Source organism: Mesorhizobium sp. M0816 (genome assembly GCF_040320005.1).
Lineage (GTDB): Bacteria > Pseudomonadota > Alphaproteobacteria > Rhizobiales > Rhizobiaceae > Mesorhizobium.
On record NZ_JAMYOT010000004.1, the window covers coordinates 276,055 to 332,476 of the forward strand.

The window sequence follows — 56,422 nt, forward strand, 5'->3', positions numbered from 1 at the left end:
TGACCTCGATCATGCTGCGCAAGGTAGACACTGTCGCGGATGTGGACGAATTCGTCGGCAGTCGCCGACCATCGGCCTTCGTGCTCGGCCCGGGATTTGGCATTGGTGAGAAGACGCGCGAATTCGCCCTGGCCGTGGTGAATGGCGCCCATGGGCAGGGCGGCGGGATTGAGGGCTTGGTGCTCGACGCCGACGGCGTCACATCGTTTCGCGACGCGCCGGATGCCCTGTTCGAAGCCGCCAGCCGGCCGAGCGCGCCGGCTCTGGTGATGACGCCGCATGACGGCGAATTCGCCAGGCTTTTTTCAGATATCGCCGGGGACAAGGACCTGTCCAAACTCGCTAAGGCACGCGCCGCAGCCGAACGGGCCAACGCCATTCTCGTCTACAAGGGTGCCGACACTGTGATTGCGGCCCCCGATGGCCGGGCAGCGATCAACGGCAATGGCGCGCCTTGGCTGGCCACCGCCGGTTCGGGCGACGTGCTGTCGGGTATCATCGCCGCGCTGCTGGCGCAGGGCATGCCGGCCTTTGAAGCGGCCTGTGCGGCAGTCTGGATCCATGCCGAGGCCGGCAGCCGTTTCGGACCGGGGCTGATCGCCGAGGACCTGCCGCCGGCGCTAGTGCCGGTCCTGCGCGAGCTTATCGAAAGTCGCGGGATAGCTGCCGAATGAACCGCATGTTCACGCTGCTCGTTGCGATCGTCAGCGCCGTATTCATGGCGCAGGCTGCGAACGCCGAAACTCCGCTGACGATCGTCGACGACCCGGCCGTTCTCGCCGCCCTCGACAGCAACGGTTACGGGTTCGCCGGCATTTTCGGCGTCGATGGCAAGGGCGATTTGAAGACGCTTTATGACAAGGCTCCGGCCTATCACGCGATTGTCGAAACGATTGCAAGCGACGTCGCAGCATTGCGGGCCGAGATGAAGGCCGGCGGTCGGCCGCTCTACGAGGTGACCGACGGCAATGTTGGCCGTGTCATGGACATGCGCTGGCTGAGGACCGATGCCGCGCGCTTCCGCCTCGTCGGCATCGTCAACCGGCTCGACCGGCGCGACTTCGCCGCGTTGCAAGGCGACACGAGTTGCGGCGAAGTGCGCTTCATCTATCGCCTCGCCTACAGCTTCAAGAAGAACGGCAAGGTTTTGGCCTCGCGCCTGCCATTCAATTTCAGTGCCGTCTACGATGCCGCGCCGGATGCCGACGGCGGTTGTGTCGGCGTCGCCGGACGCTGGGCACCACAAGTCGACGAGAGCGTCGATGCCGGCTGGCTGACCGGTGGGCCGCTGGAAAGGACGGCGCTCACCTTCAAGCAGCTCGAGCTCAATGGGCAAGTGGTGCGCTTCCCCTCCGGCCAGGAGACCGAATTCGGCGGGCAGGCTGCCTATCTCATGCGAATTTTCGGCATGGACGGAGCGGCTGCCAGCGAAAAGCCGCTGGAAAACACGCCCGATACGGCACGTCTCGCCGAAGACGCTGCGCTGAAAGCAAGACTTGCCGACTATGTCCGCACCAATGTCGCGGCGGTCGATCTCGGCGTCTACCAGATTCCCGAGGAATTCCTGGCAAGGAAGGTCATCTCTTGGTCGACCTTCGGCAGTGCGAGGCAGGCCAACCACCTGTTCACGCCACTGTTCCAGTCCGCGGATTTCGCTGGTGTCGATTTCTCTGCAATGAAGCTGGTGCGCACGCCGGAGGCACTGGTCGAGCGGCTGGACAACGGCGCCTGCCAGGGCTGCCATCAGGCGGGCTCGACCGCCGGCTTCCATTTCATCGGCCTCGACGACAAGACGACCTCGCCGCTCAACCGCATCGAGGTCGGCATCTCCCCGCATCTCCACGCCGACATCCCGCGCCGCGTCGCCTGGCTGCGCGCGACTGCCGACGGCAAGGAACCGAACCGCTTTCGCCCGTTATCGTTCGCGCCGCCGGCGACCTGGAACGATGCCGGCGAAATCGCCTATTCGCCGGCCGAGATGGCGATGCCGTGCCTGATGCCGGCGGATGCGGCCCGCTTCGGCGCGACCTGGCAATGCGGCGCCGGCACCGTCTGCACGCCGCTGGCGACCTCGTCCGGCGTACGCACCAAGCTGGCGCAATGCCTGTTGCCCAAGCACAGCGAAGACATGTTTTCCGGCCACCCCTGTTTAACGGGATCCATCGCCAGTAACCCGGCACAGCCTTTCAATGACCGGTATACCATCACCGGTCAGTTCGCGGCGTTCGCGCCAAGCATTTCGCGCGCCGCCTACACCTGCCGACCGCCGAAGATCGGTGTGCCGGCGGGTATCGCCTATCGCGGCTGCGACGACCGGGATCGCAGCTTTGCCGCCTTCAAGACGGGCAAGCCGATGCCGAACGAGATTTGCGGACTGGTCGGCGGCAAGAAATTCGACACCTGCGTGGCGACCAATAACTTCGACCAGTGCCTCGGCGGCGCCGTCAATCGCGGTAATCGTCCCGCCTGTTCGGCCGACCATTTCTGCCGCGAGGATTACATGTGCCAGTCGCTGCCGCCCGATACACCCAGTATCGGCAAAGTGAAGGGCATCGGCTTCTGCTCGCCGACTTATTTTATCTTCCAGATGCGCATCGACAATCACGCCACGCCATGGTCGGGCGCTGTCCGCGCGACGAGGGGGGCCGGGTTCGGAGCGGCGGAAGCGGAATAGCCTGCGCCGACTGCGCATTAGCCGCTATAGTTTCAGGTGGATAGCTATCGATCGAGATAGTCGGCGATCTTCGATGTCCATTCGCCGTCGAAATGGCGGACATGTTCGGCGACGATCTCATCGCTCAGCAGGCTCGACAAGGCGGAAACCAGAACTGGTTCTATCTCTGGAGCCGAGCTAAATCCAAGAGCAGTCAAACGTTCGGACCAGGGCGGATGATCCGCGCTTTCCTTATCTGGCGCGTCCCAGGCCTTTTGCGCATATTCTTGCAGGATGGGAAGCCTCGACAGGTGACTGGCGGCCGCCAGAACTCTTTCAAGTGGTGGACGAGGCGGTACCATGGTGCCAAGCAGTTCACGTTTAAGCGGAATATACACTTGGTCATCGAAGAACGCACTGGCAGCACCGATCAGCAGCAGGGCGCGCGCCGTTTCATATGCATCGCCGGACATCGCTGCATGACGATCTGCGTCAATTTCCGCCCGCCGCGACAACCGTATTTCTTCGCGCTCCAGCGTGCGCGACAGCGGGCCAAGCATCCAGTAGAACAGGCTGCCCGAAACGGTTTTTCCCGGTGGGGCGAAGTCGAAGATTAGATCGAAGCTCTTTTCGAGTTCGGCCAGGTTGAGCCCGCCATTTGTATCTTTATTTTTCAGATGGGCGTCCTCATGGGCCAAGATCGCCGCAAACCCCTTTTGGTCGGTCGCTGCGAGCAGCGGCAGGCCCACGGTGAGAATTGCCCTGCGACCAAGCAGGCCCAGAAACGGCCGCTCTTCACCGATACTGGCGTTGAGATCGTCGCTCAGGATGATGCTCGTGCGGCTGGCGCGGTGTTTGCCGGCAATACTCTCCCAGACGGCCCACAATTTCGGGGCTGATTCCCGAGTAATCCCGTCCACCTTGCTGGGTCGAAAACCGGCGAACAATGTCCCGATCAACAGAACGATGGCCAGCATCGCGGCCGGGATTGCAACAACGCCAGTCGCGATGACAGCGAGCGGATAGCAATCGAGGAACCAGAACCACAGGAGTATTGGGCAAAACAGCGGCATGGCGAAGAGCAGGATGGCAAACCTGCCGAAACGCGCTCCTACATAGAGGACCAGGCGCGACATCAACCCCTCACAGCGGAATGTTGTCGTGCTTCTTCCAGGGGTTTTGCATATCCTTGTTGCGCAGCATCCTGAGCGCGCGGGCGATGCGGCGGCGGGTCGAATGCGGCATGATCACCTCGTCGACATAGCCACGCTCGGCGGCAACGAAGGGGGACAGGAAGCGATCCTCGTAAGCTTTTGTATGTGCCGCGATCTTTTCCGCGTCGCCGATGTCCTTGCGGTAGATGATCTCGACCGCGCCCCTGGCGCCCATCACCGCGATCTGCGCCGTCGGCCAGGCATAGTTCATGTCGCCGCGCAGATGCTTCGAGGCCATCACATCATAGGCGCCGCCATAGGCCTTTCTGGTGATGACGGTGATCTTTGGCACGGTCGCTTCGGCATAGGCGAACAGAAGCTTGGCGCCGTGCTTGATCAACCCACCATATTCCTGCGCGGTGCCGGGCGGGAACCCCGCCACGTCGACGAAGGTGACGATCGGGATCGAGAAGCAGTCGCAGAATCGCACGAAACGAGCCGCCTTGCGGCTGGCATCCGAATCGAGCACGCCGGCCAGCACCATCGGCTGGTTGGCGACGAAGCCGACGGTGCGGCCCTCGATACGGCCGAAGCCGGTGACGATGTTTTTCGCAAAATTCTGCTGGATCTCGAAGAAGTCACCCTCGTCGGCAACTTTAAGGATCAACTCTTTGATGTCGTAGGGTTTGTTGGCATTGTCGGGGATCAGCCTGTCGAGCGACAGATCGTGTTCGGTGACCGACTGGTAGCATTCGATCTCGGGAATTTCCGCCGTGTTGGAAGCCGGCAGCAGATCGACCAGCCGGCGCATCTGCAGCAGCGCCTCGACGTCATTGTCGTAGGCTCCGTCGGCGATCGAGGACTTCGTCGTGTGGATAGAAGCGCCGCCGAGGCTTTCGGCGGTGACCGTCTCGTTGGTGACGGTCTTCACCACATCCGGCCCGGTGACGAACATGTAGGAGGTTTCGCGAACCATGAAGATGAAGTCAGTCATCGCCGGCGAATAGACATCGCCGCCGGCGCAGGGGCCCATGATCAGTGAAATCTGCGGGATGACGCCAGAGGCCAGTACATTGCGCTGGAAGATCTCGGCATAGCCGCCGAGGGCTGCCACGCCTTCCTGGATGCGGGCGCCGCCGGCGTCGTAGAGGCCGATGATCGGCGCGCGGTTGCGGAGCGCCATCTCCTGCACCTTGACCACCTTTTCGGCATGCGCCTCGGACAGCGAGCCGCCGAACACGGTGAAATCCTTGGCGAAAAGATAGACCGGGCGACCGTTGACGGTGCCCCAGCCGGTAACGACGCCGTCGCCGGCGATCTTGGTTTTCTCCATGCCGAAATCGGTCGAGCGGTGCTCGACATACATGTCGAACTCCTCGAACGAGCCCTCGTCGAGAAAGACGTCTATGCGTTCGCGGGCGGTCAGCTTGCCCTTCTTGTGCTGGGCGTCGATGCGGGCCTGGCCGCCGCCCATGCGGGCGATCTCGCGGCGGCGCTCGAGTTCCTTCAGCACGTCCTTCATGACCGGTCCCCGAAACAGAAAGCTGGATTGTGGTAATCATGCCTGGGGGAGAGCGCAAGCGCCGCTTCCTCATGGCTTTTGTTGCGCTGCAACATCGGACCCCTTGCATTCCGAAGCGAACTGGGCCATATGCGGCCGTATAGGCGCTTGGGCCGGGATAATCCGGCCTTCTCGACGAATGAGACTGGTTGCGTCTGTTTTCCCTCTTCCCGACAGATCGGCAAGGTGGCGAAAAAGCCCCGTGGCATGAAGCCTACGGGCACGACAGCGCAGCCGTGTGGACGATGACGTCCGCCCGCCTTGTCGTTTCATGACAATTTTCGACGGCAGGTTGCGCCCTGCCGCCATCGATGTTTGCGGCCAGAAGCCGCATGAAAGAAGAATATTTTGACCAATGAGAACATTTTGATCGGTAAGGACACTGGGGAACTGAACGGTTTCGCCGCACTTGGAATTACCGGCGCACTGCTCAAGGCCACCAATGCCGCCGGCTTTACCGATCCGAAGCCGATCCAGGCCCAGGCGATCCCGCCGCAGCTCGAAGGCCGCGACATTTTCGGCATCGCCCAGACCGGCTCGGGCAAGACGGCGGCGTTCGCGCTGCCGATCCTGTCGAAGATCATCGCACTTGGCACCAAGCGCCGGCCGAAGACGGCCCGCGCGCTGATCCTGGCGCCGACACGTGAACTCGCGGTGCAGATCGAGGAGATGATCAAGCTGCTCGCCAAGGGCGCGCATGTATCGACCGCGCTCGTGCTGGGCGGCGTCTCGCGCTTCAGCCAGGTGAAGAAGGTTGCGCCCGGCGTCGACATCCTGATCGCAACGCCCGGTCGGCTGACCGACCTTGTGCGTGAAGGCGACCTGATGCTTGCCGACACCAAATGGTTGGTGCTCGACGAAGGCGACCGCATGCTCGACATGGGCTTCATCAACGACGTGAAGCGCATCGCCAAGGCGACGGCGCCGGACCGTCAGACGGTGCTGTTCTCGGCGACTATGCCGGCCGAGATCGCCGAACTGGCGAAAGGCCTGCTGAAGAACCCGATCCGCGTCGAAGTCGCTCCTCACAGCACCGCGGCAGCCGAGATCGTGCAGGGTGTCGTCTTTGCCCGCACCAAGCAGAAGCGCCAGGTGCTGGCCAACATGCTTGCCGATGAGGCGATGAAGTCCGTCATCATCTTCTCGCGCACCAAGCATGGCGCCGACAGGGTGACCAAGGATCTCGAGCGCGACGGCTTCAAGGCCGCCGTCATCCACGGCAACAAGTCGCAGAATGCCCGTCAGAAGGCATTCAACGATTTCCGTGAGGGTTCGGTGCGCATTCTCGTGGCGACCGACATTGCGGCACGCGGCATCGACGTGCCCGGCATCAGCCATGTGGTGAATTTCGACCTGCCGGACGAGGCGGAGAGCTATGTCCACCGCATCGGCCGCACCGGCCGCAACGGCATGGACGGCATCGCCATCACACTCTGCGACCCGTCTGAAAACAGCAAGCTGCGTCAGGTCGAGCGCATCATCCGCACCAAGCTGCCGATCGTTGCCGACCATCTCGGCAGCCCCGATCCGCAGCGCAATCCCGCCGAGAAGAACGAGCGCAGCTTCGAACCGGCCAATGATCGCAACGACCGCAATGGCCGTCGCGACGGCAGGCGGCCCGGCGGCGCAAACAATGGCTTCGGCAAGAAGCGGTTCGGCGACAAGCCGGCCTTTGCGGGCGAGCGCAAGCCGGAAGGCGCCAAGCCCTTCAAGGGCAATAACAAGCGCCGCTTCGGCGGCAAGCGGCCAGCAGCGCGGGCCGCATAATCTGACCGTGTTGCGGTCGGCCAAGCCTGGCTTGGTCACACACGATTGAAGAGGGCGACCGGAGCGATGCTTCGGTCGCCCTCTTGCTTGGGGGCCTTTGGTTCACTTTACCACCGCCTCGATCCACACGACGATCCGCTGCGCGAGGAAAGCCGTGGTCGATGGCGACAGCGCGTCGCCGGCAATGACGTGGTTGTCCGGGTCGCCGGTATCGTCGGCCGGCATCAATTCATGTGCGGCGCCCCAGCGACCCGCAAGTACGATCGCTCGCCCATCACCGATCCTACTCGACTGGCGGCTTGCGGTCGAAATTCAGCGGCCGCGCATTCCAGCGGGTGACCGTGCTGATCACCCATCGGCAGAACGGCCTCGGCAGCATCCTGAGCAGCTTCAGCGTCCAACTCAGGCGGCGTGGGAAAGTGACTTCGAAGCCGCCGTATTCGATGCCTTGCGCGATGCGGCGCGAGGCCAGATTGACCGGCATCAAGCCCGGCATCGGCAGGAAGTTCTTTTCGGTCAGCCGCGTGTCGACAAAGCCCGGATTAATCACCTGGATGCGGACGTTCATCTTGTCGAAATCGTATTTCAGCGACTCGGCCAGGATATTGACCGCCGCCTTGGTGCCGCCATAGGCGGCGGTGGTGGGCCAGCCGAAATAGGCGGTAACTGAACCGATCAGCACGACATGGCCGCGCGAGCGCACGCGCATGCGTTCGATGACTGGCAGCAGGCCGTTGATGATGCCGAAATAATTGACTTCGAAAGACCGACGGAAATTGCGCGCCACAAGATCCTCGCCCGGCGTTGCGATATAGCTTCCAGCGTTGAACACTGCCAACACGATCGGACCGAGATCTTTCTCGATCGCTGCAACCGTCTTCGCCATGCGTTTTTCGTCGGTCACGTCGCAAGGATAGGCTGCGACACGGCCCGCCATCTGCGCCGTTTCGACGATGAGCGTATCGATCGGATGGTCATCTGGCGCAGTCACCGCGACGACATAGCCCCGAGCGGCAAGATCCTTGGCCAGCGAACGGCCGATACCGCTGCTGCCGCCCGTAATCCAGGCGACGCCATGCTTCGGATTGGCCCGATAGAGTGTCATGTTGCGCCCCGCCGGCTCTTCTTAGCCTGTGCTCTACCGGTGAAGAAATCGAATGAAAAGAGTGCTTTTCGGTACATGGTTGAAATGAATACCGGTCGGGCGCTCCTGGCTGCAGGAATTGCAGTGTGCGAAATGCGACTGGACCAGGCAAATTCTTGCCTTGAAACCGAAGCTTCGGGTTTCTAGGGTTTCGCCGCACCCACAAAGGAATCTCCATGCCCCGTTCTGTGATCGACGTGATCGGCAACACGCCCCTGATCCGCCTCAACAAGGCCTCGGAAGCAACCGGCTGCGAGATCCTGGGCAAGGCCGAATTCATGAATCCCGGGCAGTCGGTAAAGGACCGCGCCGGCCTGTTTATCATCCGCGATGCGGAGCAGCGCGGGCTGCTGCGGCCCGGCGGCGTCATCGTCGAGGGGACGGCCGGAAATACCGGCATCGGATTGACACTGGTTGCCAAGGCGCTCGGCTACCGCACGGTGATCGTCATTCCCGACACCCAGAGCCAGGAGAAGAAGGATACAATCAAACTGCTCGGCGCCGAGCTGATCGAAGTGCCCGCCGTGCCTTACAAGAACCCGAACAACTACGTGAAGCTGTCGGGCCGGCTGGCCGAGCAGATGGCGAAGAGTGAGCCGAACGGCGCGATCTGGGCCAACCAGTTCGACAATGTCGCCAACCGTGACGGCCATATCCGCACCACGGCCGAAGAAATCTGGAACCAGACCGACGGCAAGGTGGATGGTTTCGTGTCGGCGGTCGGTTCCGGCGGCACTCTGGCAGGCGTCGGTTTCGGGCTGAAGGCCAAAAACAACCAGGTCAAGATCGCGCTGGCCGATCCGCTGGGGGCAGCGCTCTATTCCTTCTACACCAGCGGCGAGCTGAAATCCGAGGGCAGTTCGATCACCGAAGGCATCGGGCAGGGGCGGATCACCGCCAACCTCCAAGGCTTTACACCCGATTTTGCCTTCCAGATCCCCGACGAGGACGCGCTGCCGATCGTATTCGACCTGATCCAGGAGGAGGGGCTTTGCGTTGGCGGTTCGACGGGCATCAACATTGCCGGCGCCATTCGCCTGGCGCGCGAGCTAGGCCCCGGCCACACCATCGTGACCATGCTTTGCGACTACGGCACGCGCTACCAGTCGAAGCTGTTCAATCCTGAATTCCTGCGCGAAAAGAAGCTGCCGGTGCCGGGATGGATGGAGCAACAGAGCACGATTTCGGTACCGTTCGAAAGGGTTGCGTGATGGCGCACAAGACCGAAGCGCTGTTTCGTGACGACGCCTATCTGGGGACGGCCGACGCCACCGTCGTCGCAGTCAATGATCGCGGCGGCATCATTCTGGACCGGACGGTGTTTTACGCCACATCGGGCGGGCAGCCGGGCGACACCGGCAGCCTCGAACGCGCCGACGGCACCGGCATAGCGATTGCCGCTACGATCACCGGCGAAACCAAGGACGAGATCATCCATGTGCCGGCGCCGGAGCAGGCAGTTCCAAAGGTGGGCGAGCGCATGAGGCTCGCCATCGACTGGCCGCGGCGGCAGTTGCTGATGCGCATGCATTCTGCCTGCCACCTGCTTACCGTCGTCTGTCCGTTCCCGATCACCGGCGCCGCGGTTTCCGAGGACGACAGCCGTATCGATTTCGACATCCCGGACGCCGGCTTTACCAAGGAAGACGTGACGGCCAGACTGATGGAGCTGGTGCGAGCCGACCACCCGATCTTCACCCGGCTCATTTCCGACGAGGAACTGGCATCCAATCCGGGCTTGGTGAAATCCAAGAATGTGCGGCCCCCGGCCGGCACGGGAAGGATCCGATTGGTCTGCATCGGCGAGAACGCTTCGATCGACAGCCAGCCTTGCGGCGGCACCCATGTAAAGAGCACCAGCGAAATCGGCGAGATCCATATCGGCAAGATCGAGAAGAAGGGCCGCGAGAACCGGCGCTTCCGCATTCGCTTTGGTCCTATGCCGCCAGCCTGATATAGGACTGCGACGGGCGGGACAGGAGAGAAAAGATGGCCGACGACAGTCCTTTCACCATCGATGCCGATTGGTTACAGAAGCGGCTCGGCGAACCCGGCCTGACGATTGTCGACGCGTCCTGGTACCTGCCGGCGCAAAAGCGTGACGCGCGCGCCGAGTACGACGTAGCGCATATTCCAGGCGCCCGCTTCCTCGACCAGGATGCGGTTTCGGACCCCGACGCGGCTCTGCCGCACACGCTGCCGTCGCCGCAGCATTTCGCGCAATATGTCGGCGCGATGGGTATTTCGGCCGATGACACGATTGTTGTCTATGACGGGCCAGGGTTCTTTTCTGCACCGCGCGCCTGGTGGTTGTTTCGCGTCATGGGCGTGTTCCAGGTCTATATACTCGACGGCGGCTTCGATCGTTGGAAAGCCGCCGGACGGCCGGTGACGGCGGAGCCGACGAAGATCGCGCCTTGCGTGTTTTATGCCAACTTCGATGCCGCCCGCGTCGCCAGCCTTGCCGACATGCGCCGGATCGTCGAGACGGGGGAGAGCCAGATCGCCGACGCGCGCTCGCCTGGCCGTTTTGCCGGCACCGAGCCGGAGCCGCGCCCCGGCATCCGCTCCGGCCATATGCCGGGCGCGCACAACGTGCCGTTTTCGGCGCTTTCGGAAAACGGCGAATTGTTGCCGAAGGTCAGGCTGCGCAAAGTGATCGAAGGAGCCGGCATCGACCTGTCGAAGCCGGTCGTCACCTCCTGCGGGTCGGGCGTCACCGCGGCAGCCGTCACGCTAGCTTTGGAGACGCTTGGCCATGCCGACAACAGGCTTTATGACGGTTCATGGACCGAATGGGGCGGGCTTTCCGACACGCCTGTCGTGACGGGCAAGGACTGACGGTGATGGAAGACGGATCGCTGGAAGACATCGATGTCACCGTGACGTTTCTCGAAATGCATGTGCCGCCTGCCTATTCGCCGCCGCTGCCGTACAACCGCCAGATCGCGCTGCTCAAGACCAAAGACATTCCCCTGCATTTCTACCGCTATTTGATGGATCGGGTCGGCCGCAAATGGCACTGGGTCAATGTGTTGAGGCTGAGCGACGAGGAGCTTGCGGCGGGCATCCACCGCGAGGACCGCGACATCAGGGTGCTTTATCTGGATGGTGCGCCGGCGGGCTTCTTCGACCTCAAGCCGCATTTGCCGGAGGAAGTGGAACTCGCTTATTTCGGAATGATGGAGCACGCGACCGGGCAAGGCATCGGCCGCTGGTTCCTCGGTGCGGCAATCGCCGCGGCATGGTCGCACGGGCCAAGGCGGATAACCGTGCAGACCTGCACCCTCGATCACCCAGCAGCACTGCCGCTCTATCAAAAACTCGGCTTTACGCCAGTGGCGCAAAAAAAGGAGGTCGTACATCCGATGTCTTTTGCCGAGCGCGCGGCCAGCGTCATGCGGCCCTGATTTTCAGGCCCGTTCATCCGAGCTTCAGCTTGTCTTTGCAACGTCCCAGAGTCTCTGGATCAACACTCAAAGGTGAGCCCGACTTGAATGAGCTTGGCTCTTTCCATATCGCTATCGTCTAAAAACCGATGGGTGATGGAGGATCGCACGATGGCAATACGCGTGGTAATGGCCGGCGCGACCGGCTGGGTCGGCAAAGCGCTGGTTCCGGCGATCGGGGCGCAAGGCGACATGGCGCTGGCCGGGGCTGTATCACGCAGCGGCGCGGGGCAGGATTCCGGTCTGCTGGTTGGTATGCCGGCTAATGGTATTGCCGTTTCGGCCTCGCTGGCCGAGGCGCTGGAGGCGCCGTCGGACGTGCTGGTCGACTTCACCAAGCCGCATGTCGTGAAAGACCATGTGCTGCTCGCCATCGACAACGGGCGGCACACGGTGATCGGCACGTCGGGACTGGGAGCTGCCGACTATGCCGAGATCGACGCCGCGGCGCGCGCCAATGGCGTCGGCGTTGTTGCCGCTGGCAACTTTTCCATCACCGCCACGCTGATGAAGCGGTTTGCACTTATGGCGGCAAAATACGTGCCGGACGTCGAGGTCATCGATTATGCTAGTGCAAAGAAGCCCGACGCGCCCTCCGGAACCGCACGAGAGCTTGCTGAAGCGCTGGCCGACATCCGCAAGGCCTCAACGGCAAAGCCGGTCTCCGAGGTCTCCGGCGTGCCGGCCACACGCGGTGGTGCGGTCGGCGCAGGCGAGGGGGTGCAAGTGCACGCGCTTCGCCTGCCGTCCTACATCCTGTCCTGCGAGGCGCTGTTCGGTCTGCCAGACGAGCGGCTGACCATACGCCACGACGCCGGCTCGTCCGCGGCGCCTTACGTGGCGGGCACGCTGCTCGCCATCAGACGGGTACAGCAGATCAAAGGTCTGGTTCGTGGTCTCGAGGCGCTGATGGATTGATCCATTTCGGCAGGAATCGGGTGGGAAGCTCTGCCTTGCGAGCATAATTTCCGGTCGACGACACCGGAGATTTTGCCATGACGCTAAAATTCAAAGCCTTGCCAACCAATGCTGTCCGGGCACTTCAGCGCGGCGGGCCGGATGCTTATGGCTTGAAGCCAGAGCGGCAACTTTCGGATGGCGACGGCGTGCCTTGCCGTCATTGCTTGAAAAATATTGCTGTGGGAGAAGCCTATCTTGTTTTGGCCTATCGGCCTTTTCCGGAGCTGCAGCCTTATGCCGAAACGGGGCCGATCTTTCTGCATGCGAAAGAATGCGAACGCGCCGCCGAGGGGAAAATGCTTCCCGAAATGCTCGAAAGCAGCGATTACATTGTGCGCGGTTATGGCAAGGACGACCGCATCGTTTACGGCAGCGGCGGCGTCATTCCGACCGACGCAATTGCCGCACGGGCAGAGACGTTGTTCGAACGCGACGACATCGCTTACGTCCACATCCGCTCGGCGCGCAACAATTGCTATCAGTGCCGGATCGACCGCGCGTAACCGGACAGGCTGCACCGGCTTGGGGCTGTCGTACTCCCGTCGCATACAAGCGGTAGAAACACACTGTCGATCGATTTGCCGACCGCGGATGAACCGGCGGGAATTTTCGACAACCGAGGAAGCGGGGCTTTGGCTCCGCTTTTTTGTTGTCCGGTTATTCCGCGCGCCCGACACTTTTCAGTTTTTCGACATAAGAAAAAACCCGTCGGACGAATCCGACGGGCACTGGAGAGGCAGATTCGGACAGCTCAGGCGGCGAGAACGGCCTTCGGCTCGACCAGGTCGTAACCGAGCGCTTCGGCCACTGCGCGATTCGTGATCTTGCCCTTGTGGACGTTCAGCCCGTTGCGCAGATGGTGGTCGTCTACCAGCGCCTTGAGGCCCTTGTCGGCGAGCTGCAGGCCATAATGCAGCGTCGCATTATTGAGCGCGTGGGCCGAGGTGACCGGCACCGCACCCGGCATGTTGGCGACGCAATAGTGGATGACGCCATCGACCTCATAGGTCGGCTCGGCATGGGTGGTGGCGTGCGAGGTCTCGAAGCAGCCGCCCTGGTCGATGGCGACGTCGACCAGCACGGCGCCTTTCTTCATGCCCGACAGCATTTCGCGCGTCACCAGCTTGGGCGCTGCTGCCCCCGGGATCAGCACGGCGCCGACGACGATGTCAGCCGAAAAACATTCTTCCTCCAGCGCCTCGACGGTCGAGTAGCGGGTGTGGACGCGGCCGCCAAAGATGTCGTCGAGCTGACGCAGGCGCGGGATCGAGCGGTCAATGATGGTGACGTCGGCGCCAAGGCCGGCGGCCATCCGTGCAGCATGCAGGCCGACGACGCCGCCGCCGAGCACAGTGACCTTGCCGGGGAGCACGCCGGGCACGCCGCCAAGTAGCACGCCGCGGCCACCATTGGCCTTTTGCAGCGCCGTTGCGCCCGCCTGGATCGACAGGCGGCCGGCGACTTCCGACATCGGTGCTAGCAGCGGCAGACCGCCGCGCTCGTCGGTGACCGTCTCGTAGGCTATCGCGGTCACGCCGGAGGCCAGCAGGCCCTTGGTCTGCTCCGGATCCGGGGCAAGATGCAGATAGGTATAGAGGATCTGGCCGTCGCGGAGCTGAACCCATTCGTTGGGCTGCGGCTCCTTGACCTTCACGATCATGTCAGACTTGGCAAAAACGTCGGCGGCCGTTTTGGCAATCGTGGCGCCGGCGGCGCGATACGCGTTGTCATCGGCGCCGATGCCGGCGCCGGCGCCGGTCTCGATCAGCACTTCATGGCCATGCGCGACATATTCACGGACCGAACCCGGTGTCAGGCCGACGCGGTATTCATGGTTCTTGATTTCCCGGGGGCAACCGACGCGCATCTTTTTCTCCTGATCCGGCCCTTTGGGGCTCGTTCCCTGTCTAGAGATAGTGAACCACGAATCGTTCGGTAAGTGTTTGCGAATGCGCTTGCCAGAGAGGCCACTGTTCGATAATCGTTGCGCAAAACATTAGAATTATCGCAGGAACCCGCAAAAATGCCGCTCGACAGGATTGATATCGCCATTCTCGAGACGCTGCAGAAAGACGGGCGGATACCCAACGCAGCGCTCGCCGAGAAGGTTGGCCTGTCGCAGTCGGCCTGTTCGCGGCGGCTGGACAATCTGGAGAAATCCGGAACCATCCGCGGCTATCACGCACGGCTGTCCAACGCTGCACTTGGGCACCAGATGACGGCGATCGTACATATATCGCTGTCCGGGCAATTCGAGAAGACGTTGTCGGATTTCGAGGCAGCGATAAAGCGCTGCCCGAACGTCCTGTCCTGCCATTTGATGTCGGGCGAATATGACTACATCCTGCGCATCGCGGCAAAGGATCTCGTCGACTACGAACGCATCCACAAGGAGTGGCTGTCGGCAATGCCGCATGTGACGAAGATCAATTCGTCTTTTGCCTTGCGCGAAATCGTCGATCGCACGGCCGTGGGAATGAAGCCTGAACTCGCCTAGGCCCCGAACTCGCCTAGGTGTTGACTGCCTCGGTCACCACACGGTCCATCCGAATGTCGTGCGGCTGCGGGTAGATGGTGACGATGCGCTGCAGTTCGTAGCCGACGCCGATGACCAGCGGTTTGAAGGGCATCGCGGCAAGCGTGCGATCGAAGAAGCCGCCGCCATAACCCAGGCGAAACTGCCCGGGATCGATGCCGACGATCGGCGAAATGACGATGTCGGGCAACACCGGATCACCCTCGGCCGGTATCGGGATATTCCAGACGCCCTTCTCCAGCCGGTCTCCGTGGGTATAGGCGCGAAAGACAAGCGGCCGGTCTTTCTCGACGACGACGGGCAACGCCGTGCGCCCGCCCCGCGCGTTAACGGTTTCCATCCACGGGCGCAGGTCCGGCTCGCCGCGAAACGGCCAGTAGAGGCTGACCATGCGGCCGGCGATGTCGCCGATCACCGCGTCGAGCCCTTCGGCAATGCGCTGCGACATAGCTGCGCGCGTGTCGGCCGAAACGGCAAGGCGGGATACGATCAACCGCTCGCGCTCGGCCTTGCGCCAGCGCCTTACGTCGGTCCAGTCGGATAGCGGCGCTTGGAACTCCGGATCAAGCTCGTGCATAAAACAAGGCGGCGAGGCGTACTGCGCTGAGTCTTCATCTTCATTCCTAGCCATGCTTCACCTGCAATATACTGTTCCGACCAAGTCGTATCCGGGACGTAAGCTATATCCGGGAATGAGTCTGCAGCATGCGTATTCACGACATCAAGAGACGAGTCCCAGGCAGTTGCAGCGCAGGCATTGCTGCACTGCACAAGGATACTTACATCAGCCTTGGCGAGAGGGATGAGTGAGATGAACATAGCCAACCATCACGTCGTCGTCGTAGGCGCCGGTTTCGGCGGCCTCGAATTCACCCGCGCACTTGCCGGCGCGCCGGTGCGCATCACCATGATCGATAGGCGCAATCATCACCTCTTTCAGCCGCTGCTCTACCAGGTGGCGACGACGGCCCTGGCCACCTCCGAAGTGGCTTGGCCGATCCGCCATCTCCTGCGCAGGCGCAAGGACGTGACGACGCTGCTTGCCACTGTGACTGGCATCGACCGCACCGGCAAGCGGGTGCTGCTGCAGGACGGCGGCACGGTCGCTTACGACACGCTGGTGCTGGCCACCGGCGCGCGGCACGCCTATTTCGGCCATGACGAATGGGAGCCATTCGCCCCGGGCCTGAAGACGCTGGAGGACGCCACGACCATTCGACGGCGTATTCTTTTGGCTTTCGAGCAGGCCGAGCGGGAAACCGATCCCGCCCAGCGCCAGGCATTGCTGACGCTGGCGATCGTCGGCGGCGGGCCGACCGGCGTGGAATTGGCCGGCACCATTGCCGAACTGGCGCACGACACGCTGCGCGGCGAGTTCCGCAACATCGACACGCGGCAGACGCGTGTGGTGCTGATTGAGGCCGGCGACCGCGTTCTTGCCAATTTCGCGCCGGAACTCTCTGATTATGCAATGAAGGCGCTCGAACGGCTCGGCGTGACCGTCGAACTCGGCCGCGCGGTTACGCGCTGCGATGCTGAGGGTGTCGTCTTCGGCGACAGGCATTTGCCGGCCAGGACAATTCTGTGGGCGGCGGGCGTAGCCGCTTCGCCAGCCGCCGAATGGCTCGGCGCGGCAGCGGACCGCGCGGGCAGAGTGCTTGTCGAGCCCGACCTCACTGTACCGGGAAACCCGGAGATTTTCGTCATCGGTGACGCAGCGCACGTCCTGCGGCCGGATGGCCGGCTGGTGCCGGGCGTCGCGCCCGCCGCCAAGCAGCAGGGACGGCACGTCGCCACGGCGATCAAGGCAAGGCTTGCCGGTGACGCGACACCGCGTCCTTTCAGCTACAGGCATGACGGCGATTTGGCGACGATAGGCAAGCGCGCCGCCGCGATCGATTTCGGCTGGATCAAGCTCACCGGCCGGCTTGCCTGGTGGCTATGGGGCTTTGCGCATATTTACTTCCTGATCGGCCTTCGTAACCGGCTTGCGGTTTCCCTGAGTTGGCTATGGATATACTTCACCGGTCAGCGCAGCGCGCGGCTGATCACGCAGGGCGACGACGATAAGGGCTGATTGTTCGCTGCCGGACATTCATCGGCGCGTCACCTCCTCTTGATGGAATCGGCTTCTGGACTCGGCTGGATTTCGGCGCGAAGCTTTGCTTCGGGCAGGACTTGTCACGTCGTGGAAGAAAGAGAAAACGAATGTCCCAATTGCGCCACCTCGTCTCACGCCGCGATTTCCTCGCCGGCGTTGCCGCCAGCGGAGCGCTGATCATGCTGCACCCGTTCTCCGCCCGGGCTCAAGCCAATCAGGCGCATCTGAGGATTATGGAGACGACCGACATCCACGTGAATGTGCTGCCTTACGACTACTACGCCGACAAAGCTAACGACACGATGGGGCTGTCGCGAACGGCATCGTTGATTGAAGCTGTGCGCAAGGAAGCCACCAACGCGATGCTGATCGACAATGGCGACCTTCTGCAGGGCAATCCGATGGGCGACTATATTGCCTACGAGAGGGGGATGAAGGACGGCGACCTGCATCCGGTCATGAAGGGCATGAACGTGCTCGGCTATGAATGTTCGACGCTCGGCAACCACGAATTCAACTATGGCCTGTCGTTCATGGACAAGGTGCTGGCCGGCGCCAATTTTCCGTTCGTCTGCGCCAACCTGATCCGCGGCACCGAACTCGCCGCGAACCCGCGCGACGACAAGCTCTATCTCAAGCCCTATGTCATCCTCGACAAGAAGATCAGGGACGGGTCGGGGGCCGAGCAGCCGATCAGGATCGGCATCATCGGCTTCGTGCCGCCGCAGATCATGGTCTGGGACCTGAAAAATCTCGAGGGCAGTGTCAAGACGCGCGACATCGTCGAGGCGGCCAAGGCGTGGGTGCCGCAAATGAAGGAAGAAGGCGCCGACATCGTCATTGCGCTCTCCCATTCCGGCATCTATGTGAAGCAAAGCGACATGATGGAGAATGCCTCCTTCTTCGTTGCCGGTGTCGAAGGTATCGATGCGGTGTTCACCGGCCACCAGCATCTGGTCTTCCCCGGCAAGAAGGACTTTCAGTCGCTGGACGCCGTCGATACGGCGAAAGGCACGTTGCAAGGCAAGCCCGCCGTCATGGCCGGCTTCTGGGGCTCGCACATGGGGCTGATCGATCTGTTGCTGGAGCGCGACGGATCGACGTGGAAAATCGTTTCGACGACCTCTGAGGCCAGGCCGATCTTTGAGCGGGTCGACAAGACGAACAAGCCGACCGTCGCGGACGACCACCGCATCGTCGACGCGCTCAAACAGGACCACGAGGCGACGCTTGCCTATGTGCGCCGGCCGGTCGGCAAAACCTCGGCGCCGCTCTATTCCTATTTTGCGCTGGTCGCCGACGATCCATCGGTGCAGATCGTCAGCCAGGCGCAGACCTGGTACTTGAAGGACATCCTGAAGAACACAGAGTGGAAGGATATGCCGCTGTTGTCGGCGGCGGCACCGTTCAAGGCGGGCGGGCGCAACGGCGCCGACTATTACACCGACGTGCCGGTGGGCGATATCGCCATCAAGAACGTCGCCGACCTCTACCTCTATCCAAACACGGTGCGCGCCGTCGAAATCACCGGGGCAGAGGTGAAGGAATGGCTGGAAATGTCGGCCGGCATCTTCAACCGGATCGAACCGGGCAAAGCAAACCAGGCGCTCATCAACACCGACTTCCCGTCTTATAATTTCGACGTGATCGACGGCGTCACCTACCGGATCGACCTGTCGCAGCCACCGAAATATGATTCGAAGGGCGGGCTGGTGAATGCTGGCTCGACCCGCATCATTGACTTGATGTTCGACGGCAAACCGATTGGTCCCAAGCCGAAATTCGTCGTCGCCACCAACAACTACCGAGCCGGCGGCGGCGGCAATTTCCCGGAGATCAATGCCTCGAAGATCATCTACGAAGCGCCCGACACCAACCGCGACGTGATCGTGCGCTATATCGTCAGCGAAGGCACCATCAACCCGTCGGCGGATGCCAACTGGTCGTTTGCGCCACTACCGGGAACCAGCGTCGTGTTCGAGACCGGCGCCAAGGCGAGAGAGTTTATTGCGCAGGTGAAGTCGCTGACGATCGAGCCGGCGGGCGAGGGCGAAGCGGGGTTTGTAAAATACCGCATCACGCTTTGAGGCAAGGATTTGAGCGTCGGCTCGAAACTGTCTCAGCGTTAAGATACTGTCCCGATACGGCCAATCCGTTTGAGACAGGGGGCCTCTTCAAGCAGGTGGTGCGAAACGCCGCTTGACGGCGGCATGACCAGATCCAGCGCGTCCGTCGAAATCCCACCGGAATAATCGTGTGGCAGTTGGTCGATCGAGGCGGGAAGCGGTCGTCGAAGCCGAGCGGGGTTATCTTTCCAAGGCGCCCTGCAGCGGTAGAGCCATTCTGGCCAGCAAGCATCGCAGCGGACAGACCAAAGGCCGTTAAAATTCGGGGAGGGTCCCAGCAGGGCCGGAATCACTATGGTTGCAAGCATCCATATGCGCTAGTTTTAGCCATGCGTTATGTCATCATCATCACGACCGTCACCTTTTTCCTGATCTGGGACGGCATTTACAACCAAGGCCGCTACCTCGACAGGACCATCAGGGAGGTGACCCGCGTCGTGCACTATGTAACCAGCATGGTGTAGTTTCTCTTTTTCGCCACGGTTCGCCGACGCGACATCCTGCCGATTGACGGCACGCTCCCGCTGACACAAAAGAACGCCGGTCCAACGGTCCAGGAGGCTGGGTTGATCCGGCATATCGTTTTCTTCAGCGCGCGGCGTAAAGTGGACGTCGAGGCAGTGCGTACGGGTCTGCTGGCGCTCGGCAAGATACCCCACTCGCGCCATTTCGAGGTAACGCTCAACACCAAGGTCGACCCGCTCTCGGATGAGATCGATGTGGTCGTCTACGCCGAGTTCGAGGACGAAGCGGCGCTCGCCGCCTACAAGGCGCATCCGCTCTATGCAGAGACGACCAGCCGGGTCAAACCTCTGCGCGAATTGCGTTATTCGGCCGACATCGTTGCAAGTTGACGAGCCGCCGTCCCCTACGCGCTGATGTGGTCTTTCCGCTGAGGCGTCGGCCAAGCCCTTGAACCATTTTCAGGAATGAGGCACATCGCGCGGGACATGACAGAGGACACCCCCGCAAGCCCTCATCCGCTCGATCACCTGGTGCTGCCGACAGCGAGCCTCGATGTTGCGCGGGCGCGCTTGACCTTGCTCGGCCTTACCGTTGCGCCGACAGGTATCCACCCTTTCGGAACCGAAAACTGCTGTGTCTTCCTCACCGACGGCACCTATCTCGAGCCGCTCGCGGTCGCTGACCGGCAGGCCGCGGCAACGGCGATCTCGAACCGCAATGTCTTTGTCGTGCGTGATCGCACGTATCGCGAAGAAAACGGCGATGAAGGATTTTCTGCCGTGGCGCTGGGCACCGAAAGCGCCGCCGCGGACCACGCGCGCTACATGGAAGCCGGTCTGTCGGCGGGAGACGCGCTAAGCTTTTCGCGCGCCTTCACCGATGCGACGGGAAAGAGCGACACCGCATCGTTCAAACTGGCCTTCGCGGCTACAGGCAAGGCAACGGACGCTTTTCTCTTCGCCTGCGAGCGGATCAATGCGCCGAACGTCGACCGCACTGCGTCGCAGGCCCACGCTAATGGCGCATCCGGCATTGTCGAAATCGTGGCAGCCAGTGGCGAACCCTTCGAACAACGCAATGTGATTTCGATCGCGGCTGGGATCAAGGCGCAGGGCGGCGGCACTGTCTATGAGCTGCCGAATGCCGTCGTGACCGTTCTGGATCCTGCAGCCTATTCGGCACGCTTCGGCATTCCTGCCGGCGCGCCATCTGAACTCCGCTTTGCTGGGATCGTCTTTTCGGTTAGGCACGGCGACACCGTCGCCAAGCTGCTTGCAGCCAATTCCGTCGAACACCACATGCGCGGCGGTGATATCATCGTGCCGCCGGCGCCAGGGCAGGGCGCAGCCTTCATTTTCCGGGAGATCGCATGAACAATCTCAATCCTCTGATGCCAAATTCTTCCGTTGCGATCGGCAAGGTCATTTTCGGCAACAGCGCGCCCCTGTCGCTGATCGCCGGTCCATGCCAGCTGGAATCGCGGCAGCACGCGTTCGACATGGCCGGTGCACTGAAGGAATTGACGGAACGGCTCGGAATCGGGCTCGTCTACAAGACCAGCTACGACAAGGCCAATCGCACATCGCTTGGCGGCACGCGCGGTGCGGGACTTGAAGCGGCAATGCCGATCTTCGACGACTTGCGCAACAATTTTTCGCTGCCGATCCTGACTGACGTCCACACTGAGGAACAATGCGCGATCGTCGCTCCGCATGCCGATATCCTGCAGATTCCTGCCTTCCTCAGCCGCCAGACCGATTTGCTGATCGCTGCGGCAAGAACCGGCAAGGTGGTGAATGTGAAGAAGGGGCAATTCCTCGCGCCGTGGGACATGAAGAACGTCGTCGCCAAAATCATCGGCTCCGGCAACGCCAATGTCTTGGTCACCGAGCGCGGCGCATCCTTTGGTTACAACACCCTGGTGTCCGACATGCGGGCGCTGCCGATCATGGCCGAGATCGGCGCGCCGGTGATTTTCGATGCCACCCATTCCGTGCAGCAGCCGGGTGGGCAGGGCGGTTCGTCCGGAGGCGACCGGCGCTTTGTCGAGACGCTGGCGCGCGCGGCCGTCGCGGTTGGCGTCGCCGGCGTCTTCATCGAGACGCACCAGGACCCCGACAACGCGCCTTCCGACGGTCCCAACATGGTGCCGCTAAAGGATCTTCCCGCATTGCTTGAACGGCTGATGGCGTTCGATCGCATTGCCAAAAGCGTGGGTTGAACCAGCAGTTGCGCCACAGCAGCGCCGCCAAGAAAACTTTGAAGAATTTCGAACCCGCCTGGAACCTTAGCCCGCGGCCCTCATTGTCAAAATCTAATGTCAACGACGACGAGGAGCACACCATGACGACCCAGACGGGACACACCGAAGCCATCGCCGCTTCGCGGGTTATCGGCACATCGGTCTACAATACGGAAGGCACTCATATCGGCGACATCGAGGACGTCATGCTCGACAAACTGTCGAACGGAATCATGTTTGCCGTGATCGGTTTTGGCGGATTTCTCGGCATCGGCGAGAAATACCACGCCATTCCGTGGGCGAGCCTTGACTATGATGAGAACAGGGGCGGCTATGTCGTGCCGTTCACCAAAGACCAGCTGATGGCCGCTCCTTCCTATTCGATCAACGAGCTGACCGGCGCCGACGGCGAGGCCGCGCGTGACGCCTCATACAACTACTACAAGGTCGAGCCTTACTGGCACTGACCTTACTGGCACTGACTAAGTCTCCTGGAATCAAAAAGGCCCCCGGGAAATCGGGGGCCTTTCGATGTGGCGGGATGCTACTGCGCAATCTGCAGGGTCGGCAAAGGCGACGATCCCTGCGGGGGGTGCTGATTGTCGCACGACGTCAGGAACGCAGCCGCGATCAGGAACAAACTCACAATACCGCTCAACTGGGACATGGCGAAACTCCTCGTGTTTCGCCCCGCGCGACAACAGCCATAAACCAGAAACCGGCATGCCGCGTATGACAAATGATGACAGCGCTTCGTGCTTCGTGAATCCCGTAGCGCGCCGGCAATATTTGCAAGTGCCCCGATTGCGTTTTGCGGCGCTTTGGCTAAGAGGTGCGCGACGCTTCAATCGATCAATCGGGGACATCGCAATGACGGCCATCATCGACATTGTCGGGCGTGAAATCCTGGACAGCCGCGGAAATCCGACCGTCGAGGTCGACGTCGTGCTCGAAGACGGCTCGATGGGTCGCGCCGCGGTGCCGTCCGGTGCCTCTACCGGCGCGCATGAGGCGGTCGAACTGCGCGATGGCGGCCCCCGCTATCTCGGCAAGGGCGTGCTCACGGCGGTCGAGGCGGTGAACGGCGAGCTGTTCGAGGCGATCGGCGGCATGGAGGCAGAGAATCAGATCCATATCGACCAGACCATGATCGAGCTCGATGGTACGCCCAACAAGAGCCGGCTCGGCGCCAATGCCATCCTCGGCGTGTCGCTGGCTGTGGCCAAGGCCGCGGCCGAAGCGGCCGACCTGCCGCTCTATCGTTATGTCGGCGGCACCAAGGCCCATGTGCTGCCGGTGCCTATGATGAACATCATCAATGGCGGCGCGCATGCCGACAACCCGATCGATTTCCAGGAATTCATGATCCTGCCGATCGGCGCGCCGACGCTGCGCGACGGCGTGCGCTGGGGCTCGGAGATCTTTCATACGCTGCGAAAGAAGCTGAAAGACGCCGGCCATGCCACCAATGTCGGCGACGAGGGCGGCTTTGCCCCCAACCTGAAGAGCGCGCCGGCCGCGCTCGACTTCATCATGGAATCGATCGAGCAGGCTGGCTTCAAGCCCGGCGAGGAGGTTGCGCTAGGCCTCGACTGCGCGGCGACCGAATTCTTCAAGGATGGCAACTACGTCTATGAAGGCGAGAGGAAAACCCGCGACCCGAAGGCGCAGGCCAAATATCTGGCCAAACTCGCTGCCGACTACCCGATCATCACCATTGAGGACGGCCTGGCCGAGGATGACTGGGACGGTTGGAAAATACTGACTGATCTCATCGGCAAGCAAACGCAGCTGGTTGGCGACGATCTGTTCGTCACCAACTCGGCGCGGCTGCGCGACGGCATCCGCATGGGTGTCGCCAATTCGATCCTGGTCAAGGTCAACCAGATCGGCTCGCTTACCGAAACGCTCGACGCCGTCGAGACCGCGCACAAGGCCGGCTATACCGCGGTGATGTCGCACCGCTCGGGCGAGACCGAGGATTCGACCATCGCCGATCTCGCCGTTGCCACCAATTGCGGGCAGATCAAGACGGGCTCGCTGTCGCGCTCGGATCGCATGGCCAAGTACAACCAGCTCATCCGCATTGAGGAGGAGCTCGGCAAGCAGGCGCGATATGCCGGCAAGTCGATCGTGAAAAGCTGATTTCGAGAGAAAATCCGTGGCGACGAGGGCGGGGACATTCCCGCCCTTTTTTGCTTCCAGGCTCTGAATCCAACAGGCTGTAACCGTCCATTAAGCACAATCGGGCGACAAAGGCGGCGTAGAGGATTCGGACCATGTGGACACGCCAGCACAAGCAAAGAAACACCGGCCGGCTGATCATCCCCTCGCTCTGCGTGGTGTTCCTGACTTATTTCGGTTTCCATGCCTATCATGGCGAGTTCGGCATCTATTCCAAGTATCAGCTCGAAGCTGAGACTGCCGAATTGCAGGGCAGGCTCGATGCCGTCAGGGCGCGCCGGATCGATCTCGAGCGCCGCGTTCAGCTGATGCATGAGGGCACGCTGGAGAAGGACATGCTGGACGAGCAGGCGCGCAAGGCGCTTAATCTGTCCCACGCCGACGAGATCACCATCATGCTGCCGGTCGCAAGATAACCTGATCTCAGTTAATCAGCGATATTTGCAATGATTTTAATTGCTTAGATGCATGACAGCCATGCGTTTTCGGCATGGCGAAAGCCTTCCCTGCATGTTAGCCTGCCTCAAATCGGTGGGAGAACTGATCTCCCTCGCTGTCCGCCAAGAGACGCCAACAGGGAGTGATGCATGGCCACCGCCACCAGAAAAGCGCCTGCCAAATCCAAATTAGACGGCAAGATGCCGGGCCTTTCCACCCCGAAGCCTGTTGAATTCACCAAAGACCAGGAGCTTGCCGCCTACCGGCACATGCTGCTCATCCGCCGCTTCGAGGAAAAGGCCGGCCAGCTTTACGGCATGGGCTTCATCGGCGGTTTCTGCCACCTCTACATCGGCCAGGAAGCGGTCGTTACCGGCATGAAGATGGCGCTGATCGACGGCGACCAGATGATCACCGCCTATCGCGACCATGGTCATATGCTGGCCATGGAGTTGTCACCGCGCGGCGTCATGGCCGAACTGACCGGGCGCCGTAGCGGCCTGTCGAGAGGCAAGGGCGGCTCCATGCACATGTTCTCCAAGGAGAAGCATTTTTACGGCGGCCACGGCATCGTCGGCGCGCAAGTGTCGCTCGGCACCGGCATTGCCTTCGCCAACCGCTATCGCGGCAACAACAATGTGACGCTGACCTATTTCGGCGATGGCGCGGCGAACCAGGGCCAGGTCTACGAAAGCTTCAACATGGCCTCGCTGTGGAAGCTTCCGGTGATCTACATCATCGAGAACAACCGCTACGCCATGGGCACCTCGGTCTCGCGCTCATCGGCCGAGACGGATTTCTCGCACCGCGGCGCATCCTTCAAGATTCCAGGCATCCAGGTCGACGGCATGGATGTGCGCGCTGTAAAGGCAGCCGGCGACCTCGCCGCCGAATGGTGCCGCGCCGGCAACGGGCCGCTCATTCTCGAAATGCAGACCTATCGTTACCGCGGCCATTCGATGTCGGATCCGGCAAAATACCGCTCCAAGGAAGAAGTGCAGAAAATGCGCTCCGAACGTGACCCGATCGAACAGGTCAAAGCGCGGCTGCTCGACAAGAAATGGGCAAGCGAGGACGAGCTCAAGGCCATCGACAAGGAAGTCCGCGACGTTGTCGCCGATGCCGCAGAATTTGCCCAGAACGACGCGGAGCCGGATCCGTCCGAGCTCTGGACCGACATCGTACTTTAACGAGAGGGCAAGGACATGCCGATCGAAATTCTCATGCCCGCCCTCTCGCCGACCATGGAAGAGGGTAATGTTTCCAAGTGGTTGAAGAAAGAGGGCGACAAGGTCGCGGCGGGTGACGCCATTGCCGAGATAGAGACGGACAAGGCAACGATGGAAGTCGAAGCCGTGGACGACGGCACGCTTGCCAAGATCGTGGTTCCTGCCGGCACCGAAGGTGTCAAAGTCAACACGCTGATCGCTGTGCTGGCCGTCGATGGCGAAGACATCGACGAGGCAGGCGAAGGTATCGGCGAGGAGGCTATTGAGGCGCAAGCGGAAGCGCCCGCGGCCGCTCCGGCCCCCGCGGCTGCTGCGGCCAAGAGCGAAGCGGCAGCACCTGTCGCCGCTGCGCCCAGGTTGGAAATTGCCGCCGATCCGGACATCCCGGCCGGCACCGAAATGGTCTCGACCACAGTGCGTGAAGCCTTGCGCGACGCAATGGCGGAGGAAATGCGCCGCGACGGCGACGTCTTCGTCATGGGCGAGGAAGTCGCCGAGTACCAGGGCGCCTACAAGATCACACAAGGCCTGTTGCAGGAATTCGGTCCGAGACGCGTGGTCGACACGCCGATCACCGAGCACGGCTTTGCCGGCGTTGGTGTTGGCGCGGCGATGGCCGGCCTGAAGCCGATCGTCGAATTCATGACCTTCAACTTCGCCATGCAGGCGATCGACCAGATCATCAATTCAGCCGCCAAGACGCTCTATATGTCCGGCGGCCAGATGGGCGCCCCGATCGTCTTTCGCGGCCCGAACGGCGCTGCTGCCCGCGTCGCCGCGCAGCATTCGCAGTGCTATGCCGCCTGGTACAGCCATATTCCCGGCTTGAAGGTGGTGATGCCTTATACCGCCGCCGACGCCAAGGGTCTGCTCAAGGCGGCGATCCGCGATCCGAACCCGGTCATCTTCCTCGAAAACGAAATCCTTTACGGCCACTCCTTCGACGTGCCGAAGATGGACGATTTCGTGTTGCCGATCGGCAAGGCGCGCATTCACAAATCCGGCAAGGACGTGACCATCGTCTCGTTCGGCATCGGCATGACCTACGCGCTAAAGGCGGAGGCGGAGTTGCGCGGCATGGGCATCGATGCCGAGATCATCGACTTGCGCACCATCCGCCCGCTCGACTTCGACACCATCATCGCCTCGGTCAAAAAGACCAATCGCCTCGTGGTGGTCGAGGAAGGCTTTCCGCAGAACTCGGTCGGCGACCATATCGCCAATCAGGTCTCGCAGCGCGCCTTCGATTTCCTCGATGCACCGGTCATTACAATTGCCGGCAAGGACGTGCCGATGCCCTATGCGGCGAACCTCGAAAAGCTGGCGCTGCCCAATGTCGGCGAGGTCGTCGAGGCGGTCAAAGCCGTCACGTATCGCTGAGCAGGGCGGGAGGACAAAATGCCGATCAACATCACCATGCCGGCGCTGTCGCCCACAATGGAAGAGGGCAATCTTTCCAAGTGGCTGGTCAAGGAAGGCGATAAAGTTTCGCCCGGCGACGTGATTGCCGAGATCGAGACCGACAAGGCGACGATGGAAGTCGAAGCCGTCGACGAGGGCACGGTCGCCAAGCTGGTGGTTCCGGCCGGCACAGAAGGCGTCAAGGTCAATGCGCTGATCGCGGTGCTGGCTGCCGAGGGCGAGGATGCTGCTTCTGCCGCCAAAAGCGGTGATGGCGCTGCGCCGGCCAAGGCTGAGGCTCCGAAAGCGGAAGCCCCCAAAGCTGAAACATCAAAGCCCGAAGCGTCGAAGCAGGAGCCTGCCGCGCCTGCGCCTAAGGCGGAAGCGGTGCCGGTCGCCAACGGCCACGCAAGCGGTGAGCGCATCTTCGCCTCGCCGCTGGCCCGGCGCATTGCCAGGGAAGCCGGCGTCGATGTCGCGGCGCTGACAGGCTCCGGCCCCCGCGGCCGCGTAGTAAAGGCCGATGTCGATGCCGCAATTTCCAGTGGCGGCGCCAAGGCGGCACCAGCAGCAAAAGCGGCGCCCGCCGGCGCTCCGGCACCTGCGGCCGCAGCACCCAAGGCGATGTCGGACGAGCAGGTGCTCAAACTGTTTGCCGAAGGCTCCTACGAGCTGATCCCGCACGACAATATGCGCAAGACCATTGCGAGGCGGCTGGTCGAAGCCAAGACCACCATCCCGCATTTCTATCTGACGCTCGACTGCGAGCTCGACGCACTTCTGGCCCTGCGCACGCAGATCAATGCGGCCGCGCCGGTGAAGAAGACCGAGAAGGGCGAAACGCCGGCCTACAAGCTGTCGGTCAACGACATGGTCATCAAGGCTCTTGCCATGGCGCTGATGGCGGTTCCGGATGCCAATGCGTCGTGGACAGAAAACGCCATGATCAAACACAAGCACGCCGATGTCGGCGTTGCCGTATCGATCCCCGGCGGCCTGATCACCCCGATCATCCGGCGTGCTGACGAAAAGACGATGTCCGTCATCTCCAACGAGATGAAGGATCTTGCCGGCCGCGCCCGCAGCCGCAAGCTGAAGCCGGAAGAATATCAGGGCGGCACCACGGCGGTGTCCAATCTCGGCATGTTCGGCATCAAGGATTTTTCTGCCGTCATCAACCCGCCGCATGCGACGATCCTTGCGGTCGGCGCCGGCGAGCAACGCGCAGTGGTCAAGAACGGCGAGATCAAGATCGCCACAATCATGTCGGTGACGCTGTCGACCGATCACCGCGCCGTCGACGGTGCGCTCGGCGCCGAGCTGCTCGTCGCCTTCAAGCGTATGATCGAAAATCCAATGGGCATGCTGGTTTAAGAGAAGGGAAACAGGGCGGTGCGGAAATTCTTCACCAGCCTTTTTGCCTTCTTTCTTTCCGGTTTGGCCGGCGGATTGGTGGTGCAGTGGCTCGCCGTCGCCACCAAGGCCGACGTGGAGTACATCCTTGTATTCATGATCTCGGCTCTCGTCACCATCTTCGCGACGCTCGCATTCTTCATCGCACAATTCATGTCGGACCCACGACGGGCAACAAAACTGACCGCGACCATAGGGGTAGCATCTTTTGTGCTCGTTGGAGTTTCCCTGATCGGCTGGACTTTCTCCCAGCCGCCGGGCAAGCGCGAGTGGTCGGGCGATCTTCCTATCGTCGCCGGTCTCGTCCTGCCAGGCATCGCTACGGTGCTGGTCCAGTGGCTTTTCGTGCGCTGGCGATTGGCGCGCTCGCAACCAGGTTTCGGCGGGGCAGGCACATGAAGACGGTCCTCTGCTACGGCGATTCGCTTACCTGGGGCTATGACGCGGCAGGCCTTGGCCGGCATCCGCTGGAAGATCGCTGGCCGAGCGTGCTGCAGGCGGCATTGGGCAGCGGCGTCGAGGTCATCGCCGAAGGCCTGAATGGCCGAACCACCGCCTTTGACGATCACTTGGCCGGAGCGGACCGCAATGGCGCAAGGCTGTTGCCAACCATCCTGACGACGCATGCGCCGATCGACTTGATCGTCATCATGCTCGGCGCCAACGATATGAAGCCGTGGATTCACGGTAATCCGGTCGCGGCCAAACAAGGCATGCAACGCCTGATCGATATCGTGCGCGGTCACGATTACCCGTTCGATTGGCCGGCGCCGCAGATCCTGATCGTCGCGCCGCCCGTAGTCAGCCGCACGGAAAACGCCGAGTTCAAGGAAATGTTCGCCGGCGGCGATGACGCGTCAAAGCGGCTGGCGCCGCAATATTCCGCCCTTGCCGACGAGGCCGGCTGCGGCTTCTTCGATGCCGGCACGGTGGCCAAAACCACGCCGCTCGACGGCGTCCACCTGGACGCGGAAAACACGCGGAACGTCGGGCAAGCGCTGGCGCCGCTCGTGCGCCTCATGTTGGAATTGTGAAGGAGAAAGCCGTGGCTGAGAACTACGACGTCATCATCATCGGCTCCGGCCCCGGCGGCTATGTCACTGCAGTGCGTTCGGCCCAGCTTGGCTTCAAGACGGCGATCGTCGAGCGCGAGCACTTGGGCGGCATCTGCCTCAACTGGGGCTGCATTCCGACCAAAGCGCTGCTGCGCTCCGCCGAGATCATGCACTATTCGGATCATCTGAAGGACTACGGCCTGAAGATCGATGGCAAGGTCGGGGTCGACACAGCCGCCGTCGTCGATCGCTCGCGAAAGGTCTCGCTGCGGCTCAACGGCGGCGTCGGCTTCCTGATGAAGAAGAACAAGGTCGACGTCATCTGGGGCGAAGCCAAGCTGACCAAACCTGGCGAGATCGTCGTGTCGAAATCGTCGAAGAAGCCGATGGAGCCGCAGCCGCCGGCGCCCAAGGGCGTCAAGGGCGAGGGCACCTATAGCGCCAAGCACATCATCCTGGCGACCGGCGCCAGGCCGCGCGCGCTGCCCGGCATCGAGCCTGACGGCAAGTTGATCTGGACCTATTTCGAGGCGATGGTGCCGAAAGAGATGCCGAAATCGCTGCTGGTGATGGGCTCGGGCGCCATCGGCATCGAGTTCGCCTCGTTCTACCGCACCATGGGCGCCGAGGTGACGGTGGTCGAACTGCTGCCGGCTGTGATGCCGGTCGAGGACGCCGAGGTCTCGAAATTCGCGCAGAAGCAGTTCGAGAAGCAGGGCATGAAGATCATCCTAGAAGCCAAGGTGACCAAGGTCGAGAAGGGCACTAACTCGGTCACCGCGCATGTCGAGATGAAGGACGGCAAGGTCGAGAAGATCACCGCCGATCGCATGATCTCGGCCGTCGGCGTACAAGGCAATATCGAGAACCTCGGCCTCGAGACGCTCGGCGTGAAGACGGACCGCGGTTGCGTCGTCGTCGACGGCTACGGCAAGACCAATGTGCCGGGCGTCTACGCCATCGGCGACGTTGCCGGACCGCCGATGCTCGCCCACAAGGCCGAGCATGAGGGCGTGGTGTGCGTGGAAAAGATCGCCAATTTCCCCGGCGTGCATGCCATCGACAAGCTGAAGATCCCGGGCTGCACCTATTGCAATCCGCAAGTCGCCTCGGTCGGACTGACGGAAGCCAAAGCGAAAGCCGACGGAAAGGACATCCGCGTCGGCCGCTTTCAGTTCGCGGCAAACGGCAAGGCGATTGCGCTGGGCGAAGACCAAGGCTTCGTCAAGACCATTTTCGACAAGAAGACCGGCCAGTTGCTGGGTGCCCACATGGTCGGCGCAGAAGTAACCGAACTGATCCAGGGCTTCGTCGTGGCGATGAATCTGGAGACCACCGAGGAAGAGCTGATGCACACGATCTTCCCGCACCCGACGCTGTCGGAGATGATGAAGGAGAGTGTACTCGACGCCTATGGTCGCGCACTGAATGCATGATAAATTAGTTAGGGCGAGTCTCACACGAAAGACACAAAGGAACTCGACGGCAGAGCAATTCGTTTCGCAGGCATCATCCATCATACAAGGAGAGGGCATATGGAAATGAACGGCGTGGGCTGGGTTGCAGCCATCATCATCGGCGGCCTGGCGGGATGGCTCGCCGAGATGGTCATGAAGAGCAATACCGGCATCCTCATGAACATCGTTCTCGGCATTGTCGGCGCAATCGTGTTGAATGCCATCTTGCAGGCCCTGAACATCGGCATCTTCGGCGTCGGCTGGATAGCCTATCTGATCACCGGCTTCATCGGTGCCTGCATTCTGATTGCGGTCGGACGACTGGTGCGCCGCTAACCTCTGTCGGCACTTGCTATGCGAAAAAGGCCACCGCGGCATGCGTGATCGCGGCCTTTTTCTTTTCGCCGAAAAGTCCTAGATGACGTGGGTAGAGCGAGCGCTGGACATGCGCTTGCCAATGAGCCGGGTTTCACATGGTCACCGTCCTCGACACGATTGCCAATGCGCCGCGCCTGCGGCATCCCGAAAAGGCGCACAAGCCGGATCAGGACGTACTGCGCAAGCCTGACTGGATCCGCGTCAAGGCGCCGATGTCGAAAGGCTATGCCGAGACGCGCGAAATCGTGAAGTCTCACAAACTGGTGACGGTTTGCGAAGAGGCGGGCTGCCCCAATATCGGCGAGTGCTGGGAGAAGAAGCACGCCACCTTCATGATCATGGGCGAGATCTGCACGCGGGCCTGCGCCTTTTGCAATGTCGCCACTGGCATCCCTACCGCACTCGATCCCGACGAGCCGGCGCGTGTCGCGCATGCGGTCAAGCAGATGGGGTTGAGCCATGTCGTCATCACCTCCGTCGATCGCGACGATCTCGCCGACGGCGGGGCCCAGCATTTTGCCGATGTCATCCGTGCGATCAGGGCAGCGACCCCATCGACGACGATCGAAATCCTGACGCCCGACTTCCTGCGCAAGGACGGTGCACTGGAGATCGTCGTGGCGGCCAAGCCGGACGTTTTCAACCATAATCTCGAGACCGTTCCGTCGAACTATCTGACCGTTCGGCCGGGTGCGCGCTATTTCCACTCGATCAGGCTCTTGCAGCGGGTCAAGGAACTCGACCCCTCGATCTTCACCAAGTCCGGCATCATGGTCGGCCTTGGCGAGGAGCGGAACGAAATCCTGCAGCTGATGGACGATTTGCGTTCGGCCAATGTCGACTTCATGACCATCGGCCAATATCTGCAGCCGTCGAAGAAGCACCATCCGGTGATCCGCTTCGTCACGCCGGAGGAATTCAAGTCCTTTGAGACGATCGGCAGGACCAAGGGCTTCCTGCTGGTAGCGTCGAGCCCGCTGACGCGCTCGTCGCACCATGCCGGGGACGACTTTGCCAGGTTGCGCGCGGCGCGCGAAGCGTTTCTCAGGAAGTCCGCCTAACACACTGGTTTCATGCCACAATTCGAAGCCCATCGCCGCGTTGCGCATACGCCGGAACAGATGTTCGCTCTGGTTGCCGATATCGAATCCTATCCGCAATTCCTGCCGCTTTGCGAGGCACTTACGGTTCGTTCGCGCAAGGAACGCAACGGACGCACCCTGCTCATCGCGGACATGAGCATCGGCTACAAGGCGATCCGCGAGACTTTCACCACGCAGGTGCTGCTGAAGCCTGACGAGAACGCCATCGACGTCAAATACATCGACGGCCCGTTCAAATATCTCAGCAATGTCTGGCGCTTCGACCCGGCGGACGGCGGCGGTTGCAACGTCTGTTTCTTTATCGATTATGAGTTCAAGAGCCGCATTCTGGGTGCGCTCATGGGAACCATGTTCGACCGCGCCTTCCGCATGTTCTCCGAGGCGTTCGAGAAACGTGCCGAAATCATCTACGGCGCGCCATCGGCAGCCTGATCCGCGGCGAGCGCGCGTAAACCCAGTTCAAGCGCATGTCGGACCGTCTCCCGGCGGATGAAATCACGGCCCTTGTCGGCGAACAGCTGGCATTCGCTGACCACCGGCCGGCCAGCCACGGCAACGCCGAACCAGACCAGGCCGACAGGTTTTTCCGCAGAGCCGCCGTACGGACCGGCGATGCCAGTCACCGCCAGGGCGAGCCCGGCCGGCGAATGCGCCAAGGCTCCGGCCGCCATCTCCACCGCAGTCTCGCGCGAGACCGCGCCGTGCGCCTCGAGCGTAGCGGCCGAGACGCCGAGCATCTCGGTCTTGGCCTGGTTGGAATAGGTGATGAAGCCGCGATCGATCACCGCGGAAGAGCCGGCGATGTCGGTCAGCGCGGCGATGATCATGCCGCCGGTGCAGCTCTCCGCCGTCGCCAGCATGATGCCGCGCTGCTGGCAGGCCTGAAGCAGGGCATCTGCGAGATCGCTATTGCTCACTCGGGGACATCCCCTGGAAACACAACGCTGGCGGTCGCGATGGCCGCTATGCCTTCCTCACGGCCGACGAAGCCGAGCTTCTCATTGGTTGTCGCCTTGATCGAGATGCGATTGCGCGAAATTCGCAGCATTGCCGAAAGCGCTTCGGTCATTGCCTCGCGATGTGGGCCGACGCGCGGCGCCTCGCAGATCAGGGTGATGTCGGCGTTGGCAATGCGCCCGCCGCCCTCGCGCACCAGCTTCACCGCGTGTTCGACGAAGATGCGTGAAGCGGCCCCTTTCCACTGCGGGTCGGAGGGCGGGAAATGCGTGCCGATGTCACCGGCGCCGCAGGTGGCCAGCAGGGCGTCGGTCAAGGCATGGAGACCGACATCGGCATCCGAATGGCCGGATAACTTCCTGTCGTGTGGAATGGCGACGCCGCACAGGGTGACATGGTCGCCGGGCTCGAAGGCATGGACGTCATAGCCATTGCCGGTTCGGATGTCCGGAAAACGTGCCCCCCCGGAAAGCCGCTGATCCGCCATCGCAATATCCCTTGCCCAGGTCAGTTTGACATTGTCCGGCGAGCCGGGAACGATCTTCACCGGAATATGCGCCCATTCGGCGATTGCCGCATCGTCGGTAAAATCCGCCTTGCCCAGATGATGAGCCTTTTCGTGCGCGGCCAGGATCGGCCAGAACGGAAAGCCTTGTGGTGTTTGTGCGGCATGGAGCCCGGCCCTGGACACTGTTTCGCCGATCATGCCTTCGGCCGTTTCGCGCTTCAGCGTATCGGCAACGGGCAAAGCAGGCAGCGCTCCCTGGCGCTCTTCAATGGCGGCGATCGTACGGTCTATCAGTTCCGCATCGACAAACGGCCGAGCCGCATCATGGATCAGGACCCGGCCCGGCGCATGGCTTCTCAACGCCAGCAGTCCAAGCCGGACGGACTCCTGCCGTGACGTACCGCCGATCACCGCGACGACACGGTCGGCGTTCGCGCCGGCGGCGCGGCGGAAAAGCGCGTCGTCTTCGGCATGTATAGCAACGACGACAGCTCCAATTTTCGGATGCGTCAGAAAGGCGTCGAGCGTGCGTGCGATAACGGCGCCGCCGCCAATCTGCTGGTACTGCTTCGGCCCCTTGGCCTGTCCGGCGCGCGCGCCGCGGCCGGCGGCAACGATGACCACCGCGACCTTGTCGTCCGCAGCTTGCTTTTCGTTGACATCTCTCATGCCGAGACGCTTAGCGCATGATCCCGAAAAGTGGTATCGCTTTCGGAAGACCCAGGATTGATGCGGTGCGGCGATCCGTATTTTCCCAAATGCGCCTTAATATCACGACATTGCGCGTTGCACATTGCCATCATTCTGGCTAGAGAATGTGCAGCAACCGAAGGTGCTTGGTTTTTGTGCATGCCTGATGTGACCAAATTGGCTTCGCCGCTGGATGTGGGTGGCGTGAGAATCCGCAACCGCGTGTTTCTCGCGCCGATGTCGGGCATTACCGACGAACCGTTCCGGCAGCGCGCCCATGCGCATGGCGCCGGGCTGGTTGTTTCGGAAATGGTGGCGAGCGGTGAGCTTGCAAAGGGCAGGGCTGGTTCCGGCCTGCGCATCCGTCATTCCGGGCTACCTGTCCACATGGTCCAGCTTGCCGGCCGCGAGGCGATGCACATGGCCGAGGGCGCGCGAATCGCGGTCGGCGAAGGCGCCGACATCATCGACATCAACATGGGCTGTCCGGCCAAAAAAGTGACGGGCGGCTATGCCGGTTCGGCACTGATGCGAGACCTCGACCACGCGCTGTCGCTGATCGAAGCGGTAGTCGGCGCGGTCGACGTGCCGGTCACGGTCAAAATGCGGCTCGGCTGGGACGAAGGCGCGCTCAACGCGCCGATGCTGGCGCGACGCGCCGAGCAGGCCGGGGTGATGATGGTGACGGTGCACGGCCGCACACGTTGCCAGTTCTATCAGGGCACGGCCGACTGGCGTGCCATCGCACGTGTCAAGCAGGCCGTCTCGATCCCGGTCGTTGCCAATGGCGATGTCGGCTCGCCGGCGGAGGCAGCGTCGATCCTCGACCAGTCCGGCGCCGACGCGGTGATGATCGGCCGCGCGCACTATGGCGCGCCTTGGACGGCCGGCAGCATTGTAGCGACCGCGCTGGCCGAGCCGGTATCTGGCATGCCGGCCAGCCCGCAAGCGCTGTCCGATTACGTCATTGCCCATTACGAAGACATGCTGACGTTCTATGGCGTGGAAAGCGGATTGCGCCAGGCACGCAAGCATCTCGGCTGGTATCTCGACCGCCACGCCGCCACAAGCGATGACCGGCGCAAAGCCATACTCACGTCTTTCGAGCCTGGGCGTGTCATTGCGTTGCTGCGCGACATGTTTTCAACCGCTCCCGAAGCGGCGAACCTGCGGAGTGCGGCATGAACGCCACCGTCACACAGAGCACGGATATGGCGGACGCCGCGCATATTGTGCTCAATACCATTCGCCGGCCGGTGATCATGGTCGATCCGCAAGGTTTCATCACCTTCGCCAATGCCGATGCCGAGGATTTTTTCCGGTCGAGCGCCACGATGCTCGCCCGCAACACGCTGCACAAGCTCATTCCTTTCGGCAGCCCGCTGCTGACGCTTGTCGACCAGGTGCGCGAGCGCCGGGCGCCGGTCAACGAATACCGGGTGGACGTGTCGTCGCCGCGGCTCGGCATCGAGAAGGTGGTCGATCTCTACGTCGCGCCTGTGACGGAATTTCCAGGCTCCGTCGTGGTAATGTTCCAGGAACGCTCAATGGCCGACAAGATCGACCGGCAGATGACGCATCGCGGTGCGGCGCGCTCGGTCACCGGCCTCGCCGCGATGCTTGCCCATGAGATCAAGAACCCGCTGTCCGGCATTCGTGGTGCGGCGCAGTTGCTAGAGCTGTCGGCGTCCGACGAGGATCGCGCACTGACCAGGCTGATCACCGACGAGACCGACCGCATTGTCTCGCTGGTCGACCGCATGGAGGTGTTTTCCGACGAGCGGCCGATCGACCGCTACCCTGTCAACATCCATGTCGTGCTCGACCATGTTAAGGCAATCGCCAAGAACGGTTTTGCCAAGAGGATCAAGATATTAGAGGATTATGATCCATCATTGCCTCCGGTCTTTGCCAATCGCGACCAGCTCATCCAAGTATTCCTCAATCTGGTAAAAAATGCCGCCGAGGCGATCGGCAGCGATCCGCAGGGCGAGATCATGCTGTCGACCGCCTTCCGCCCGGGCATCCGTGTTTCCGTGCCCGGAACGCAGGACCGCGTGTCGCTGCCATTGGAATTCTGCGTGCGCGACAACGGTTCGGGTGTCTCCGAAGATATCCTGCCGATCCTGTTCGATCCCTTCATCACCACCAAGCCGAACGGCTCCGGTCTCGGTCTGGCGCTGGTCGCAAAGATCGTCGGCGAGCATGGCGGCATCATTGAATGCGAATCGACGCCGCGCGGGACCACCTTCCGTATCCTGATGCCGGCGTGGAAAGAAACTCAGTTTGGCACCGACGACGACGGTGAAGGAGACCGCAAATGACCGTTCGCGGCAATATTCTCGTCGCCGACGACGATGCGGCCATCCGCACTGTCCTCAACCAGGCGCTTTCGCGCGTCGGTCACGACGTGCGCGTCACCTCCAATGCCTCGACGCTGTGGCGCTGGGTGGCGGCGGGCGAGGGCGATCTGGTCATCACCGACGTTGTCATGCCCGACGAGAACGCCTTCGACATGCTGCCGCGCATCAAGAAGGCGCGACCGGAACTGCCGGTCATCGTCATGAGTGCGCAGAACACGTTCATGACTGCGATCCGGGCCTCCGAAACCGGAGCCTATGAATATCTGCCGAAACCGTTCGACCTGACGGAGCTGCTCAACATCGTCAACCGCGCGCTTTCCGAGCCGCGGCGGCCCAAGATCGATACGCGTGCCGACGAGCCGCCTGAAACGATGCCGCTGGTCGGCCGCTCGGCGGCCATGCAGGACATCTACCGCATGCTGGCGCGCATGATGCAGACCGACCTGACGGTGATGATCTCGGGCGAATCGGGTACCGGCAAGGAACTGGTGGCGCGCGCGCTGCATGAATATGGCCGTCGTCGTGGTGGCCCCTTCGTCGCCATCAACATGGCGGCGATCCCACGCGACCTGATCGAATCGGAACTATTCGGGCACGAGAAGGGCGCCTTTACCGGCGCACAGAACCGCTCCACCGGCCGTTTCGAGCAGGCCGAAGGCGGCACGCTCTTCCTCGACGAGATCGGTGATATGCCGATGGAAGCGCAGACGCGGCTGCTGCGTGTGCTGCAGCAGGGCGAATACACCACGGTCGGCGGCCGCACGCCGATCAAGACCGACGTGCGCATCGTCGCTGCCACCAACAAGGACCTGCGCACACTGATCAATCAGGGGCTTTTCCGCGAGGACCTGTTCTACCGTTTGAACGTTGTGCCGCTCAGGCTGCCGGCGCTGCGCGAGCGCTCGGAGGACATTCCGGACCTCGTCCGCCACTTCTTCAAGCTCGGCGTCAGTGAAGGCTTGCAGACCAAGCGCATTTCCACCGGCGGCATCGAGCTGATGAAGCGCTACCCATGGCCCGGTAACGTGCGCGAACTCGAAAATCTCATCCGCAGACTGGCCGCACTGTATTCGCAGGACGAGATCTCAGCGGAGATCATCGAGGCGGAGTTGAAGACCGGCGAAAGGCCTGTCGTTCCAGGTGGCGGCAACCTCATTCCCGACGACCTTTCCATCGGCCAGGCGGTGGAGCATTTCCTGCAGCGCTATTTTGCCTCGTTTGCCGGCGACTTGCCGCCGGCCGGCCTTTATCAGCGAATCCTCTCCGAGGTCGAGTATCCCCTGGTCCTCGCCTCGATGACCGCAACGCGCGGTAACCAGATCAAGGCCGCCGAATTGCTCGGACTCAACCGCAACACGCTGCGCAAGAAGATTCGCGAACTCGGCGTCAACGTCTACAAATCGTCCAGGCAGGTCTAGACGAATCCCTTTACGAGCGCTTTCCAGGGGATCGATTGCCGAAAGATTTCCGTCTCGGCCACACTTGTTGCATAATCGCCACAATGCGTTGCATACATCCGACGCAATCACTGGCTCTAGACGGCGACATGGCCCTGCACGCACCGACACTGAGCAAATCGCTTTTCAGCAATACGGGCGCGCGAGACGGTCGCCGGCTGCTTGCGCTGCCGGGCGTGATCGCCGTTGCCGGTGCGCTGGTGACGGCGGCGATCTCCTTCGCCATTCTGGTCGGCGCGACGCCGATCACGCCCGACGCGAGGACGACGCTGGCGCTGATTGCGCTTAATGCGGCGTTCGTCCTGTTTCTGATCTTGCTGGTCGGCCGCGAGGTGCATCGCATCCTGATGGCACGACGGCATGGCAAGGCTGCGTCGCGCCTGCATGTGCGCATAGTGGCGATGTTTGCGCTAGTCGCCGCCATCCCCGCGATCATGGTGGCGATCATCGCGTCGATCACGCTCGACATCGGCCTCGACCGCTGGTTCGAGATCCGCACCAAGACGATCGTCAATTCGTCATTGTCGATCGCCGACGCCTATGTGCAGGAAAACGCGCGAAATCTTCAGGGCACGACGTTGTCGATGGCTTACGACCTCGACGCTTCGCGCACGCTTTACGGCCTCGATCGTACCGGTTTTCTCGACCTCATGAACAAGGAGGCGGTGGGACGCTCGCTGACGCACGCAGCACTCATCAAGCCCGATGGTTCCTTCGTTATGAGCGCCAAGACCGACGCGGACTTTGCCATGCCGGAGCCGCCTGAGGGCGCCGTGGCAAGCGCTGCCGACGGCAAGCCGGTGCTGATAGAACCGCGCACCCGCAACATCATGGGTGCCATCGTCAAGCTGCGCGAGATCGACGGCCTCTATCTCTACACCATTCGCCTCGTCGATCCCGAGGTGATCAAGGCGCGGCAGATCGTCAAATCCAACACCGCCGAATATCGCGGTCTCGAAGACAATCGCCGCACCTCGCAAGTGGCTTTCGCGCTTCCCTATCTGTCGCTGACGCTGATCATCATCCTGTCCGCCATCTGGACCGGCATTGCGGTGGCCGACCGCCTGGTGCGGCCGATTCGTCAGCTCATCGGCGCGGCCGACGAGGTCGCTACCGGCAATCTCGATGTGGCCGTGCCAGTCCGCCCCTCCGACGGCGACGTCGCCTCGCTCGGCGACACCTTCAACAAGATGCTGATGGAGCTGAAATCGCAGCGCAACGAGATCCTGTCGGCCAAGGATTTGATCGACGAGCGGCGACGCTTTTCGGAGGCGGTGCTTGCCGGCGTCACCGCCGGGGTCATCGGCGTCGATCCATATGGCATCGTCACCATCGTCAACCGTTCGGCCGAAACGATGCTGGCCATATCCGCCACGGCAGCGCTTGGGCAGAACCTTTCCGCCGTGCTGCCGCATGTCGGCCGCGTCTTCGAGATCGGCCGCAAGTCGGGCAAGCCGGTCTATCGCGAACAGGTCACCTTCTATCGTGCCGGCACTGAACGGACCTTCAACGTGCAGATCACGATTGAAGCCGGCGACGACGGTTCGGAGGATAAATCCTACGTCGTGACAGTCGACGACATTACCGATCTGGTCCAGGCACAGCGTTCCTCCGCATGGGCCGACGTGGCGCGGCGCATTGCCCACGAGATCAAGAACCCGCTGACGCCGATCCAGCTTTCGGCCGAGCGCATCAAGCGCCGTTACGGCAAGGTCATCACCGAGGACCGTGAGGTTTTCGATCAATGCACCGACACCATCATCAGGCAAGTGGAGGACATCGGCCGCATGGTCGACGAGTTCTCGGCGTTCGCCCGCATGCCGAAACCGGAAATGAAGGCCATCGATCTGCGCGATTCCTTGCGCGAAGCCTCGTTCCTGGTCGAAGTGAGCCGCGCCGACATCACCTTCGAGCGCGTCTTCGGCAATGAGCCGCTCAAAGGCACATTCGACAGCCGGCTGATGGCGCAGGCGTTCGGCAACGTCATCAAGAATGCTGCCGAAGCCATCGACGGACTTGATGCAGAGGATCGTCCGCACGGCATAATCCGGATTCAAGCCGGGCGTCAGAATGGCGCGATTCGAATCGACGTCATCGACAACGGCAGGGGCTTGCCGCGCGAAAACCGGCAGCGCTTGCTCGAGCCTTACATGACGACACGCGAGAAAGGCACCGGGCTTGGCCTCGCTATCGTCAAGAAGATCGTGGAGGACCATGGCGGGCGACTCGAATTGCACGATGCACCAGCGGACTTCCACGATGGGCGGGGTGCAATGATCAGCATCATCCTGCCGGTTGCCGCCACCGTTCCGGTACGCGGCGAGGGCAAGACGGAACACGAAAAAGAAACTGAAAAGGTCGGTAATGGCGTCTGATATTCTCATCGTCGATGACGAGGAAGACATCCGCGAACTCGTCGCCGGTATCCTGAGCGACGAAGGTCACGAAACACGCACGGCGTTTGACGCCGACAGCGCGCTTGCGGCGGTTGCCGACCGGGCACCCAGGCTGGTCTTCCTCGACATCTGGCTGCAGGGCTCGCGGCTCGATGGCCTGGCCTTGCTGGACGAGATCAAGACGATGCACCCGAACCTGCCGGTGGTGATGATCTCGGGCCACGGCAATATCGAAACGGCAGTCTCGGCCATCCGCCGCGGCGCCTATGATTTCATCGAAAAGCCATTCAAGGCCGACAGGCTGATCCTCATTGCCGAACGGGCGCTCGAAACCTCCAAATTGAGACGCGAGGTTTCGGATCTCAAGCTGCGCAGCGGCGAGACTTTCGACCTCATCGGCATGTCGTCGGCAATGAGCCAATTGCGCCAGACCATCGAGCGCGTCGCGCCGACCAACAGCCGCGTCATGATCATTGGCCCCTCCGGCTCGGGCAAAGAACTGGCGGCGCGCGCCATCCACGCACTGTCGGCGCGCAAGAGTGCACCGTTTGTGACGCTGAGCGCCGCCAACATCACGCCTGAGCGTATGGAGATCGAGTTGTTCGGCACCGAATCGAACGGCGTCGAACGCAAGGTCGGCGCGCTGGAGGAAGCCCATCGCGGCATTCTCTACATTGATGAAGTGGCCGACATGCCGCGCGAGACGCAAAACAAGATCCTGCGCGTGCTGGTCGAACAGCAGTTCGAGCGGGTAGGGGGCACCAAGCGGGTCAAGGTCGACGTGCGCATCGTCTCGTCGACCTCGCAGAACCTGGAAGCCATGATCGCCGACGGCCGTTTCCGTGAGGACCTTTATCATCGCCTGGCCGTGGTTCCGGTCATGGTGCCGGGACTGGCCGAGCGTCGCGAGGACATTCCCTATCTGGTCGACAATTTCATGAAGCAGATCGCTCGCCAGGCCGGCATCAAGCCGCGCCGCATCGGCGACGACGCGCTGGCGGTGCTGCAGGCGCATAACTGGCCGGGCAACGTTCGCCAGTTGCGCAACAATGTCGAGCGGCTGATGATCCTGGCGCGCGGCGACGATGTCGATGCGCCGATCACCGCCGATCTCCTGCCTGCCGAGATCGGCGACGTCATGCCGCGCACTCCAAACAAATCCGATCAGCACATAATGGCGCTGCCGCTGCGGGAAGCGCGCGAACAATTCGAGAAGGACTATCTGATCGCCCAGATCAACCGTTTTGGCGGCAACATCTCGAAGACGGCAGAGTTTATCGGCATGGAACGCTCTGCATTGCACCGCAAGCTGAAGTCGCTGGGCGTCTGACAGCCAAACCAGTCGTGGCCCACGCAATTATCGGTTACGGCGGTCTTGGAATCGCATAAGAAAGCTGGACTTCTCTCAGGGATTAGCCATGCCGCGCATTGCCTATGTGAACGGGCGCTACGTCGCTCACGCCGAAGCTTCCGTGCATATCGAGGACCGTGGCTATCAATTCGCCGACGGCGTCTACGAGGTCTGCGAGGTGGCACGAGGCTTCATCGTCGACATGCCGCGCCATCTCGCCCGATTGAACCGCTCACTTGCCGAACTCTCGATCGATTGGCCGATCACGCGCGGCGTGCTGCCGCTCGTCATGCGCGAGGTGGTGCGCCGCAACCATGTCGTCGACGGCCTGGTCTATGTCCAGGTGACACGCGGCGTCGCCAGCCGCGAGTTTTTCTTCCCGCCGGCGGACACGAAGCCGTCGCTGGTGGTGACCGCCAAAAAAGCCGATCCTGCAGCTGCCGCGAAGCGGGCCGAGAGCGGGATCCGGGTTATCACAGTGCCGGAGAACCGGTGGGATCGGGTCGATATCAAGTCGGTCGGCCTGCTGCCGAACGTGCTGGCCAAGCAGAAAGCCAAGGAAGCCGGCGCTCAGGAGGCCTGGTTCGTCGATGTCGACGGCACCGTCAAGGAAGGTGGATCGTCGAACGCCTGGATCATCACCGGGGATGGCGTGCTGGTGACGCGGCCGGCCGAGCACGGCATCCTGCGCGGCATCACCCGTACGACGCTGTTCGACGTGGCCGCCAAGCTCGGCCTGAAGATCGAGGAGCGCGGTTTTTCGGTGGCTGAAGCCAAGGCCGCGCGCGAGGTTTTCATCAGCTCCGCGACCACGATTGCCATGCCGGTGGTGGCGATCGATGGCACTCCCGTCGCCAACGGCCACCCGGGCTCGATAACAGTTTCATTACGGCAGGCCTTTTTTGACGTTGCGGAAAAAAGTCCAGCCTGATAACCGCACAGATGGAATGAACATCAATATATCTCGTTCTGCTTGTCGTTACTGACGGCAAGATGGTGTTTGCGTGCTTGACATGTGCCGGCTAATTTGGCGCATTGGCCTGCAAACCGAAGGGGATCGGCGAAAGACAAGAACAATGGCGGAACGATCGCAAAATCTTCAGGACCTGTTCCTGAATTCAGTTCGCAAGAGCAAAAATCCACTCACCATCTTTCTCATCAACGGCGTGAAGCTGACCGGCGTGGTCACTTCGTTCGACAATTTCTGCGTTCTGCTGCGTCGCGACGGCCATTCCCAGCTTGTCTACAAGCACGCTATTTCCACGATCATGCCGAGCCAGCCGGTTCAGATGTTCGATGGTGAGGAAAGCCAGGGCGCCTGATTGGCACGTGAGAAAGACGCGGACCGCAGCGTTCGCGGAAAACCAGCACATCAGACCGGGACAGAGGCCAACGGCCCGACCCGGGCGGTGGTTATCGTGCCGGTGCTTACCCGGCAGCCTCGTGGCGACGACGACACCAACCGCCCCCGCCTGAGCCGTTCCGCCGAGGCTCGTCGCGACGAGGCCGTCGGCCTCGCCAGCGCAATCGACCTCGACCTGGTCCACACGGCGGTGGTGACCGTCAACGATCCACGCCCGGCGACCTTGCTCGGCAGCGGCAAGGTGGCGGAGTTCGCTGAGATCGTCAAAGAGGGCCACGCGGAAGTGGTCATTGTCGATCATCCGCTGACCCCGGTACAGCAGCGCAACCTCGAAAAAGAGTTGAACGCCAAGGTGCTCGACCGCACCGGGCTGATCCTGGAGATTTTCGGCGAGCGCGCCCGCACCAAGGAAGGCACGCTGCAGGTCGATCTTGCCCATCTCAACTACCAGAAAGGCCGCCTTGTGCGGAGCTGGACCCACCTCGAGCGCCAGCGTGGCGGCGCCGGCTTTCTCGGCGGCCCTGGCGAGACCCAGATCGAGTCGGATCGGCGTGTGCTGCAGGACAAGATCACCAAGCTGAAGCACGAGCTCGAAACTGTGCGCCGCACCCGCGACCTGCACCGCGCCAAGCGCAAGAAGGTGCCATTTCCGGTGGTGGCGATCGTCGGCTACACCAATGCCGGCAAGTCGACTCTGTTCAACCGGATGACCGGAGCAGGGGTGCTGGCCGAAGACATGCTGTTTGCCACGCTCGACCCGACGCTGCGCCGCGTGCGCCTGCCGCACGGCACGCCGATCATCCTTTCCGATACGGTCGGCTTCATTTCCGACCTGCCAACGCATCTGGTCGCGGCCTTCAGGGCGACGCTGGAGGAAGTGGTCGAGGCAGACCTCGTCATTCATCTGCGCGACATCTCCGATCCCGATACGGCCGCGCAGGCCGAAGATGTCGAGCGCATCCTTGCCGATCTCGGCGTCGATGCCCGCGATAGCAAGCGCGTCATCGAAGTATGGAACAAGATCGACCGGCTCGACGAGGGCAACCGGGCGCGGCTGCTTGCCGATGGTGCTGACGGCAAGAAGGCACCGCCGATCGCCATATCGGCGGTAACCGGCGAGGGCATCGATGCGCTGAAGACGATCATCGAGACGATGATGTCGGGCGAACTGGAGACGTTCACCGTCACACTTAAGCCCGACCAACTCGGCGTCGTCGACTGGCTTTACCGCAACGGCGACATCGTCTCGCGCGACGACAATGAGGATGGCAGCGTGACCGTCGCGCTCAAGGCTACACACAGCGCTCGGCAGGAGATCGAAAGCCGATTGCGCCGTCAAAACAACGGGTAGAGGCGTTTACTTCGCGCTTTTTGCCTGCTGCCAGAGCGCTTCCATCTCGTCCAGCGTCGCCTCTTCGAGGCTGTTTCCCGACGCTTGCAGCGTCCGCTCGACATAGTGGAAGCGCGATCGGAATTTTTCGTTGGTGCCACTGAGTGCCGCTTCGGAATCAATTTTGAGGTGCCGGCCGAGATTGACGACCGCAAACAGCATGTCGCCGAACTCGTCCTTGATCGGCGCAGTGTCGCCTTTGGCCAGCGCCTCGCGTAGTTCGCCGATCTCCTCCTCGATTTTGTCGAGGATCGGCGCCGCCTCGCTCCAGTCGAAGCCGACGCGGGCGGCCTTTTCCTGCAGCTTGAGCGCCCGGGGCAGCGCGGGCAGGGCGACCGGCACACTGTCGAGAAAGCCCTTGCCATGGTCTTCCGGGTCGAGCCCACGGGCGAGGCGCGCACTGCGCTTCTCCGCCTTTTCCTCTGCCTTGATCTTTTCCCACATGCCCTTGGCCATGCCGGCGCTGCGCGCCTTGTTGTCGCCGAAGACATGGGGGTGGCGGCGGATCATTTTTGTGGTGATGGCCTGGACCACATCGCCGAATGAAAATTCGCCGGCCTCCTCGGCCATTTGCGCGTGGTAGACCACTTGCAGCAGGAGATCGCCGAGTTCATCCCGCAGATCGTCGAGGTCGCCGCGCGCAATGGCGTCCGCCACTTCGTAGGCTTCCTCGATCGTGTATGGCGCGATTGTCGAAAAGTCCTGCTCGATATCCCACGGGCAACCGGTTTCCGGCGCCCGCAGCGCTGCCATGATCTCGATCAGCCGGGAAATGTCTTTCGAGGGTTTCATCTGGGAAACGCTATCCTGTACATGGCTGTGCGGCCAACGGCTTCAGCCGGTGAGGGCGCCTTGTCCACAGATGGGCGGCCAGACCATGATCCGAAAGTGGAAGCCGGTTTCCGGAAAAGATCCTAACTAGCAAAAAGTATCAGTCGAGCACGGAGACTATCGCCTTGGCGAGCGCATCCATGCCGTCCTCGGGCAGGCCGGCAACGTTGATGCGGCTGTCGCCGACCATGTAGATGGCATGCTCGGCGCGCAGCCGCTCGACTTGCGCTTCCGACAGGCCAAGCCGGGAAAACATGCCGCGATGGCTGGCGACGAAATCGAAACGGTCGGAGTTGGACTGCCGCCGCAGCGCCTCGGCGAACTGGACGCGCAGCCGCAGCATGCGCAGCCGCATCTCTTCAAGCTCTGCTTCCCAGTCGGCACGCAATGCGGGGTCTTCAAGCACGATGCGCACCGCCGCCGCGCCGTGGTCCGGCGGCATCGAATACATGGCGCGCGCCGCCGACAGCATCTGGCCCATCGCCAAATCCGCCTGCGCGCCACCTTTCGCCATGATCAGCGCTGCACCGACTCGGTCGCGATAGACGGCAAAGTTCTTCGAGCAGCTCGAGGCAACGACCATTTCCGGAACTTTTGCCGCCAGAAGGCGCAAGCCGGCGGCATCCGCATCAAGTCCCTCGCCAAAGCCCTGATAGGCGATGTCGACAAAGGGCAGCAGGCCGCGCTCAACGACAAGATCGGCAATGGCAGCCCATTGCGAGATGTCTAGATTGGCGCCTGTCGGGTTATGGCAACAGCCATGCAACAATACGACGTCGCCAGGATTCGCGGTTCTCAATGCATTCAGCATGTCGTCGAAGCGAACCGCACTGGAAGCAGCGTCGAAATAGGGATATTCGCGTGTCTGCAGGCCAGCGGCGCGCATCACCGGCATGTGGTTCGGCCATGTCGGATCCGATAGCCAGACCATCGCGTCGGTGCGGGTCCTTTTCAGCAGCTCTGCTACCAGCCGCAGCGCGCCGGAGCCGCCTGGCGCCTGCGCCGCACGAATGCGCGTCATGTCGGCGGCTGGGCCGAACACCAACCTGGCCATCGCCGCGTTGAAGGCAGTATCGCCGGCAAGGCCGAGATAGGTCTTGGTATCCTGGCCCTGCAGCAGCCGCTTTTCGGCTTCGCGCACCGCGCGCATCACCGGCGTCTTGCCGTCGCGATCCCTATAAACGCCGACCCCAAGATCGACCTTGTCGGGACGCGGGTCGGCGCGATAGAGACCGATCAAGGCCAGGATCTTGTCGGCAGGCGCGGGCTGGAGATTTTCGAACATCGATAAGGTTCCGTTGGCGGCGGAGTGATACGCAAACCGGCCGTACTTTGCCAGCAGTTTCATATGCGCCAACTCGGCGCCGGTTTGCCTCGAGGGCGGCCAATACTATCTGGCGGGCGAGAGCGGGCCCGATATCTCCCAGGACGAGAACGCGGCGAGCCGTAAGAAAATTTCGGGGAGAGCGGGATTAACATCCCGACCTGCTCCGTAAACAGGACATGAAACGGCCGATGCCACGCTTCGATATTCTGGGACAGCTCGGTTCGCTGCGCCGCTATGCACGCTCGCTGACGCGCGACAGCGCCGATGCAGAGGATCTGCTGCATGATGCGCTGGTGCGTGCCTATGAGCGACGCGGCAGCTTCCGCTCCGGCGGAAATCTTCGCGTATGGCTGCTGTCGATCGTCCATAATGCATTCATCGACGGTCTGCGGTCCCGCAAATCCGAAGCAATGCGCATCGAACAGGCCGGCTATCTCGCCGAGGCGAATGTCCAGGCTCCGCAGGAACATTCGGTCCGTCTGGCGCAGGTGCGCGAAGCGTTTTTCGAATTGCCGGAGGAGCAGCGTTCGGCGTTGCATCTCGTCGCCATCGAGGGGCTTAGCTACAGCCAGGCCGCTGAGGTGAGTGGCGTGCCGCTTGGCACGCTGATGTCGCGCATCGGCAGGGCGCGTGCGGCCCTGCGCGAGATGGAGGACGCGGTGCCGGCACGCGCGAAAGGCCATCTGAAGATCGTCGGAGGTGGATCATGAACCAACTGCGCGATCCCGTAACCGGCGCCGATCTCGACGCCTATGTCGACGATCAGCTGGACGTGGCTCGTCGCATCGAGGTCGAGGCGTTCCTTTCGGCCCGCCCGGACGCGGCCGCGCGGGTGATGTCCGACTTACGGATGCGTGACGAATTGCGCGTGGCGCTTGCCGGATCGAAAGGCATGGCGCGGCCCGCGACGGCCGATGCTGCACGACGGCTGGAGCGGGGATTGGCGCGCGGCCGCGTCCTTGGTGCTTTGCAGCGAGTTGCGGCAGTCGCTGTCTTCGTCGCTGCCGGCTGGCTTGCGAACGGGCTCATCGGACCGATATCGGTGACGGAAGTCGTCGCTTCGACCCATCCGCCGGCCTATGTGGAGGACGCGGTCCGGGCGCACCGCACGACGCTCGTGCGCGAGGCGATGTCGTCGCAACCCGAAGCACCCGGCTACAATGCCGACGAAATCCGCGCCGCGACGGCGATCGTGATGCCATCGCTGCCAGCGGACTGGACGGTCCGTGACGTGCAGATCTATCCATCGCAATTCGGACCGAGCGTCGAGATGGCTGTCGAGACGAAAGAGATGGGGCTGGTCTCGTTGTTCGCGATCAGGCCCGGAACATTCGACGTCGTCAAGCCGACCGTCGTTCCCTCGGGCGAAGTTTCCTCGGCTTATTTCCAGATCGGCGAGGTCGCCTACGCGGTCGTCGGACGCAGCGATGTCGGCGGTCTCGATCGCACGGCCGAAGCCCTCGCCAAAACGCTTTACTGATCGACCTGCAAGAAGGAGAACCACATGAACAATCTCGGATATATCGGGGCCGGAGCCCGAGCCGGAGCCGTCTACGATGAAGGCCTGCGCCGGCACATGCTGCGCGTCTATAACTATATGGGCCTTGGCCTCGTCGTTACGGGCGTGATCGCGTTCGTGGTGGCTTCCACGCCCGCTCTTTACGTGCCGATCTTCTCCACACCGCTGAAATGGGTGGTGATGCTGGCCCCGCTGGCCTTTGTGCTCTTGTTCTCGTTTCGGATGCAGGCGATGTCGGCAGGCGGCGCCCAGGCGATGTTCTGGGCATTCTGCGCGGTCATGGGCCTGTCGCTGGCTTCCGTGTTCCTGGTCTTTACCGGCACCAGCATCGCACGCACCTTCTTCATCGCCGCCACCATGTTCGGCGCGACCAGCCTTTACGGGTACACGACCAAACGCGACCTGACGCAGTTTTCGTCGTTCCTGATCATGGGCCTGATCGGCGTGGTGATCGCCAGCATCGTCAATATCTTCCTGGGCTCGACCGCGCTCCAATTCGCGATCTCTGTGATCGGCATCGCCGTCTTCATCGGCCTCACCGCCTGGGATACCCAGACGATCAAGGAGCAGTATGCGGAAAACTTCGGCGCGGAATCACAGCAGAAACTCGCTGTCTTCGGGGCATTCTCGCTCTATCTGAACTTCATCAACATCTTCCAACTGCTGTTGAACTTCACCGGCGAGCGCGAATAGCCGGCGTTGAACCAAGACCGGAGTTGGACATCCTGGACAGAAACGATCAGCAAGCGATCGGACAGCTCTTCGAGAAGTTGGCAAGCGCCGAGCGCCAGGCGCCGCCGCGCGATGCCGAAGCAGAGCGCTTCATCCAGGACCAGATCACCCAGCAGCCTGGGGCGCCATATTACATGGCCCAGACGATCGTGGTGCAGGAGCAGGCCCTGAACGCAGCTCAGGCGCGCATAGAAGAACTGGAGGAGCAGGCGCGGCAGCCGGCCGGCGGTGGACCGCTCAGCGGCTTCTTCGGCCGCAGCGGCGGCAGGCGCTCAGGCTCGGTTCCGCGGGTAGGGCGCACCGCCTCCGTTGCAACTGAAGGGCCGCAGGACACGCCACAACGGGCAGGCGGCGGTTTTCTTGCCGACGCCGCGCAGACCGCGATGGGCGTGGCGGGCGGCGTGCTGCTCGGCAACGCGATCGCCGGCGTGCTTGGCGGCAGCGAAGCGAAGGCAGCTGAACAGCCGACGCCGCAGCCGGACGAAGCCGATCAGGCAGGCGATTCCAGCTCCGATAATGGCGGTGACTTCGGTGATATGGAGTTCTGACGAGCGACCCAGCCTGTGCCTGTGCTGGCGCTGGTGACGATTGCGGGTCAGCATCGGCGAGGTGGCGAGGGCAACATCCGGGAAGCGAGCCCTCGCCGGCGGCTAATAGCCCAGGCGCTTCAGTTCAGCCTTGACCGCCGCGATCGTCCGCCGGCGGCTAATAGCCCAGGCGCTTCAGTTCAGCCTTGACCGCCGCGATCGTCTTGAAGCGGAAGTGCTTCGTTGCGCCGTCGCGCCAATGGCAGTCGCATGTGGTATCGAACTTCCGGCTCGCTTTCAATTGAGTCAGCGCCTTCTGGCCTGGCTTGGGGCCATCGAAGATGCGAACTTCGTAGAGCGTCCCTTCGACATCGTAGTGCATCTGAGCCCAGGAAAGTATCACGATCAGTTCCTTTGCCGGGTCGTGGTCGGCGTTGGCGAGGCCGAGCGCTATGTCCGGTGTGTCGCCCTCTTGTTCACCGATCGTGACCTGGATTGCGCGATATCTGTTGTCAGCTAGCCGTTGTAGCGCGACGAGTGGGCGTTCCGGATATTCCTCAGTAGTCTGGTAATCGACGAAGAGTGTCTGGAGGCCGTTCCAGCTCACGGCTGTGGTGTGCGGATCAGCATTGTCGGCGAACCCAACAACACGTTTGGCGAAAGCCAGGTCGTTCTCGCCTGGCGCACGATCAAAGTCCTGCGCTCGCGCGCCAGTGAGCGCGCAGGCGAGGGTGAGGGCAAGACTTGCAAGTAGCGGGAGTGTGTTCATGATTCCCAACCCTAGCATGCCCGTTGCCCCACAGCGCTGTTGCGAATGTCTAAGAGTGACCGGCCTGATCTCGCCGCCAACGGATGCTATAGGCGTAGTCGCATAAGATAGATTATGGAACTGGCATGGCCGATTGGATGTGACGTGAAGATAGCACCTCGCGAGATCCAACTCGGGAACCCAGGCCGTAAAAACTTAGTCTTTCACGCTGATTCGTAAGGGATTTCGATCGTCATGCCGTCATAAGCAGGCTCGACGTTGGCCGGCGTCTCGGCCATTACCGTAGCGTAGTCGAGTGGCACATGCATATGCGTCAGCACCGCGTTCTTCGGCGCCAGTCTTTCGATCCAGCCAAGCGCCTGGCCAAGCGACAGATGGCTCGGATGGACGGTGTATTGCAGCGCGTCGATGACCAGCATGTCCAGCCCGCGCAAACGCTTGGCGGTCGCCTCCGGAAAGTCGCTGACGTCAGGGCAATAGGCCAGCCCGCCGATGCGGAAACCCAGCGAGGTGATGTCGCCATGGAGCTGCAGCAGCGGTTCGAGGGTGAGGGCGCCGCCCTCGCCTGCGATCACCACCGGCCTGTGGTGGTCGATGATATGGGCGTTGACGATCGGCGGATACGAACTGCCTTTCGGTGTTTCGAAACAGTAGCGGAACGCCTCGCGTAGGCGCAGCATGGTAGCCTGATCCGCATGGATGTCGATCCGGTGGCGCTGCTCGAGCACGAAGCCGCGCAAATCGTCGATGCCGTGGATATGGTCGGCATGCGGATGTGTATAGACCACCGCATCGATGCGCTTGACCGATGCCAGCAGCATCTGCTCGCGGAAATCCGGGCCGGTGTCGATGACGACCGTGGTCCGGGCGCCACTCGCCGCGATCCGCTCGACGAGCGCTGCGGTGCGCGTGCGCCGGTTCCGGGGGTCCGCGGGATCGCAATTGCCCCAGTCGCCGGTGATGCGTGGCGTGCCCGGCGATGAGCCGCAGCCGAGGACGGTAAGACGTAACCGGTCGCTCATGCGTCAGGCGCCCGGCGCGCTCGGGCGCGGCATTTTCCTAAACAGCCGGAAGAAATTATCCGTGGTGATATTAGCGATCTCGGCCTCGCTGAAGCCGATCGTCTCGGCCAGCACCTTGGCTGTATGCGCGACATAGGCGGGCTCATTACGCTTACCGCGAAACGGGATTGGCGCAAGGTATGGCGCGTCGGTTTCGAGCAGCAGACGGTCGCGCGGCACATCGGCGGCGACGGCGCGCAGCTCGGCGGAGTTCTTGAAGGTCAGGATGCCGGAAAACGAGACGTAGCCGCCGAGCGCCACGCCGATCTCGGCCAGCCGGCGCCCCGACGAAAAACAGTGCAGGATGAAGGGGAAGGCGCCCTTCCCCGTTTCTTCTTCGAGGATATCAGCCATGTCGTCGTCGGCGTCGCGCGAATGGATGACCAGCGGCAGACCGGTCACGCGCGCCGCGGCGATGTGGGTGCGAAAGCCCTGCGCCTGTGCGTCGCGCGGCGCATGATCGTAGAAATAGTCGAGTCCGGCCTCGCCAATCGCCACCACTTTGCGATGAGCAGAGAGCCGCACCAGATCATCGACAGTGACATCAAGCTCTTCGGCCGCATTATGCGGATGGGTGCCGACCGAGCAATAGACCTCATCGAAAGTCTCTGCAATCTCAAGCACTTGGTTAAATCGCTTCACCCTCGTCGAGATCGTCACCATTCGGCCGATGCCGGCCGCTAGGGCGCGGGCGACAATGGCCGTCCGCTCTTCGGCGAAATCCGGAAAGTCGAGGTGGCAGTGACTGTCGACCAGCATCAGGCGTTCGCGTCCTGCTTTTCGTAACGCGGAAAGACCGCCTCCGGCGCGGGCAATGCCGTGCCGGGCACCAGCGCATAGTCGGCGTGGACATGCGCAAAGTCACGGTTGTCTGCCGGCACCGCCAGCAGGTCGAGCAGCTTAGCAGCCGACCCCGGAACAAAGGGCTGGCAGAGCAGCGTCACGCGCCGGACGACTTCGATCGTCGTCCACAGAACTGTCTTCATACGCTCTGGATCGCTTTTGCTTAGCGCCCAGGGTTGCTGAGAGGCGAAATAGCGGTCAGCTTCGGCCACCACTCCGAAGATCGCCGCCAGCGCCAAATGGATGCCCTGATCCGCCATCGCCTTTCGCGCGACGGCGAGTGCCCCCACCGCTTGGTCGAGGATGGCGCTGTCGGCTTCGGTCAGTTCGCCGCGCTTTGGCACCGCGCCGCTGCAGTTCTTGGCGACCATCTTCAGCGAGCGCTGCGCCAGGTTGCCGAGGCCATTGGCAAGGTCGGCATTGGTGCGGTTGACGATCGCATCATGGCTGTAGCTGCCGTCCTGGCCGAACGGCACTTCGCGCAGCAAGAAATAGCGCACCTGGTCGAGGCCGTAGTGCTCGATCATCGCGAACGGGTCGATGACGTTGCCGACCGACTTCGACATTTTCTCGCCGCGGTTGAACAAAAAACCATGCGCGAACACGCGCTTCGGCAATTCGATGCCAGCCGACATCAGGAAAGCCGGCCAGTAGACCGCGTGGAAGCGGACGATGTCCTTGCCGATGACGTGCGCGTTTGCCGGCCAGAACGACCATCTCTCATTGGCCGGATCCGGATAGCCGGCGGCGGTGATGTAGTTGGTCAAGGCGTCGACCCAGACATACATCACATGCTTCTCGTCGCCCGGCACCGGGATGCCCCAGTCGAACGTGGTGCGCGAGATCGATAGGTCCTTCAGGCCGGACCTGACGAAGCTCATCACCTCATTGCGCCTCTCGGCAGGACCGACGAAATCGGGCTGGTTTTCGTAAAGTGCAAGGAGCCTGTCCTGATAAGCCGACAGCCGGAAGAAGTAGCTCTCTTCCTCGACCCATTCGACCGGCGTCCCCTGCGGCCCATAGCGGACATTGTCGGCACGCACCTCGGTCTCTTCTTCGCCGTAATAGGCTTCGTCACGCACCGAGTACCAGCCGGCATAGCCGCCCTTATAGACGTCGCCATTGGCGGCCATCGCCTTCCAGATCGCCTGCGAGGCCTTGTAGTGCCGCTTTTCCGTGGTGCGGATGAAATCGTCGTTGGAGGCATCGAGCGCGACGGCCATGCGCTCGAAATCGGCCGAGTTGCGGTCTGCCAGCTCGCGCGCTGAAATACCTTCTCTCTTCGCCGTCTGCAGCATCTTTATGCCGTGCTCGTCGGTGCCGGTGAGAAAGAGCACGTCCTTACCGTCGAGCCGCTGGAAGCGGGCCAGCGCGTCGGTGGCAATCAACTCGTAGGCATGGCCGATATGCGGTTTGCCGTTCGGATAGGAAATAGCCGTCGTGACGTAGTATTTTTCGCGTGCCATGGATGAGCCGTCATGAATGTCTGAATGAAAGATGTCGCGGTGAGATATCGCATCGAAACGGCAATTGCCATCCGACGCCAATGTGGTGGCTTCGAAGTTCCTGCGATTGATTGGGATCAATACTCAGGGGCTTCAAAGCCACGCCAGCGGCCGTCACATTCGCATTGCAGAATTCAGGCGGTCGATCATGGTCAGGGCGTGCTGCTTTTTGTCGAGATTGTAGGTCTCGGTTTCAGATATAGCGTTCAAAGCCTCGTGCCAAGTATCCGACAGCGTTTTGGCCCGCGCGAGATCGCCGGCGAGCGCGGCCTGGCTGGCGCCGGCCGACAGCAGATCAAGCGCGCGGCGATTGAATATCTCGAACGGGATTGCCTGGTCGCGGCCGGCGACCGCCTCGGCAAGACGGTAGGCGCCTGCGACATCTATCTTCTTGGACATGACCAGGGCGTCGAGGGTGGCGGCGATTTCGAGCCCTCCATACTGCGTCAACAGGATCGCATTGCGCGCGCTGCCCCCTGCCCGCTCCGCCAGCGCCGCGCGCGCCCCAGGATCCTCCGGTGGCGGCGGCTCGATGCCTTCCAGAACCGTCATCAAGTTCTCGGCATCGAGCGGCGCCAACCGCACCATCTGGCAGCGCGACCGGATCGTCGGCAGCAGACTGCCCGGCGCATGGACGATGAGGATGAACAAGGTGCGCGCGGGTGGCTCTTCAAGATTCTTCAGCAAGGCATTGGCAGCATTGGTGTTCATGTCGTCGGCGGGATCGACGATAACCACCCGGTAGCTGCCGTCGTGCGAGGTCAGCGACAGAAAACGGCTGACCTTGCGGATTTCGTCGACCGTGACCACTGTCTTGAAGCTCTTGGTCTTGTCGTTCGCCGGGCGTGTAAGATGCAGCACCGAAGGATGCGCGCCGGTGGCGATCTGTCGAAACAGCGACGAAGCCGGATCTGGAACGGCAAGGCTTTCCGGCGCCTGCTCGAAGGCCGGGTGCTTCAACAGATGATGCGCCAGGTGAAAGGCCAGCGTCGCCTTGCCGATGCCAACCGGTCCGGCAAAGATCAGTGCGTGCGGCAGCTTTCCCGAGCGGTAAGCGGTGGCGAGCATGTTGGCCGCCTGCAGGTGACCGACAAGACGCGGCGTCTCGGATGGCTCGGGCACCCCGTCCAGCGTATCGTGCTGTTCGGGCGCGATGCGTTCGAAAATCATGCTGGCGCCGCCTGCCTTCTTTGTGCCGGCATCATCCTCTCGAGAGCCGCGAACACCGCGGCGGTAACGACATCCTCCACCGCATCTAGGTCGGCTGAGGCATCGACGACAACGCAGCGTTCGGGTTCAGCTGAGGCGATCGCGAGAAACGCCTCGCGCCGGCGTTGGTGGATGGCCAATGTTTCTTTCTCGAAGCGGTCCGGTCCGTCACTGCTGCCCCGCCGGGCGGTAGCGCGCCTCAGGCCCTCGGCGGGGTCGATGTCGAAGATCAGTGTCATGTCCGGCACCATGCCGTTGATGGCGACCTTCTCCAATGCGTCCATGAATGCCGGGTCGAGGCCGCCGGTCACGCCCTGGTAGACGCGCGAGGAATCCATGAAACGATCGCAAAGCACGACCGAACCGCGCTCGACTGCCGGCCGGATGACCTGTTCGACATGGTCGGAACGCGCAGCGGCGAAAAGCAGCGCTTCCATCTTGGGGCCGAACGGCTCGGCTGCGCCTGAAAGCAGGACATGCCTGACCGCCTCCGCGCCCGGCGAGCCACCCGGCTCACGTGTCACCAGCACATCGTATTTCTTGGCGCGCATCTTCTTTGCCAGCCGCTCGATCTGCGTCGACTTGCCTGCTCCTTCGCCGCCTTCAAAAGTGATGAAAAATCCGCGCGCCAAAGCCTTTGTCCATACTTCGGGGACCGTATAGTCCCGGCGGGAAAAAAGGTCCACCGCGACGGTGCTAACGCAGCCAGCCGACGGCCAGTTCCTTGGCGGCGTCGAGCGCGCGCTGCGGCAGCGAACCGACACCGATCGACTCGGCGGCAAACAGCGGCGTCTCCTGGCTCAGCGTA

The 56,422-nt window shown here is 62.1% G+C and carries 56 protein-coding genes and 1 pseudogene (2 of these 57 running past the window's edge); 40 read left to right on the forward strand and 17 right to left on the reverse strand.

Annotated elements, in window-relative coordinates; translation table 11 throughout:
• A protein-coding gene (locus NKI17_RS08165; RefSeq protein ID WP_352905637.1) for an NAD(P)H-hydrate dehydratase crosses the window boundary here: on the forward strand, window positions 1–674 show its end. Its footprint begins 856 nt before the window's first position; 674 of the gene's 1,530 nt are visible here — the last part of the coding sequence; its start codon lies beyond the left edge, outside the window; it ends in the stop codon at window positions 672–674.
• Window positions 671–2,674: a hypothetical protein gene (locus NKI17_RS08170; RefSeq protein WP_352568584.1), complete on the forward strand. Its 2,004-nt coding sequence runs from the start codon at window positions 671–673 to the stop codon at window positions 2,672–2,674. The genes NKI17_RS08165 and NKI17_RS08170 overlap by 4 nt, the downstream gene beginning before the upstream one ends.
• 44 nt (window positions 2,675–2,718) lie before the next feature.
• Here the strand turns inward: NKI17_RS08170 and NKI17_RS08175 are convergent, their stop codons facing one another.
• Both NKI17_RS08175 and NKI17_RS08180 read right to left on the reverse strand, forming a co-directional pair.
• Window positions 2,719–3,789, reverse strand: a complete 1,071-nt coding sequence (locus NKI17_RS08175) for a M48 family metallopeptidase (RefSeq protein WP_352568585.1) — start codon at window positions 3,787–3,789, stop codon at window positions 2,719–2,721.
• A 7-nt stretch (window positions 3,790–3,796) separates the two neighbouring features.
• On the reverse strand, window positions 3,797–5,329 hold the full coding sequence (locus NKI17_RS08180; protein WP_352905638.1) for an acyl-CoA carboxylase subunit beta: 1,533 nt from the start codon (window positions 5,327–5,329) through the stop codon (window positions 3,797–3,799).
• A 387-nt stretch (window positions 5,330–5,716) separates the two neighbouring features.
• Between NKI17_RS08180 and NKI17_RS08185 the strand changes: the two genes are divergently transcribed.
• Window positions 5,717–7,135 carry a DEAD/DEAH box helicase gene (locus tag NKI17_RS08185; RefSeq protein WP_352905639.1) on the forward strand — a complete coding sequence of 473 codons (1,419 nt, stop codon included), beginning with the start codon at window positions 5,717–5,719 and terminating at the stop codon, window positions 7,133–7,135.
• A gap of 102 nt (window positions 7,136–7,237) precedes the next feature.
• Here the strand turns inward: NKI17_RS08185 and NKI17_RS08190 are convergent.
• Both NKI17_RS08190 and NKI17_RS08195 read right to left on the reverse strand, forming a co-directional pair.
• Window positions 7,238–7,393, reverse strand: a pseudogene (locus NKI17_RS08190) (alpha/beta hydrolase); the annotation flags it as partial.
• A gap of 25 nt (window positions 7,394–7,418) precedes the next feature.
• Window positions 7,419–8,240, reverse strand: a complete 822-nt coding sequence (locus tag NKI17_RS08195) for an SDR family oxidoreductase (protein ID WP_352457508.1) — start codon at window positions 8,238–8,240, stop codon at window positions 7,419–7,421.
• Window positions 8,241–8,455: 215 nt separating this feature from the next.
• On the opposite strand from NKI17_RS08195, the gene NKI17_RS08200 reads away from it, so the two are divergent.
• The 6 genes from NKI17_RS08200 to NKI17_RS08225 all read left to right on the forward strand — a co-directional run bounded on the left by NKI17_RS08200 (window position 8,456) and on the right by NKI17_RS08225 (window position 13,191).
• Window positions 8,456–9,490: a cysteine synthase A gene (locus tag NKI17_RS08200; RefSeq protein WP_023675106.1), complete on the forward strand. Its 1,035-nt coding sequence runs from the start codon at window positions 8,456–8,458 to the stop codon at window positions 9,488–9,490.
• The gene (locus tag NKI17_RS08205; RefSeq protein WP_023675105.1) at window positions 9,490–10,233 is read left to right on the forward strand and encodes an alanyl-tRNA editing protein; all 744 of its coding nucleotides are present in this window, start codon (window positions 9,490–9,492) and stop codon (window positions 10,231–10,233) included. Before NKI17_RS08200 ends, NKI17_RS08205 begins: the two co-directional genes overlap by 1 nt.
• A 35-nt stretch (window positions 10,234–10,268) precedes the next feature.
• Window positions 10,269–11,120 carry a 3-mercaptopyruvate sulfurtransferase gene (gene sseA / locus NKI17_RS08210; protein ID WP_352905640.1) on the forward strand — a complete coding sequence of 284 codons (852 nt, stop codon included), beginning with the start codon at window positions 10,269–10,271 and terminating at the stop codon, window positions 11,118–11,120.
• Between the two features lie 5 nt (window positions 11,121–11,125).
• Entirely contained in the window at window positions 11,126–11,689 is a 564-nt protein-coding gene (locus NKI17_RS08215) for a GNAT family N-acetyltransferase (protein ID WP_023675103.1), read from the forward strand.
• A gap of 150 nt (window positions 11,690–11,839) precedes the next feature.
• Window positions 11,840–12,646 (forward strand): 4-hydroxy-tetrahydrodipicolinate reductase, encoded by an 807-nt coding sequence (dapB, locus tag NKI17_RS08220; RefSeq protein WP_023675102.1) that lies wholly within the window; start codon window positions 11,840–11,842, stop codon window positions 12,644–12,646.
• A 77-nt stretch (window positions 12,647–12,723) separates the two neighbouring features.
• Window positions 12,724–13,191 carry a DUF1203 domain-containing protein gene (locus NKI17_RS08225; protein WP_023675101.1) on the forward strand — a complete coding sequence of 156 codons (468 nt, stop codon included), beginning with the start codon at window positions 12,724–12,726 and terminating at the stop codon, window positions 13,189–13,191.
• Window positions 13,192–13,439: 248 nt separating this feature from the next.
• On the opposite strand, the gene ald is transcribed toward NKI17_RS08225, so the two are convergent.
• Entirely contained in the window at window positions 13,440–14,555 is a 1,116-nt protein-coding gene (ald, locus tag NKI17_RS08230) for an alanine dehydrogenase (RefSeq protein ID WP_023675100.1), read from the reverse strand.
• A gap of 156 nt (window positions 14,556–14,711) precedes the next feature.
• Between ald and NKI17_RS08235 the strand changes: the two genes are divergently transcribed.
• Complete coding sequence (locus NKI17_RS08235; RefSeq protein ID WP_023675099.1) at window positions 14,712–15,185, forward strand: Lrp/AsnC family transcriptional regulator; 474 nt, start codon at window positions 14,712–14,714, stop codon at window positions 15,183–15,185.
• A 13-nt stretch (window positions 15,186–15,198) separates the two neighbouring features.
• On the opposite strand, the gene NKI17_RS08240 is transcribed toward NKI17_RS08235, so the two are convergent.
• Entirely contained in the window at window positions 15,199–15,855 is a 657-nt protein-coding gene (locus NKI17_RS08240) for a 5-formyltetrahydrofolate cyclo-ligase (protein ID WP_023675098.1), read from the reverse strand.
• A gap of 180 nt (window positions 15,856–16,035) precedes the next feature.
• Here NKI17_RS08240 and NKI17_RS08245 point away from each other — a divergent pair, with 180 nt between their 5' ends.
• From NKI17_RS08245 to NKI17_RS08330, 18 genes are all read left to right on the forward strand, one after another.
• A complete protein-coding gene (locus NKI17_RS08245; RefSeq protein ID WP_023675097.1) occupies window positions 16,036–17,301 on the forward strand; it encodes an NAD(P)/FAD-dependent oxidoreductase in 1,266 nt (421 codons plus the stop codon).
• A gap of 131 nt (window positions 17,302–17,432) precedes the next feature.
• Complete coding sequence (locus NKI17_RS08250; RefSeq protein ID WP_352905641.1) at window positions 17,433–19,412, forward strand: bifunctional 2',3'-cyclic-nucleotide 2'-phosphodiesterase/3'-nucleotidase; 1,980 nt, start codon at window positions 17,433–17,435, stop codon at window positions 19,410–19,412.
• A 368-nt stretch (window positions 19,413–19,780) separates the two neighbouring features.
• Window positions 19,781–19,915, forward strand: a complete 135-nt coding sequence (locus NKI17_RS08255) for a hypothetical protein (RefSeq protein ID WP_023675095.1) — start codon at window positions 19,781–19,783, stop codon at window positions 19,913–19,915.
• A 102-nt stretch (window positions 19,916–20,017) separates the two neighbouring features.
• Window positions 20,018–20,305, forward strand: a complete 288-nt coding sequence (locus NKI17_RS08260) for a Dabb family protein (RefSeq protein WP_352621726.1) — start codon at window positions 20,018–20,020, stop codon at window positions 20,303–20,305.
• 96 nt (window positions 20,306–20,401) lie between these two features.
• Entirely contained in the window at window positions 20,402–21,289 is an 888-nt protein-coding gene (locus tag NKI17_RS08265) for a VOC family protein (protein ID WP_352905642.1), read from the forward strand.
• Window positions 21,286–22,137, forward strand: coding sequence for a 3-deoxy-8-phosphooctulonate synthase (gene kdsA, locus NKI17_RS08270; RefSeq protein WP_031211318.1), 852 nt, complete (start codon window positions 21,286–21,288; stop codon window positions 22,135–22,137). Before NKI17_RS08265 ends, kdsA begins: the two co-directional genes overlap by 4 nt.
• A 122-nt stretch (window positions 22,138–22,259) precedes the next feature.
• Window positions 22,260–22,625: a PRC-barrel domain-containing protein gene (locus NKI17_RS08275; protein WP_023717559.1), complete on the forward strand. Its 366-nt coding sequence runs from the start codon at window positions 22,260–22,262 to the stop codon at window positions 22,623–22,625.
• A 403-nt stretch (window positions 22,626–23,028) separates the two neighbouring features.
• On the forward strand, window positions 23,029–24,303 hold the full coding sequence (gene eno, locus NKI17_RS08280; protein WP_352754735.1) for a phosphopyruvate hydratase: 1,275 nt from the start codon (window positions 23,029–23,031) through the stop codon (window positions 24,301–24,303).
• Between the two features lie 134 nt (window positions 24,304–24,437).
• Window positions 24,438–24,758, forward strand: coding sequence for an FtsB family cell division protein (locus tag NKI17_RS08285; protein WP_023675088.1), 321 nt, complete (start codon window positions 24,438–24,440; stop codon window positions 24,756–24,758).
• A 222-nt stretch (window positions 24,759–24,980) separates the two neighbouring features.
• Entirely contained in the window at window positions 24,981–25,970 is a 990-nt protein-coding gene (pdhA, locus tag NKI17_RS08290) for a pyruvate dehydrogenase (acetyl-transferring) E1 component subunit alpha (protein WP_245274631.1), read from the forward strand.
• A 15-nt stretch (window positions 25,971–25,985) separates the two neighbouring features.
• Window positions 25,986–27,389, forward strand: coding sequence for a pyruvate dehydrogenase complex E1 component subunit beta (locus NKI17_RS08295; RefSeq protein ID WP_352698835.1), 1,404 nt, complete (start codon window positions 25,986–25,988; stop codon window positions 27,387–27,389).
• An 18-nt stretch (window positions 27,390–27,407) separates the two neighbouring features.
• A complete protein-coding gene (locus NKI17_RS08300; RefSeq protein ID WP_023675085.1) occupies window positions 27,408–28,784 on the forward strand; it encodes a pyruvate dehydrogenase complex dihydrolipoamide acetyltransferase in 1,377 nt (458 codons plus the stop codon).
• Between the two features lie 18 nt (window positions 28,785–28,802).
• Window positions 28,803–29,222 carry a hypothetical protein gene (locus NKI17_RS08305; RefSeq protein ID WP_023675084.1) on the forward strand — a complete coding sequence of 140 codons (420 nt, stop codon included), beginning with the start codon at window positions 28,803–28,805 and terminating at the stop codon, window positions 29,220–29,222.
• A complete protein-coding gene (locus tag NKI17_RS08310) occupies window positions 29,219–29,857 on the forward strand; it encodes an SGNH/GDSL hydrolase family protein (protein WP_352457496.1) in 639 nt (212 codons plus the stop codon). Before NKI17_RS08305 ends, NKI17_RS08310 begins: the two co-directional genes overlap by 4 nt.
• A gap of 11 nt (window positions 29,858–29,868) precedes the next feature.
• Entirely contained in the window at window positions 29,869–31,314 is a 1,446-nt protein-coding gene (gene lpdA / locus NKI17_RS08315) for a dihydrolipoyl dehydrogenase (protein WP_352507415.1), read from the forward strand.
• Window positions 31,315–31,413: 99 nt separating this feature from the next.
• Window positions 31,414–31,671: a GlsB/YeaQ/YmgE family stress response membrane protein gene (locus NKI17_RS08320; protein WP_023675081.1), complete on the forward strand. Its 258-nt coding sequence runs from the start codon at window positions 31,414–31,416 to the stop codon at window positions 31,669–31,671.
• Window positions 31,672–31,808: 137 nt separating this feature from the next.
• A complete protein-coding gene (lipA, locus tag NKI17_RS08325) occupies window positions 31,809–32,774 on the forward strand; it encodes a lipoyl synthase (protein WP_352457494.1) in 966 nt (321 codons plus the stop codon).
• Between the two features lie 12 nt (window positions 32,775–32,786).
• Entirely contained in the window at window positions 32,787–33,248 is a 462-nt protein-coding gene (locus NKI17_RS08330) for a type II toxin-antitoxin system RatA family toxin (protein ID WP_352457493.1), read from the forward strand.
• On the opposite strand, the gene NKI17_RS08335 is transcribed toward NKI17_RS08330, so the two are convergent.
• Complete coding sequence (locus tag NKI17_RS08335; protein ID WP_352905643.1) at window positions 33,224–33,733, reverse strand: CinA family protein; 510 nt, start codon at window positions 33,731–33,733, stop codon at window positions 33,224–33,226. The genes NKI17_RS08330 and NKI17_RS08335 overlap by 25 nt on opposite strands.
• Window positions 33,730–34,950, reverse strand: a complete 1,221-nt coding sequence (locus NKI17_RS08340; protein ID WP_352568606.1) for a bifunctional 2-C-methyl-D-erythritol 4-phosphate cytidylyltransferase/2-C-methyl-D-erythritol 2,4-cyclodiphosphate synthase — start codon at window positions 34,948–34,950, stop codon at window positions 33,730–33,732. Before NKI17_RS08340 ends, NKI17_RS08335 begins: the two co-directional genes overlap by 4 nt.
• A 180-nt stretch (window positions 34,951–35,130) precedes the next feature.
• On the opposite strand from NKI17_RS08340, the gene dusB reads away from it, so the two are divergent.
• The 8 genes from dusB to hflX all read left to right on the forward strand — a co-directional run bounded on the left by dusB (window position 35,131) and on the right by hflX (window position 45,252).
• Entirely contained in the window at window positions 35,131–36,156 is a 1,026-nt protein-coding gene (dusB, locus tag NKI17_RS08345; protein ID WP_352568607.1) for a tRNA dihydrouridine synthase DusB, read from the forward strand.
• Window positions 36,153–37,295: a two-component system sensor histidine kinase NtrB gene (locus NKI17_RS08350; RefSeq protein WP_023675075.1), complete on the forward strand. Its 1,143-nt coding sequence runs from the start codon at window positions 36,153–36,155 to the stop codon at window positions 37,293–37,295. Before dusB ends, NKI17_RS08350 begins: the two co-directional genes overlap by 4 nt.
• Window positions 37,292–38,752, forward strand: a complete 1,461-nt coding sequence (ntrC, locus tag NKI17_RS08355) for a nitrogen regulation protein NR(I) (RefSeq protein WP_254817199.1) — start codon at window positions 37,292–37,294, stop codon at window positions 38,750–38,752. The genes NKI17_RS08350 and ntrC overlap by 4 nt, the downstream gene beginning before the upstream one ends.
• Before the next feature lie 128 nt (window positions 38,753–38,880).
• Entirely contained in the window at window positions 38,881–41,166 is a 2,286-nt protein-coding gene (locus tag NKI17_RS08360) for a sensor histidine kinase NtrY-like (protein WP_352905644.1), read from the forward strand.
• Entirely contained in the window at window positions 41,156–42,517 is a 1,362-nt protein-coding gene (gene ntrX / locus NKI17_RS08365) for a nitrogen assimilation response regulator NtrX (RefSeq protein ID WP_023675072.1), read from the forward strand. The genes NKI17_RS08360 and ntrX overlap by 11 nt, the downstream gene beginning before the upstream one ends.
• Before the next feature lie 88 nt (window positions 42,518–42,605).
• Complete coding sequence (locus NKI17_RS08370) at window positions 42,606–43,469, forward strand: D-amino-acid transaminase (protein WP_352568610.1); 864 nt, start codon at window positions 42,606–42,608, stop codon at window positions 43,467–43,469.
• 145 nt (window positions 43,470–43,614) lie between these two features.
• The gene (hfq, locus tag NKI17_RS08375; RefSeq protein ID WP_006202172.1) at window positions 43,615–43,860 is read left to right on the forward strand and encodes an RNA chaperone Hfq; all 246 of its coding nucleotides are present in this window, start codon (window positions 43,615–43,617) and stop codon (window positions 43,858–43,860) included.
• On the forward strand, window positions 43,861–45,252 hold the full coding sequence (gene hflX, locus NKI17_RS08380) for a GTPase HflX (RefSeq protein WP_023675070.1): 1,392 nt from the start codon (window positions 43,861–43,863) through the stop codon (window positions 45,250–45,252).
• Window positions 45,253–45,258: 6 nt separating this feature from the next.
• Here the strand turns inward: hflX and mazG are convergent, their stop codons facing one another.
• The gene (gene mazG / locus NKI17_RS08385; protein ID WP_023675069.1) at window positions 45,259–46,083 is read right to left on the reverse strand and encodes a nucleoside triphosphate pyrophosphohydrolase; all 825 of its coding nucleotides are present in this window, start codon (window positions 46,081–46,083) and stop codon (window positions 45,259–45,261) included.
• A gap of 139 nt (window positions 46,084–46,222) precedes the next feature.
• Window positions 46,223–47,407, reverse strand: coding sequence for an amino acid aminotransferase (locus NKI17_RS08390; RefSeq protein ID WP_352905645.1), 1,185 nt, complete (start codon window positions 47,405–47,407; stop codon window positions 46,223–46,225).
• Between the two features lie 218 nt (window positions 47,408–47,625).
• Between NKI17_RS08390 and NKI17_RS08395 the strand changes: the two genes are divergently transcribed.
• The 4 genes from NKI17_RS08395 to NKI17_RS08410 are packed head-to-tail and all read left to right on the forward strand — an operon-like array spanning window position 47,626 to window position 50,248.
• Window positions 47,626–48,159, forward strand: a complete 534-nt coding sequence (locus NKI17_RS08395; RefSeq protein WP_023675067.1) for a sigma-70 family RNA polymerase sigma factor — start codon at window positions 47,626–47,628, stop codon at window positions 48,157–48,159.
• Window positions 48,156–48,929, forward strand: a complete 774-nt coding sequence (locus tag NKI17_RS08400) for an anti-sigma factor family protein (protein ID WP_023675066.1) — start codon at window positions 48,156–48,158, stop codon at window positions 48,927–48,929. Before NKI17_RS08395 ends, NKI17_RS08400 begins: the two co-directional genes overlap by 4 nt.
• 24 nt (window positions 48,930–48,953) lie before the next feature.
• Entirely contained in the window at window positions 48,954–49,661 is a 708-nt protein-coding gene (locus NKI17_RS08405) for a Bax inhibitor-1/YccA family protein (protein ID WP_023675065.1), read from the forward strand.
• Between the two features lie 23 nt (window positions 49,662–49,684).
• On the forward strand, window positions 49,685–50,248 hold the full coding sequence (locus NKI17_RS08410; RefSeq protein WP_245274627.1) for a DUF2076 domain-containing protein: 564 nt from the start codon (window positions 49,685–49,687) through the stop codon (window positions 50,246–50,248).
• A gap of 157 nt (window positions 50,249–50,405) precedes the next feature.
• On the opposite strand, the gene NKI17_RS08415 is transcribed toward NKI17_RS08410, so the two are convergent.
• The 7 genes from NKI17_RS08415 to NKI17_RS08445 form a co-directional block, all read right to left on the reverse strand.
• Window positions 50,406–50,996, reverse strand: a complete 591-nt coding sequence (locus tag NKI17_RS08415; protein WP_352593878.1) for a hypothetical protein — start codon at window positions 50,994–50,996, stop codon at window positions 50,406–50,408.
• 203 nt (window positions 50,997–51,199) lie between these two features.
• Window positions 51,200–52,018, reverse strand: a complete 819-nt coding sequence (locus tag NKI17_RS08420; RefSeq protein ID WP_352636703.1) for an MBL fold metallo-hydrolase — start codon at window positions 52,016–52,018, stop codon at window positions 51,200–51,202.
• A 3-nt stretch (window positions 52,019–52,021) separates the two neighbouring features.
• Window positions 52,022–52,816, reverse strand: a complete 795-nt coding sequence (locus tag NKI17_RS08425) for a TatD family hydrolase (protein ID WP_352593880.1) — start codon at window positions 52,814–52,816, stop codon at window positions 52,022–52,024.
• Window positions 52,816–54,366 carry a methionine--tRNA ligase gene (gene metG, locus NKI17_RS08430; RefSeq protein WP_023675060.1) on the reverse strand — a complete coding sequence of 517 codons (1,551 nt, stop codon included), beginning with the start codon at window positions 54,364–54,366 and terminating at the stop codon, window positions 52,816–52,818. Before metG ends, NKI17_RS08425 begins: the two co-directional genes overlap by 1 nt.
• A 153-nt stretch (window positions 54,367–54,519) precedes the next feature.
• The gene (locus NKI17_RS08435) at window positions 54,520–55,575 is read right to left on the reverse strand and encodes a DNA polymerase III subunit delta' (protein WP_352593881.1); all 1,056 of its coding nucleotides are present in this window, start codon (window positions 55,573–55,575) and stop codon (window positions 54,520–54,522) included.
• Window positions 55,572–56,246: a dTMP kinase gene (tmk, locus tag NKI17_RS08440; protein ID WP_352448921.1), complete on the reverse strand. Its 675-nt coding sequence runs from the start codon at window positions 56,244–56,246 to the stop codon at window positions 55,572–55,574. Before tmk ends, NKI17_RS08435 begins: the two co-directional genes overlap by 4 nt.
• 64 nt (window positions 56,247–56,310) lie before the next feature.
• Window positions 56,311–56,422, reverse strand: partial view of a D-alanyl-D-alanine carboxypeptidase family protein gene (locus tag NKI17_RS08445; protein WP_352905702.1) — the final stretch only. The gene runs 1,019 nt beyond the window's last position; only the last 112 of its 1,131 coding nucleotides appear in the window; the start codon falls outside the window, past its right edge — the gene reads right to left on this strand; it ends in the stop codon at window positions 56,311–56,313.

What these genes read in the sequence shown, in the direction of transcription:
- NKI17_RS08180 (WP_352905638.1), bottom strand. Translation starts at nt 5,329, where the DNA reads ATGAAGGACGTGCTGAAGGAACTCGAGCGCCGCCGCGAGATCGCCCGC.
- NKI17_RS08195 (WP_352457508.1), bottom strand. Translation starts at nt 8,240, where the DNA reads ATGACACTCTATCGGGCCAATCCGAAGCATGGCGTCGCCTGGATTACG.
- NKI17_RS08330 (WP_352457493.1), top strand. Translation starts at nt 32,787, where the DNA reads ATGCCACAATTCGAAGCCCATCGCCGCGTTGCGCATACGCCGGAACAG.
- NKI17_RS08170 (WP_352568584.1), top strand. Translation starts at nt 671, where the DNA reads ATGAACCGCATGTTCACGCTGCTCGTTGCGATCGTCAGCGCCGTATTC.
- NKI17_RS08205 (WP_023675105.1), top strand. Translation starts at nt 9,490, where the DNA reads ATGGCGCACAAGACCGAAGCGCTGTTTCGTGACGACGCCTATCTGGGG.
- mazG (WP_023675069.1), bottom strand. Translation starts at nt 46,083, where the DNA reads ATGAAACCCTCGAAAGACATTTCCCGGCTGATCGAGATCATGGCAGCG.
- dapB (WP_023675102.1), top strand. Translation starts at nt 11,840, where the DNA reads ATGGCAATACGCGTGGTAATGGCCGGCGCGACCGGCTGGGTCGGCAAA.
- NKI17_RS08175 (WP_352568585.1), bottom strand. Translation starts at nt 3,789, where the DNA reads ATGTCGCGCCTGGTCCTCTATGTAGGAGCGCGTTTCGGCAGGTTTGCC.
- dusB (WP_352568607.1), top strand. Translation starts at nt 35,131, where the DNA reads ATGCCTGATGTGACCAAATTGGCTTCGCCGCTGGATGTGGGTGGCGTG.
- NKI17_RS08200 (WP_023675106.1), top strand. Translation starts at nt 8,456, where the DNA reads ATGCCCCGTTCTGTGATCGACGTGATCGGCAACACGCCCCTGATCCGC.
- ald (WP_023675100.1), bottom strand. Translation starts at nt 14,555, where the DNA reads ATGCGCGTCGGTTGCCCCCGGGAAATCAAGAACCATGAATACCGCGTC.
- NKI17_RS08320 (WP_023675081.1), top strand. Translation starts at nt 31,414, where the DNA reads ATGGAAATGAACGGCGTGGGCTGGGTTGCAGCCATCATCATCGGCGGC.
- metG (WP_023675060.1), bottom strand. Translation starts at nt 54,366, where the DNA reads ATGGCACGCGAAAAATACTACGTCACGACGGCTATTTCCTATCCGAAC.
- NKI17_RS08245 (WP_023675097.1), top strand. Translation starts at nt 16,036, where the DNA reads ATGAACATAGCCAACCATCACGTCGTCGTCGTAGGCGCCGGTTTCGGC.
- NKI17_RS08340 (WP_352568606.1), bottom strand. Translation starts at nt 34,950, where the DNA reads ATGAGAGATGTCAACGAAAAGCAAGCTGCGGACGACAAGGTCGCGGTG.
- NKI17_RS08295 (WP_352698835.1), top strand. Translation starts at nt 25,986, where the DNA reads ATGCCGATCGAAATTCTCATGCCCGCCCTCTCGCCGACCATGGAAGAG.
- NKI17_RS08275 (WP_023717559.1), top strand. Translation starts at nt 22,260, where the DNA reads ATGACGACCCAGACGGGACACACCGAAGCCATCGCCGCTTCGCGGGTT.
- sseA (WP_352905640.1), top strand. Translation starts at nt 10,269, where the DNA reads ATGGCCGACGACAGTCCTTTCACCATCGATGCCGATTGGTTACAGAAG.
- NKI17_RS08390 (WP_352905645.1), bottom strand. Translation starts at nt 47,407, where the DNA reads ATGTTCGAAAATCTCCAGCCCGCGCCTGCCGACAAGATCCTGGCCTTG.
- NKI17_RS08400 (WP_023675066.1), top strand. Translation starts at nt 48,156, where the DNA reads ATGAACCAACTGCGCGATCCCGTAACCGGCGCCGATCTCGACGCCTAT.
- NKI17_RS08370 (WP_352568610.1), top strand. Translation starts at nt 42,606, where the DNA reads ATGCCGCGCATTGCCTATGTGAACGGGCGCTACGTCGCTCACGCCGAA.
- NKI17_RS08435 (WP_352593881.1), bottom strand. Translation starts at nt 55,575, where the DNA reads ATGATTTTCGAACGCATCGCGCCCGAACAGCACGATACGCTGGACGGG.
- kdsA (WP_031211318.1), top strand. Translation starts at nt 21,286, where the DNA reads ATGAACAATCTCAATCCTCTGATGCCAAATTCTTCCGTTGCGATCGGC.
- NKI17_RS08240 (WP_023675098.1), bottom strand. Translation starts at nt 15,855, where the DNA reads ATGGCTAGGAATGAAGATGAAGACTCAGCGCAGTACGCCTCGCCGCCT.
- ntrC (WP_254817199.1), top strand. Translation starts at nt 37,292, where the DNA reads ATGACCGTTCGCGGCAATATTCTCGTCGCCGACGACGATGCGGCCATC.
- NKI17_RS08285 (WP_023675088.1), top strand. Translation starts at nt 24,438, where the DNA reads ATGTGGACACGCCAGCACAAGCAAAGAAACACCGGCCGGCTGATCATC.
- NKI17_RS08300 (WP_023675085.1), top strand. Translation starts at nt 27,408, where the DNA reads ATGCCGATCAACATCACCATGCCGGCGCTGTCGCCCACAATGGAAGAG.
- NKI17_RS08265 (WP_352905642.1), top strand. Translation starts at nt 20,402, where the DNA reads ATGACAGAGGACACCCCCGCAAGCCCTCATCCGCTCGATCACCTGGTG.
- NKI17_RS08310 (WP_352457496.1), top strand. Translation starts at nt 29,219, where the DNA reads ATGAAGACGGTCCTCTGCTACGGCGATTCGCTTACCTGGGGCTATGAC.
- NKI17_RS08405 (WP_023675065.1), top strand. Translation starts at nt 48,954, where the DNA reads ATGAACAATCTCGGATATATCGGGGCCGGAGCCCGAGCCGGAGCCGTC.
- NKI17_RS08425 (WP_352593880.1), bottom strand. Translation starts at nt 52,816, where the DNA reads ATGCTGGTCGACAGTCACTGCCACCTCGACTTTCCGGATTTCGCCGAA.
- NKI17_RS08395 (WP_023675067.1), top strand. Translation starts at nt 47,626, where the DNA reads ATGAAACGGCCGATGCCACGCTTCGATATTCTGGGACAGCTCGGTTCG.
- NKI17_RS08225 (WP_023675101.1), top strand. Translation starts at nt 12,724, where the DNA reads ATGACGCTAAAATTCAAAGCCTTGCCAACCAATGCTGTCCGGGCACTT.
- ntrX (WP_023675072.1), top strand. Translation starts at nt 41,156, where the DNA reads ATGGCGTCTGATATTCTCATCGTCGATGACGAGGAAGACATCCGCGAA.
- NKI17_RS08255 (WP_023675095.1), top strand. Translation starts at nt 19,781, where the DNA reads ATGCGTTATGTCATCATCATCACGACCGTCACCTTTTTCCTGATCTGG.
- NKI17_RS08420 (WP_352636703.1), bottom strand. Translation starts at nt 52,018, where the DNA reads ATGAGCGACCGGTTACGTCTTACCGTCCTCGGCTGCGGCTCATCGCCG.
- eno (WP_352754735.1), top strand. Translation starts at nt 23,029, where the DNA reads ATGACGGCCATCATCGACATTGTCGGGCGTGAAATCCTGGACAGCCGC.
- pdhA (WP_245274631.1), top strand. Translation starts at nt 24,981, where the DNA reads ATGCCGGGCCTTTCCACCCCGAAGCCTGTTGAATTCACCAAAGACCAG.
- NKI17_RS08215 (WP_023675103.1), top strand. Translation starts at nt 11,126, where the DNA reads ATGGAAGACGGATCGCTGGAAGACATCGATGTCACCGTGACGTTTCTC.
- NKI17_RS08350 (WP_023675075.1), top strand. Translation starts at nt 36,153, where the DNA reads ATGAACGCCACCGTCACACAGAGCACGGATATGGCGGACGCCGCGCAT.
- NKI17_RS08415 (WP_352593878.1), bottom strand. Translation starts at nt 50,996, where the DNA reads ATGAACACACTCCCGCTACTTGCAAGTCTTGCCCTCACCCTCGCCTGC.
- NKI17_RS08360 (WP_352905644.1), top strand. Translation starts at nt 38,881, where the DNA reads ATGGCCCTGCACGCACCGACACTGAGCAAATCGCTTTTCAGCAATACG.
- lipA (WP_352457494.1), top strand. Translation starts at nt 31,809, where the DNA reads ATGGTCACCGTCCTCGACACGATTGCCAATGCGCCGCGCCTGCGGCAT.
- NKI17_RS08235 (WP_023675099.1), top strand. Translation starts at nt 14,712, where the DNA reads ATGCCGCTCGACAGGATTGATATCGCCATTCTCGAGACGCTGCAGAAA.
- hfq (WP_006202172.1), top strand. Translation starts at nt 43,615, where the DNA reads ATGGCGGAACGATCGCAAAATCTTCAGGACCTGTTCCTGAATTCAGTT.
- NKI17_RS08250 (WP_352905641.1), top strand. Translation starts at nt 17,433, where the DNA reads ATGTCCCAATTGCGCCACCTCGTCTCACGCCGCGATTTCCTCGCCGGC.